This window comes from Streptomyces sp. NPDC059398 (assembly GCF_042751845.1).
GTDB lineage: Bacteria > Actinomycetota > Actinomycetes > Streptomycetales > Streptomycetaceae > Streptomyces.
Window position 1 is genome coordinate 1 of sequence record NZ_JBHYWP010000075.1, and the last position, 41,685, is coordinate 41,685.

The window sequence follows — 41,685 nt, forward strand, 5'->3', positions numbered from 1 at the left end:
TCGGGGGGGCGGCGGCGGGCTGGCTCGGCGTCCGGGGGGGGGGGGGGGGGGGCGTCGGCGGCTGAGCCGGGGTCAGCAGCTGAGCCGCGCCGCGGCCCAGTCGGCGTGGTCGGAGTCGTTCCCGTCCCCGCCGTCGGTCACCACCAGACGTACGGTCCGTGCGCCGCTCACATCGGCCGAGAGCGGTTGCGCCGGCATGTCGTTGGTGAGGACGCCGGTCGATGCGGCCTTCCTGCCGTCGGCCCAGATCTCGAAGGTGACCGTGCCCTTCGCCCCCTTCTCGTCGTCGACCCCCACCTGGGCGCTCACCCGGGAACAGGCGCCGCCCGTGTAGTACTCGACGGCGCTCGGCGCGTGCACCCCGAGCCCCTTGGCGTACACGGTCCCGCCGACCGTGATCGGGTTGCCGTCGCCGGCCCGGTCCTCACCGTTGCTGGTGTCCTTCTCCACCGGGCCCCAGCCGTTGGCGGACGACATCTCCGGCAGATCGCTGAGATAGGAGTCCCCGGCGGGCGGTGCCACGACGACATGCACCGGGACGGACTGCCGGGACTTCACGGGTTCACCGGCGGGTGAGCGGTACTCCGAGGCCAGCTGCAGCTCGTAGGCGCCCGTAGGCGTCCCCGCGGGGGCGGTGACCCGCCAGGAGGTACGCAACGACCTCCCGGCCGCCAGGACGGGCGCCGAGGCCCCGGAGAGGGCCCGTACCCGCCAGCCGGCCGGCCCGGTGAGCGAGGCGCTCACCCGGAGCGCCGGGAGACGGCCCAGGTCGGTGACGGTGGTGGTCACCGCGGTGGCCTTGCCCGCCTCGGCGGTCAGCGGTCCGCTGATGCCGGTGTCGACGGCGGGCGGGTACGCGGTCCACCTGCGGTCGGCGGCGACCCGCAGCAGCACCGTGCCGTGCGCCGGCACGGTGGCGGCGAGGGTCCCCGCGGTGCTGTACGTCCGGTGCTGCCACAGGTCCCGCTCGGTGTAGGCGGCGGCCTTCGGGAGCCCGGAGGCGGTGGCCGTGGTGGAGATGCGCTGCGGGCTGTCCGTCTCGTTGAAGAGCGCCACGGCGCGGCTGCCGTCCTTCATCTCCTTGCTGACCACCCAGCGCCCGCCGTCGGACGAGAGCACGGTGCCCTGCCGGCCGAGCGGGTCCTGGTCGACGGCGATGACCTCCTTGTTGGTCACGATGCCGTAGGTCTCGTCCGACGCCTTGCGCAGATCGGTGCCGATCAGCAGCGGCGCCGCCATGACCGACCACATCGAGAAGTGCGTGCGGTACTCGGTGTCCGTCATCCCGCCGTTGCCGACCTCCAGCATGTCCGGGTCGTTCCAGTGCCCCGGGCCCGCGGCCGCGGCGAGCGGCAGGTTCTGCTTGATGATGGAGAGCATCGAGGCCCAGCTGTCGCTGATGTCACCGGTCGTACGCCAGAGGTTCCCGAGATCACCGGCCCACTCCCAGGGCTTGTTGGAGCCCCACTCGCAGATGCTGTAGACGATGGGGCGGCCGGTGGCGGCGAGGGCGTCGCGCATGGCCGTGTAGCGCTGCACGGCGTCCACGCCCTGGTTGTTGCAGTTGTCGTACTTGAGGTAGTCGACGCCCCAGTCGGCGAACTGCCGCGCGTCGCTGACCTCGTGGCCCAGGGCTCCGGGCAGCCCGGTGCTGTCGCAGGTCCTGGTGCCCGCGCTCGTGTAGATGCCGAGCTTGAGCCCCTTGGAGTGGACGTAGTCGGCGACGGCCTTGATGCCGTGGGGGAAGCGCACCGGATCCGGCACCAGCTTCCCCTCGTCGTTCCGCTGGGGGAGCGCCCAGCAGTCGTCGAGGTTCACGTACTGGTACCCGGCGGCCTTGAGTCCCTTGCTCACGAAGAGGTCGGCGATGCCCTCGACCATCGCCTCGTTGAAGTCCGCGCGGCAGTGGGTGGAGTTCCAGTTGTTGAAACCCATCGGAGGTGTGAGCGCCAGGCCGTTGTCGGCCTTCGGTGTCACGGCTCGCGGTGCGGTTCCCGCCGCGGCGGGTGTGGCGAGTCCGCCGGCGCAGAGCACCGCGGTGACCAGTGCTCCGAGGATTCTTCGACGCTTGGGACGGGAGTGACTGAGGTGAAGGTGACGCATCGTTACGTGCCTCCGTACGGGACCGTGATCGGATGACTTCATGTACGCGTCATAGCGAGCGTTTACGGTAGGGCTTGTTTGAGTCTGTTGGAAGAGGCGCGGTAACGGTTGTTCGCTATCTCGCTAAAACCCTTGACTGGCACGTCACTTGGGAGTGAGATCCAATCCTCGCGTTCGGTTGTGTTGAGTTTCACCCTGGAGGAGGGGGACATGGCGCAGTCTTCGTACAACGGTTCTGTCGTGCCCGGAAGTGTGGCTGGACATCGGATGTCCCGGCGGAATCTTCTGCGTGGCGCGGCCGTCGGCGCAGGCGCTGTGGCGCTGCCCTCGCTCCTGACCGCCTGCAGCAGCGGGCCGGGCGGCGACTCCAAGACCATCAAACTGGGATCGAACTCCTCGGACGCGGTACCGGAGAAGGCCTTCGCGCATGCCTTCGCCGCCTATGAGAAGCAGTCCAAGGAAGGCCGGAAGATCAAGGTCAACACCGTTGACCACAACAGCTTCCAGGAGAACATCAACCGCTATCTGCAGAGCAATCCCGACGAAGTCTTCATGTGGTTCGCGGGAAACCGGATGCAGTACTTCGCCAAGAAGGGCCTGCTGTACGACATCAGCGACCTCTGGCAGGAGTACAAGGGCTTCACGCCCGCGCTGAAGGCACAGTCGACGGGGGCGGACGGAAAGCAGTACTTCACGCCCTATTACTACTATCCGTGGGCGGTCTTCCACCGGCGGAGCCTTTTCACCAAGTACGGCTACCAGGCCCCGAAGACGCTCGACGAGTACCTCGCACTCGCCAAGCAGATGAAGAAGGACAAGCTCGTCCCCATCGGTTTCTGCGACAAGGACGGGTGGCCCGCGATGGGCACCTTCGACTACATCAATATGCGCACCAACGGCTATGACTTCCACAAGTCCCTGATGGCGGGTGAGGAGGCGTGGACCGACAAGCGGGTCAAGGACGTCTTCGACACCTGGCGGCGCCTGCTCCCGTACTGCCAGCCCGGCGCCAACGGCCGTACCTGGCAGGAGACAGGGCAGAGCCTCCAGAAGCGCGAGATCGGGATGGTGGTCCTCGGGATGCCCCACCCCGGCCAGCAGTTCCCCGCCGCCGAGCGCTCCGACATCGACTTCTTCGCTTTCCCCGAGATCAACCCGGAGCACGGCCAGGACGCCGTCGAGGCGCCCATCGACGGCTTCCTGCTGGCGAAGAAGTCCAAGGAACTCAAGAACAAGAAGTCCATGGAGAGCGCCAAGGACCTGCTCAGGTGGCTGGCCACGCCGAAGGCCGAGGACATCTACCTGGCCGGCGACCCCAACAACATCGCGGTCAACAGCGGGGCCGACCTGTCGAAGTACACCGCGCTGCAGAAGAAGTCCGCCGAGCTGATATCCGGGGCGAAGCAGATCTCGCAGTTCATGGACCGTGACACCCGCCCGGACTTCGCGTCGACGGTGATGATCCCGGCCATCCAGAAGTTCATCTCCACCCCGAACGATGTCGACGGACTCTGCAACGACATCGAGCGGCAGAAGAAGACCATCTTCGCTTCCGAGTGAACAGCCCCCTGGAGTACAGACCGTGGCGCTCAACACCGCGCGGCGCTCCGCACGACGAGGCCGCCGCCGCTTCACGCGGCGCGACCTCGTCGTTCTCGGGCTGCTGCTGGGCATACCCGTCCTGCTCGACATCGCCATCGTATGGGGGCCGACGCTCGCGTCCGTCGTGCTCTCCTTCACCAGCTGGGACGGCGTCGGACCCCTCAAGTGGGTGGGGACGCAGAACTACACCAACCTCTTCACCAACTACCCGCCCTTCTGGCCCGCCGTCCGGCACAACCTGCTGTGGCTGGGCTTCCTCGGTCTCGTCGCGGTGCCGTTCGGGCTGCTGCTCGCCGTACTGATCGACCGGGGTGTGCGCTTCAGCCGCTTCTACCAGTCGACGCTCTACATGCCGGTGGTGCTCTCGCTCGCGGTCGTCGGCTTCATCGCCCAGCTGATCTTCTCCCGCGACCAGGGCGTGCTCAACGCCGTCATCGGCAACACCGGAAACCCCACCGACTGGCTGGGCGACCCGAAGCTCAACATCTGGATGATCCTGCTTGCCGCCGCCTGGCGGCACACCGGATACGTGATGATCCTCTATCTGGCCGGGCTGAAGGCCGTGGACCCCTCGCTCAAGGAGGCGGCGGCCATCGACGGCGCGAGCGAGGCACAGACCTTTTTCCGGGTCGTCCTCCCGACCCTGCGGCCGGTCAACGTCATCGTCGGTGTCATCACCGTCATCGAGTCGCTGCGCGCCTTCGACATCGTCTACGCGGTCAACCACGGCCGCAACGGCCTGGAAGTGCTCTCGGTGCTCGTCACCGACAACATCATCGGCGAGGCCAGCAGGATCGGCTTCGGCTCGGCCATCGCCGTGGTGCTGCTGGCCGTCTCCATGGGCTTCGTCGTGACGTATCTGGTGCAGGAGATCCGAGGAGAGAAGTCCCGATGACCGTCGACACCGCTCCGCCGCCCACCGCGGTCCCGGCAGCGCCGCCCGCCGCCCGCCGGCGGGGGACGCGCCCCGGCCGGATCGGGCTGCACGTCTTCCTGGCGGGCGTATCGGTCGCCTTCCTCGCGCCCCTGCTCCTCGCGGTCTACGCCTCGCTCAGGCCGTACGACGAGACCTCCAAGTACGGGTACTTCTCCCTGCCGCGCCATCTCTCCTTCGACTACTACCGACAGGCGTTCAGCGACTCGGGGATGACGAAGTACTTCGTCAACACCCTGATCATCGCCGTGCCCGGGGTCGTCGTCACGCTCTTCCTCGCCTCGTTCGTCGCCTTCGCGGTGTCCAGGATCAGGCTGCGCGGGGGCACCGTCCTGCTCATGCTCTTCACAGCGGGCAACCTGCTGCCGCAGCAGGTGATCGTCACCCCGCTGTACGTCGTCTTCAACCGGATCCCGCTGCCGTACTGGATGTCCGACTCGATGACGATGTTCGACTCGTACTGGGCGGTCGTCCTGGTCCAGATCGGGTTCCAGATCGGCTTCTGCGTCTTCGTCCTCGCGAACTTCATGCGGACCCTGCCGCAGGAGATCCTGGAGGCGGCGATCGTCGACGGCGCGGGGGTGTGGACCCAGTTCTGGCGGATCACGCTGCCGCTCTGCCGCCCCGCCATCGCGGCGCTGTGCACCCTTGAGTTCACCTGGATGTACAACGACTTCCTGTGGGCGCTGGTCTTCATGTCGGACGGGGACAAACTGCCGATCACCTCGGCGCTGAACAACCTCAGGGGACAGTTCTTCACGGACTACAACCTGCTGGCGGCCGGTTCGGTGATCGTGGCCCTGCCCACCCTCGTGGTCTTCCTGCTGCTGCAGCGGCACTTCATCGCCGGACTGACACTCGGTTCCACCAAGTGAGCCCGCGGTAGCGGACGTTACGGGGAGGGCGAGGCGCCCGGTGTGCTCCCCGACGTCGGGGCAGGGTCAAGCGGTCCCCTGCGGACCGGAATGCTCCGGCAAAGTAAAAGTATTGGCGGGTGCAACCATCCCGGGCTCTGGTGTGTCAGGGGAGGTGAACCACTTTCCAAATGATCGGAGTTCGTGTGCAATCCCGAGCCCTGGGCGCAGGTGTGGCCATCGCTGTGGCAGTGGTGTCCGCCGCTGTCGCGGTGCCCGCAGCCCAAGCCACGCCCCCGTCGTCCATAGGATCCACGCACGCCGCACCGGCTGCCGGTACCGCCAAGAAGGCCGACTTCAACGGCGACGGGTACGCCGACACCGCCTTCACCGCACCGTCGGCCACGGTCGACGGCAAGAAGGGCGCCGGATACGTCGGGGTGATGTACGGCTCCAAGTCCGGTGTGAACAAGGCCTCCAAGCAGGTCGTCAACCAGAACTCCGCGGGTGTTCCCGACTCGGCCGAGTCGGGCGACGCCTTCGGCAGCGCCATCGCCTCCGCCGACCTCGACGGCGACGGCTACACGGACCTCGTCGTGGGTGCGTCGAAGGAGGACGCGGGCGTCGGAAAGCTCGGCACCCTCACCGTGCTCTGGGGGAGCGCCACCGGCCTCTCGGGCGGTGCGGTGCTCGCCAAGGGCGACACCGACACCGGGGGCATCGGCGACAGGCTGGCGGTCGGCGACTTCAACGGCGACGGCGGCCAGGACGTGGTGACCGTCGCGGGCAACCAGCACCTGCGGGTGTTCTCCGGCCCGTTCAAGCGGGACGGATCGGCCAAGAGCACCTCCGTCGTCCGCGACACCGAGGACATCCGGTACCTCGACATCGCGGCAGGCGACATCACCGGTGACGGCGTCACCGACCTGGTCGGCACCATTCACGACGGTGACGAGTACGACGCCCGCCGGGTGCGCTTCCTGCCGGGTACGGCGAACGGCCTCGGCGCGCCGAAGACCGTCGAGGACGCCAAGGGCGAGCGGGTCCAGGGCGGTGAGTCCGTCACCACGGGCGACGTGAACCACGACGGCTACGCCGACATCGTTGTCGGTCGTCCGATCGAGGGTTACGACAGCGACCTGAACCTGCCGCTCGCCAAGGGCGGCATGATCATGTACATCCCGGGCGGCGCATCCGGACCCCAGGGCACCAAGGCCAAGGCCTTCAGCCAGGACAGCCCGGGAGTCCCCGGAGCCTCCGAGGAGTACGACAAGTTCGGCGCGGCGGTCTCCGTCGGCGACACCAACGGCGACGGTTACGGCGACATCGCCGTCGGCCTCCCCGGTGAGGCCCTCGGCACCAAGGCGAAGGCCGGACAGGTGATCGTCCTGCCCGGCAGCGCGACCGGCCCCACCGGCACCGGCTCCAAGGCGTACAACCAGGACACCCCGGACGTCGAGGGCGCCGCGGAGCCCAATGACGCCTTCGGCGCGGCGACATCGCTGGTGGACGCCAACGGCGACGGCCGCTCCGAGCTCGTGGTCGGCTCGCCCCGCGAGAACGACGACGCCGGATCCGTCTGGGTCCTGCCGGGCAGCGCCGCGGGCACGACAGGCACCGGTTCGATCACCTTCGGCGCGGGCACCCTCGGGACCGACCCGGCGAACGCCCTGCTGGGATCGTCCTTCAACCGCTGACCCGCGGGCGGCACAGGCCGCCGGCACGGAGATGCCCGGGGCCCGCCCTGGGCATCTCTGCTGTCCGCCCCCGCCCGGGACCAGGGCCCCGGCGGGGGCCGTACGGCGAATCGCCGGGCCGATGCACCATGCCGCCCAACCGGGTTTCCGTGGCAGGGTGTTGCGGAATGACCCTAGGCCGGAAGAGGGGGAACTGTGATCGTCTGGATCAACGGTGCGTTCGGTTCGGGCAAGACGAGCACTGCGCGGGAACTGATCGATCTGATCCCGAACAGCACCTTCTACGACCCCGAGGTGCTCGGCGGGGCACTGCGTCTGCTGCTGCCGCAGAAGAGGCTGGACGAGGTCAGCGACTACCAGGACCTGCCGGTCTGGCGGCGCATGGTGGTCGACACGGCGGCCGCGCTCCTCGCCGATGTCGGCGGGGTGCTCGTGGTGCCGATGACCCTGCTGAACCAGGAGTACCGGGATGAGATATTCGGGGGGCTGGCCTCCCGCCGGATCCCGGTCTGTCATGTGCTCCTGGCAACGGAGGAAACGATCCTGCGCGAACGGATCGGCCGACGCGAGGAACTGCCGGGCGACCCGGAAGGCAGCGAACGCGTCCGGCAGTGGGCCTACGACCACATCGAGCCGTACCGGACGGCGCTCGGCTGGCTCACCGCCGACGCCCACACCGTCGACACCACCGCGCTGTCACCGGCCGGGACCGCCGAGCAGGTCGCCGCCGCGCTGCGCTCCGGGACCGCCACGGCCTGCGAGATCGTCCAAACCCCGGAACCGGCATCCGAGACGCTCGCCGCGGGTGTCCTCCTCTTCGACGAGCAGGACAGGGTGCTGCTCGTCGACCCGACGTACAAGCCGGGCTGGGAGTTCCCCGGCGGGGTGGTCGAGAACGGTGAGGCCCCGGCGCAGGCGGGCATCCGCGAGGTGGCCGAGGAGATAGGGATACACCTCACCCGGGTACCGAGCCTCCTGGTGGTCGACTGGGAACCGCCGAGGCCCCCCGGCTACGGCGGTCTGCGGCTCCTCTTCGACGGCGGCCGGCTCGACAGCACGGAGGCCGGGCAGCTGCTGCTGCCCGGCTCCGAACTGCGCGGCTGGCGCTTCGTCAGCGAACAGGAGGCGGCGCATCTGCTGCCTCCCCACCGCTACCAGCGGCTGCGCTGGGCGCTGCGCGCACGGGAGCGCTCAGCCGTGCTCAATCTGGAGGCCGGGGTGCCGGTGGGCTGATGCGCGCAGAGGCACGCCTGCTGCGCGCGCTGTGCCTTCTGCTCCTGCTGTGCCTGATACGCCTACTGCGTCTGCTGTGAACGCGCGTAGTTGACGAGGAAGTGCGCCTCGGCGACGGAGAGCCGCTCCAGCTCTTCCGGGGAGACGCTCTCGTTGACGGCGTGGATCTGCGCCTCCGGCTCGCTCAGCCCGATCAGCAGGATCTCGGCCTGCGGGTAGAGCGTGGCCAGTGTGTTGCAGAGCGGGATCGAGCCGCCCATGCCCGCCGACTGCATCTCCTCGCCCGGGTACGCCACCCGCATCGCCTCGGCCATCGAGGTGTACGCGGGACTGCTGGTGTCGGCGCGGAACGGCTGGCCCTGGCCGACCTGCTCCACCGTGAGCCGCGCACCCCACGGGGTGTGCGCCTTCAGATGCGCGGTCAGCAGCTCCGTCGCCTCGGCCGCGTCGGAGCCCGGCGGCACCCGCAGGCTGACCTGGGCCCGCGCGCTCGCCTGCACCGACGGCGTCGAGCCCACCACGGCCGGGCAGTCGATGCCGATGACGGTGACGGCGGGGCGCGCCCAGACCCGGTCCGCCACCGTGCCGCCGCCGATCAGCTCCACACCGTCGAGCACCTTCGCGTCCTGGCGGAACTCGTCCTCCGGGTACTGGAGTCCGTCCCACTCGGCGTCCGCCGCGAGACCGTCGACCGTCGTCGAGCCGTCATCGGCGCGCAGCGAGTCCAGCAGCCGGATCAGCGCGGCGAGCGCGTCGGGGGCCGCGCCGCCGAACTGGCCGGAGTGCAGATTGCCTTCGAGGGTGTCCAGCTGGACCCGGAGCATCGTCATCCCGCGCAGTGTGGCGGTGACGGTCGGCAGGCCGACGCGGAAGTTGCCCGTGTCGCCGATGACGACGGCGTCGGCCGTGAGCAGTTCGGGGTGCGCCTCGGCGTACCGTTCGAGACCACCGGTGCCCTGCTCCTCGGAGCCCTCGGCGATCACCTTCACCGAGACCGGGACGCCGCCGTTCGCCTTGAGGGCGCGCAGCGCGAGCAGGTGCATGATGAACCCGCCCTTGCAGTCGGCCGCCCCGCGCCCGTACCACCGGCCATTCCGCTCGGTCAGCTCGAACGGCGGGGAGAGCCAGGCGTCCTCGCCGAGCGGCGGCTGGACGTCGTAGTGCGCGTACAGCAGCACGGTGGGCGCGCCCTCGGGGCCGGGCAGGAGACCGTAGACGGACTGGGAGCCGTCGGGGGTGTCGAGGAGCGCGACGTCCTGGAAGCCCTCGGTACGCAGCGCCCCGGCGACCCACTCCGCCGCGCCCTCGCACTCGCTCCGGGGGAAGACCGCGGGGTCCGCGACCGACTGGAAGGCCACCAGCTCGGTCAGCTCCGCCCGCGCGCGGGGCATCAGCGAGGCGACGGTCTCGGCAATCGGATTCGCGGTCATGGGCACGCTCCTCGTGGGTGCGACGTTGAAGTACGTGTGCGTGTGTGCACACATGCGTTCGTTTGCGGGCTGACCGATCCTCCCACAGCGGGAGCGGCCGGCAGCGCGCCGTAGTATGCCGTCGACAAGCACGGGCCACTGGTCGGATCAGGAGCAGCAACACATCGTGAGCAGCGAGAACGCAGACGCGAGCACGGAGCACGACCGGCCGGTATGGGATGTGGTGGTGGTCGGCGCGGGTCCGGCGGGGGCCTCGGCGGCCTATGCCGCGGCGGTGGCCGGGCGGAGGGTTCTCCTCCTGGAGAAGGCCGAGTTGCCGCGCTACAAGACCTGCGGCGGAGGCATCATCGGCCCGTCGCGCGACTCCCTGCCGCCGGGATTCGAACTGCCGCTGCGCGACCGGGTGTACGCGGTGACGTTCTCGATGAACGGCAGGATGACCCGCACCCGGAAGTCCAAGCAGATGCTCTTCGGGCTCATCAACCGCCCCGAGTTCGACCAGGGGCTGGTCGAGGAGGCGCAGAAGGCGGGCGCCGAGGTCCGCACCGGGGTCGCGGTCTTCCGCGTGGAGCAGCACGGATCCGCGGTGCCCGACCGGCGCACGGTCGCGGTCGTCCTGGCCGACGGCGAGACGGTGCTGGCACGTGCGGTCGTCGGCGCCGACGGCAGCGCCGGCCGGATAGGGGCCCATGTCGGGGTGAAGATGGACCAGGTGGACCTCGGCCTTGAGGCCGAGATCCCGGTCCCGCCGACGGTCGCCGAGGACTGGTCAGGACGCGTACTCATCGACTGGGGTCCCATCCCGGGGAGTTACGCCTGGGTGTTCCCCAAGGGCGACACCCTCACGGTCGGCGTGATCTCGGCGCGCGGTGAGGGCGCGGCCACCAAGCGGTATCTGGAGGACTTCATCGCCCGGCAGGGGCTGGCCGGTTTCGAGCCGTCGGTCTCCTCCGGCCATCTCACCCGGTGCCGCAGCGAGGACTCACCGCTGTCCCGCGGCCGGGTGCTGGTGTGCGGGGACGCGGCCGGGCTGCTGGAGCCGTGGACACGTGAGGGCATCTCGTTCGCGCTGCGCTCGGGCAGGCTCGCGGGGGAGTGGGCGGTCCGGGTCGCCGAGGCGCACGACGCGGTGGACGCCCGCCGTCAGGCGCTGAACTACGCTTTCGCCATCAAGGCCGGTCTCGGTGTGGAGATGGCGGTCGGGCGCCGGATGCTCAAGGTGTTCGAGCGCCGTCCGATGGTGCTGCACGCGGCGATCACCGGATTCCGCCCGGCCTGGAAGGCGTTCGCCGGGATCACCCGCGGTTCGACGTCGCTGGGCGAGCTGGTGCGTACGCATCCGCTGGCGCAGCGGGCACTCGGGGTGCTGGACCGCAAGGAAGCCGGCCGGTCGGCGGGGCGGGCGCCGGACGCGGACCCGCAGGACGAGGCGGCCGAGGACAGCGGCGAGGAAGCGGGCCGGAAGGCCAGCCCTGTCGACTAGGCGACTGCTGGCCGACCGGGCCGGGTACCGAGTGTGGATCTCGGGCCGTCCGGTGTGCGCGCGAGTGACTGATCCGGGTCAGGTCCGCGGGGCCGCGCGCGGGGTGGTGGCGCGGGCTGCTCGGCGGTCACGGGTTCGACGTAGCCGGTGCAGCGGCCGTACTCGGCGCGGTAGCGTCCGGCGTCACTTGCCGCTGTAGACGGGGAAGGCGCTGTGCTCGCCGTAGTCCACGTCGCGCAGGTCTCGCAGGATGTCCATGTCGGCGCCGGAGATCTCGAAGTCGACCTCGGCGTTGGAGCGCATGTGCTCGGGGTTGGCCGTCTTGGGCAGCGACACCGTGCCCAGTTGCAGGGTGTAGCGGATGCACAGCTGGGGGACGGACACGCCGTACCTCTCCGCCATCGCCTGGATCTCGGCGTTCTTCAGGATCGTGCCGTGGGCGATCGGCGAGTACGCCTCGACGAGGATCTGCTTGCTCTCGCAGTAGGCCAGCAGGTCGGAGGGGGTGTTGCCCGCGTGCACGAGCAGCTGGTTCACGTGCGGGACGACGCTCGCACCCTGCAGGATGTTCTCCAGGTCGTGCTGCTGGAAGTTGGAGACGCCGATCGACCGGATCTTGCCGACCCGGTGGGCGTCCTCCAGGGCACGCCATGCCTCGCGGTTGCCCTGGGCGTAGTCGCCGCCGCGGAAGTCGTCCCACGGCTGCGGGCTGTGAATCAGCATCAGGTCGACGCTCTCCAGTCCCAGCTTCTCCAGAGAGCCGTCGACCGCGGCGAGCGCCTGGTCGTAGTCCTTGATCTCCGCGGCGAGCTTGGTCGAGACGAACAGCTCCTCGCGAGGCACCCCCGAGGTGCGCACACCTTCGCCCACCCCGTGCTCGTTGCCGTACGCCTGCGCGGTGTCGATGTTGCGGTAGCCGATCTGAACGGCCGCGCGGACCGCGTCGGCCGCCCGGTCATCGTCGATGAACCAGGTGCCGAGTCCCAGCCTCGGAATCTCGGCGCCGCCTGCCAGCGTGTAGGTCTCTTCCAGGACGGTCATGTGCTCGCTCCGTTCTTCGGCAGCTGCCCGTACGCCTCGTCGGTGACGGGTTCGAGCCATTCGTTGCTGACGCCTTCACCCGGGGTGATGAAGGCGACGTGGGAGAACCACGAGTCGGCCTTCGCGCCGTGCCAGTGCTTCGTGCCCGCCGGGACACGGACCACCGCTCCCGGCTCCATGCTGACCGGACCCTCACCCTCCGCCTGGTACCAGCCGCTGCCTGCCGTGCACAGCAAGATCTGCTCCCCGCCGCCGCCCGTGCCGTGATGGATGTGCCAGTTGTTCCGGCAGCCGGGCTCGAAGGAGACGTTGCTGACGGGCACGCTCCCCGAGGCGAGCGGAGCCAGGTAGCTCTGGCCTATGAAGTACTGCGCGAAGGCGTCGTTCTTCTCCCCGAGGGGGAACATCTGATCAAATCCGTTGAAAGCCATCTCGTTCCTTTCCGTTGATTCGGCACGCACGCCCCGCTGACCATGCGGGGCACCGCCTGCGCTACGCACGCCCCTGGTCAGGCGGAACGCTCGTCGGCGATCTTCTTCAGCAGGGTGATCGCGGTCATGCCGTTGGGCCACCCGGCGTAGAAAGCCAGGTGTGTGATCGCCTCGGACAGCTCCTCCACGGTCAGCCCGTGGTCCAGGGCCACGCCCAGGTGGTACGGCAGCTGCTCGCTGCGGTACAGGGCGGCCAGCACGCTGACGGTGACCAGGCTGCGGTCCCGCGGCGACAAGCCGGGCCGCTCCCACACGTCTGCGAACAGCACCTCGTTGGTGATCTCGACCAGCTTCGGCGCGATACCGGCCAGTTCCTGCGGTGCGGACTGCTTCGCCATGGACGACTCCCTGTGGTGATCCGAACATAGGGATGCGGTACTTCCTACCGTCGGCCCTGCCGGGCCCGGCGGCACCCGCAGACGGGTTCCCACCACCTGCGGGCTCGGACCTCATCCGCTGCCACCAACGAGGAAACAGCAGCTCACAGCCGTGCGGAAGGCACTGCTGATACGTGTACTGACAGAACCCCCCAGCTCTGCCCCACCGCGCTTAGCCTGGCAAATATGGACACCACCCACGAGATCCGCGAGTTTCTCGCCACCCGCCGCGCCAAGATCACTCCGCAGCAGGCCGGCCTGCCGGCCATCGCGGGCGGCAACCGCCGGGTGCCCGGACTACGCCGCGAAGAGGTCGCCCTGCTGGCCGGCGTCAGCATCGACTACTACGCCCGCCTGGAACGCGGCCAGCTCGCCGGCGCCTCCGAAGAAGTCCTCGACGCCGTCTGCCGGGCCCTGCAGCTCGACGAAGCCGAACGCGCCCACCTGCACGATCTGGCCGCCGCCCAGCGCCACCGCGGACCACGCCGCGCCGCCCGCAAGCCCGGAACGTCCGTCCCGGCCAGCCTCACCCGCGTCCTGGACTCCATGACCGATGCTCCGGCCTTCATCCGCAACGGACGCCTCGACATCCTGGCTGTGAACCCGCTCGGGCGCGCCCTCTACGCCCCCCTGTTCACCGGCCGAACCCGTCCGGTCAACATCGCACGCTTCCAGTTCCTCGACCCCACCAGCCGCGACTTCTTCCCCGACTGGAACGCCTCCGTCAACACCACCGTCGCCCTCCTGCGCACCGAAGCCGGCCGGGCCCCGGGCAATACCGAGCTGACCGGACTGATCGGCGAACTCGTCACCCGCAGCGAAGAGTTCCGCACCGCCTGGGCCAAGCACAACGTGCGCCTCCACCACACCGGCCGCAAGTCCTTCCGCCACCCGGCCATTGGCAGGATCACCCTCGACTTCGACGCCATGGAACTGCCCGCACACCCCGGCCTCACCCTGACCGCCTACAGCGTCGAGCCCGGCACACCCGACCACGACGCACTGCGCCTGCTCGCCTCCTGGACCGCCACCGACCACGAACAAACCCACAACGAAGACCCCGCCCGCTCCTGACCTGCCCCGGGAAGCACCACGGCTCGGGACAGAGGGCAGACGCTCAGCCCATCCCCTCCGACGCAGCCGGCGACGGACGCCCATCGGCCCAGTCGGACAGCAGCCGTACCCGCCGCGCCGACTCGCTGCCTGGAACCGGCGTCAGGACCGACAGCAGGCCCGCGCCGGATGCCCGCCCTCCAGACGCGGATCTCACTGCGACGCGGTGATGCGGAAGACCGGGTGGTCCGGGGCGATCCGGCTGAGTTCCGCCGCGGGCGAGTCGGGGCCGACCCCGTCGAAGAAGGCGCCGACCTCCATCTTCCAGCGCTTCAGATAGGCGCGGAGGATCTCCGGCTTCTCCTCGTCCGGGACCTCGACCGCGTGGAAGGGCTGTGATCTGCGGCCGAGCAGCAGCTCGCCGCCGCCTGCCGCGCGCATGTTGCGGGTCCACTGGACGTGGCCGCGCGCGGCGACCAGATACTCCCCGCTGTCCAGCGTCAGCGGGTTGACCGGGGTGCGACGCCACTGGCCGCTCTTCCGTCCGCGCACCGCGAGAATGCGCGATCCCCAGACGCTGACCCCGCGTCTGGTCAGCCAGGCGACCGTCCTGTTGAGCACCTTGACCGTGAACCAGCCGGGCTGTCTGACGTACGTGGTCATCGGGTTCTCCCTCAGCGAAGTGTGAGCACTGCTCTCGTTCGTGAGCAGTGTGCCTCTGGTTGCCGATCCAAAGCAAGAGCACTGCTCTCATTGTTGGTCAGTGATCTGGAATCTGGCAGACTGGCCGCCATGAGTGCTGTCCGAGGAGCCAGAGAACGAGCCCGCACCGAGATCACCACGGCCATCAAGGACGAGGCGCGCAGACAGCTCGCCGACCAGGGCGCAGCGAAACTCTCCCTGCGCGCGGTCGCCCGCGAACTGGGCATGGTCTCCTCCGCTCTCTACCGGTACTTCCCGAGCCGTGATGACCTCCTCACCGCTCTGATCATCGACGCCTACGACGCGGCCGGCGACACGGCGGAGGCGGCACTCGCCGGAGCCGGCCAGGTCTCCGCCCGTGTCCGCTGGGTCACCGTCTGCGCGGCGGTACGCGGCTGGGCCCTCACCCACCCGCACGAGTGCGCCCTGATCTACGGCTCCCCGGTTCCCGGATACACCGCGCCCAGCGACACCATCGGCCCCGCGTCCAGGGTCGCCCTCGTCCTGATCTCCATCGCGGCCGAGGCATACCGCGGCGACGGCCTCGCGCTCCCGCCGGTGCCCCCCGCGCTGCGGCCCGAGGCCGAGCGCCTCGCGGCGGAGATCGCCCCGGACCTCCCACCCGCCGCGGCCCTCGCACTCACCGCGGCCTGGGCGCAGCTCTTCGGGCTGATCCTCTTCGAGGTCTTCGGCCAGTTCAACCGGGTGGTGACGGACCATGATGCCTTCTTCGATCAGGCAGCCGAGAACCTCGCCGACTCCGTCGGTCTACTCCGCAGGGAGTAGACGTGACCGCCACGCCGGGCTGACGTCCGGGGCACCTCCGCCGGTCTAGCGTTGCTTCCATGGACGAGCCGGGCACCGACGAGCGACGCGGACCCCTGAGGGGCGGACCGTCGTGGCCTCACGGCAGGTCCGGCCGCGACCGTCCGGCACGGAGGCGCGGCGGGCGTGGCGGACGGTCCCGTGCCGGACGTGACGGACGAGGCATGGGCCGCCGGGAGTGGCAGCGGGGCGGCCCGGGTGGCCGATGGCAGCCGCCGTGGGAAGGGGCGCCCGCGGACCGGCTGCCCTGGCGCTCCACGCTGCTCCTCACCGTGATCGTCCTGGTGGGGACGAGCATCGCCGCCCACGGGCAGGCCGGCTACCGTGCCCCGCTCGACGTCTGGGCCCGGCTGCTCCTCGTGGCAGGACAGGCGTTCCTGCTGCTCCGCCTCAAGTACCCGGTCGTCACCGCCTTCGCCACCGCGGCCTGCGCGATGGTCTATCTGGGCGCCGGATATCCGTACGGACCGGTCTTCCTCACCGTCGCCGTCGGCTGCTTCGGCGCCATCGTCGCGGGTCACCGTTACGCCGCCTGGTCCGCGGTCGCCATGCTGTGGGCCGGACACCTCCTGGCCGCCCACTGGCTCTACCGCCGGCTGCCGCCCGCGGGTGACCACGCCGCCCCCTGGGGGCAGGAACTGGCGGTCGCCGCCTGGGTGGTGGCGATCCTCGCCGCTTCCGAGCTGGCCCGGGTGCGCCGTGAGCGCTGGGCCCGCGAACGTGCCGAACGCCGGGCCGCCGAGAAGCGCCGCGCCGACGAGGAACGGCTGCGCATCGCCCGTGAACTCCATGACGTACTGGCCCACAGCATCTCGGTCATCAATGTGCAGTCCGGAGTCGGGCTCGCCCTCCTGGACTCCGACCCCGAGCAGGCGCGTACCGCCCTGACCACCATCAAGGCCGCGAGCAAGGAGGCGCTGGGGGAGGTGCGACAGGTGCTGGACACCCTGCGGGCACCCGGCGCGGCCCCGAGGGCGCCGGCCCCGGGACTCGACCGGCTCGGCGAGCTGGTGGAGCAGGCGTCCGCCGCCGGCCTCACGGTGGACACCGTGACCGAGGGCGTACGGAAGGAGCTCCCGCCCGGCGCCGATCTCGCCGCCTTCCGCATCGTCCAGGAGGCGTTGACCAATGTGGTGCGCCATTCCGGGTCCCGCACCGCCCGTGTCACTCTCGACTACGGCTCGGACCGGCTGGTCCTGCGGATCGAGGACGAAGGGCCCGCCACCCACGACGAGGCGGGCGGCAGCGGCAACGGCCTGGTGGGCATGCGGGAGCGGGCGGCCGCGCTGGGTGGCACCGTCGACGCGGGGCCGCGCCCCGGCGGCGGGTTCCGGGTCGAGGCCGCCATCCCGCTCAACGGCGGTGCCGCCGCGCCAGGTTCAGGACCGGCCGCCGCTACGGACGCGGCTCCCCGCGCCGCTCCGCCCTCCGTACCGAAGGAGTCACCGTGATCCGTGTCCTGCTCGCCGACGACCAGTCCCTGGTCAGAGCGGGATTCCGGGCGCTGCTCGACGCCCAGCCGGACATCGAGGTGGCCGGGGAGGCCGCCGATGGCGCCGAGGGACTGGCGCTCGTACGCGAACTACGGCCGGACGTCGTGCTGATGGACATCCGGATGCCGCTGCTCGACGGTCTGGCCGCCACCCGGAAGATCACCGCGGACCCGGAGCTGGCGGAGGTCAAGGTGGTCATGCTCACCACCTTCGAACTGGACGAGTACGTCTTCGAGGCGATCCGCTCCGGGGCCTCCGGTTTCCTGGTCAAGGACACCGAGCCGGAGGAACTGCTCCGCGCGGTAAGGGCGGTGGTCGACGGCGACGCCCTGCTCTCGCCGGGAGTGACGCGCCGCCTCATCGCCGAGTTCGCCGCCCGCTCCAAGGAGCCGGCCGCGGCCGTCGGCCTCGGCCGGCTCACCGAACGTGAGCGTGAGGTGATGGCCCTGGCCGGCATCGGCCTCTCCAACGACGAGATCGCCCGCCGTCTCGTCGTCAGCCCGCTCACCGCGAAGACCCATGTGAGCCGCGCCATGGTGAAGCTCGGCGCCCGCGACCGTGCCCAACTGGTCGTGCTTGCCTATGAGTCGGGCCTGGTACGCCCCGGCTGGCTGGGCTGAGGCCCCGCCCTCCGTATCCTCCGGTGAGGTCCTCAGCTGATACGCCGTACGCCGCCCGGTCAGCCGATCGCGGAGGTCTCCCGCCAGAGCCGGGCCAGGGACGTGTCGCCTGTCAGGGAGACCGCGGAGAGCGGACGGCGGTTCCAGAGCGTCGCGTAGAGCAGCGCGGCATCCCCGCTCAACTCGCAGTCGGCGGGGCCCTCGCCGGTGTGCTCGGTGCGGGGAGGCGCAGGGGAGAGGCGTACGGTCCAGACGTCCCCGGTGTCGGTGGCCCGTACCCGGAGTACCCGCGGTCGCTCCGTACGCACCCGGCTCCTGGAGCCCGCGTGGAACGCGCACAGCAGCTCATCGATGCCGTCTGCGGCGAACTCCGGTTCCGGCGGGTGCGGTTCGGGGCCGCCCTGCGCCGAGCTGCTCCGTGCCGGGCCGCCCGGTTCGAGGCCCAGGGCCGATTCGGCGTCCATCCGGTGCACGGCTGTCTCATGGGCCTGCCGCCTTGCCCAGAAGGCGAGCGGTGAAGGCGCGGGCAGAAAGGTCCAGCAGTCCAGGTCGTCCGGCGCGGCGGTGAGCGTCGTCACCAGCGCACGGTGTCCTTCTTGGAACCAGTCGAGGAGTTCGTCCCCGTCGAGCGCGGGCCCGCTGCCGGACCTGCGGAAGCGGGTGTGTCCCTCGGCGACGAGGGCCGTCGCCCAGCGGTGCACAGCGCCGGTGTGCCGGAGCAGGTCCCGTACCCGCCAGCCGGGGCAGGTGGGCACGGTGGCACCCGTGCCTGACCGGGCGGCCGCGGCGGCGAGCAGACGGCCTTCACGGTCGAGGGCCGGGACGAGTACGCCGGCCGGCAGGGACTCCATACGGGCGATTGTGCCAGTCTCAGGCGGGCTCGGGGGCCGAAGCGTTGCGGGTGGCGTACCCGATCAGGGCCGCGACCGCGGCGAGCAGCGCCACCGTGGTCAGCGCGATGGGCAGCGTCAGCCAGTCCGCGAGGAAGCCGATCACGGGCGGGCCGATGAGCATGCCTCCGTAACCCAGCGTTGACGCGGTGGCGACCCCGCCGGGGCCTGCCAGGGCGCCGGCCCGGGCGATCGCCACGGGAAAGCTGTTGGCGAGTCCCAGCCCCGCCATCGCGAAGCCGGTCAGCACGAGCCAGGTGGTCGGCGCGAGCGCTCCGACGAGGAGGCCGACGGCCGCCACGGTGGCGCCCCCGACGAGGGCGCGGGTCCGGCCGAAACGTTCCAGAAGCGCGGTGCCGGTCAGCCGGCCGACGGTCATGGCCAGGGCGAAGAGCGAGTAGGCGGCAGCGGCGACCCCTGGATGCGCGTGCAGATCCTGTTTCAGGTGCAGGGCGCTCCAGTCGGCCATGGCGCCCTCGCCGTACGAGGTGCACAGGGCGATCGTCCCGAAGACCAGGACCAGTCGGCGGCTGTGGCTGTCGAGGCGGCGGGGCGCCGTGTCCCGTACCTCGGTATGCGGCGCCGACGGGACGGGGTGCCGGAGCAGGTCGCGGCCGGCGAAGAGGGTCACCAGGAGGCCGACGACGGTCAGGCCGAGCAGATGGGACGAGGCCGGGAGCCGGCCGGCGACGAGCCCGCCCGCGCCCGCCCCGACCATGCCGCCGAGACTGAACGCGGCGTGGAAGCTGGACATCACCGGGCGGCGCAGCGCGGCGACGAGATCGACGGCGGCGCTGTTCATCGCGACGTTCAGACCGCCGTACGCACCGCCGAAGACCAGCAGGACCAGGCCGAGGGCCGGCGCCGAATGCATCTGCGGCGGCAGCGCGATGCTCAGGGAGAGGAGGACCGCGCAGGCGACGGTGACCGGATGGCTGCCGAAGCGCCGGCACAGCCGTCCCGTGAGCATCATCGTGATCACGCCGCCCGCCGATACACCGAGCAGCGCGAGCCCGAGCGCGCTCGCGGAAGCCCCGGTCTGCTGCTTGATGGCGGGGATACGGACCACCCAGCCGGCGAAGAGAAAGCCGTCCAGGGCGAAGAAGGTGGTGAGGGTGATCCGCAGACGGAGCAGGGAGGGTATGGCGCTGTTCTCGCCGAGGCCCCCCGAGAGAGCCGCCCCGACTTTGTTTAGATTCGGCACAAAAGAAGGATAGGGGGAGCGCAGGCGGGGAACAAGGGCGGTGCCGGTTCGTCTTCGGCCGCCCGGGACCATGGGAGACTCGCCCCCATGAACGGCAAGGTGACGACCAACCGGACGAAGCTGGAGCGTGGCCGCAGCGCGCTGGGACCGGCGCTGGAACTGGTCCACACGGGCCGCGCGCCCACCCGGGCCGTGCTCACGGCGGAGCTGGGAGTCACCCGCGCGACGGCGGGCGCGGTCGCCGCCGAGCTCGAATCCCTCGGGCTGATCCAGGTCGACTCGCGCCCCGGCGCGGCGGCGGGCTCCCAGGGCAGGCCATCGCACCGGCTCTCGGTCAACAGCGCCGGGCCCGTCGTACTCGCCGCCCAGGTGCACGCGGACGGGTTCCGCGCCGCGCTCGTCGGCCTCGGCGGCCGGACGGTCATGACCTCGCCCGGCTGTGTCGCGGTCTCCGCCGATCCCGCGCAGGTACTCGGGGAGGTCGTCGACGAGGGGGCCGCCCTGCTGCGCGACAGCGGCCTGCGCTGTGTGGGGGCGGGGCTCGCCGTGCCGTCGGCCGTCGCCGAACCGGAGGGCACCGCGCTCAACCCGCTGCACCTGGCGTGGCCCGCGGGGGCGCCGGTACGTGACATCTTCGCCGACCGGGTCCGGGCGGCGGGCATCACGGGTCCCGCCTTCACCGGCAACGACGTCAACCTCGCGGCACTCGCCGAACACCGCCACGGAGCGGGCCGCGGCGCACAGCATCTGCTCTGCGTGGCCACCGGGCACCGCGGTGTCGGCGGCGCGCTGGTCCTCGACGGCCGTCTGCACACAGGGAGTTCGGGGCTCGCCCTGGAGGTCGGACATGTCACGGTCAACCCCGAGGGCCGCGCCTGCTACTGCGGAAGCCGGGGCTGTCTCGACGTCGAGACCGACCCGCTCGCCTTCCTGACCGCCGCGGGACGCGCACCGGGCCCGGAGGGCTCGCTGCTCCAGCAGTCCCGCGACATTCTCCGTACGGAGTACGACGACCCGGGGGTACGGGTCGCCGCGCAGGAGATCGTCGACCGCCTCGGGCTCGGTCTTGCCGGGCTGGTGAACATCCTGAACCCGGACCGCATCATCCTCGGCGGCCTCCACCGCGAACTGCTCGACGCGGACCCGGAGCGGCTGCGCGCGGTCGTCGCCGACCGGAGCCTGTGGGGGCGCAGCGGCGGCGTACCGATCCTGCCGTGCACGCTGGACCACAACAACCTCGTGGGAGCCGCCGAGTTGGCCTGGCAGCCGGTGCTCGACGACCCGCTCTCGATCATCGGCTGAGAGCGGGGGCCGCCGTCCGGACCGGTGCGGTGGCCCGATGCGTCGGATCAGCCGTGCGGTCCGAGCTGTTGAGTCAGCAGTGCGGTCCGAGCCGTTGAGTCAGCCGTGCGGCCGCCGCCTCCAGCAGCAGCTCCAGGCTCTGTGCGTAGGCGGTGCGCCGCATCTCCGCCAGCAGCAGGCCCGAAGTCGCCGCGATATGGGGGTGGGTGCCGGCCGGCAGCGCGGCGTAGGTGCGGTGCCAGACCTGCCGCTCGGCTTCCCTCGCCCGCGGTGGCAGCGCGACACTGCTCGCGTCCAGAGCCGCGAAGGCGAGGGACGTGTCGACGAAGCTGTGATAGATCCGCACCGCTTCCGGGTCCGGGAAGCCGCCGTCGCGCAGTACACCCAGGATCGACTCGATCGCGTGCGTCTCGTGCGGCCGCCCGGTGACCCGGTGCGCCGCCAGCATCGCGGCCTGCGGATGCTTCTGGTAGGCCGCGTGGATCCGCAGCCCCAGCTCACGCAGGTCCTTGCGCCAGTCCCCGGTCGGCTCCCAGCCCGCGAAGGACTGTCCGATCAGCTCGTCGGCGACGGCCAGCAGCAGCCCGTCGGTGTTCGGGAAGTAGCGGTACAGCGCGCTGGGGTCCGCCCCCAGGGCCGCACCCAGCCGCCGTACGGTGAGCGCCGCCGCGCCGTGCTGCCGGATCAGCCGCAGCGCGGTCTCCACGATCAGCTCCTCCGAGAGCACCGTGCCCTGCTTGGTGCGCCGCCGCCGCGCTCCGGTCGTGGCCTGCCGTTCACTTCCGTCCGTCATGGCCGCGACCTTATGTCAACACCGTTGACCCGGTAAGGGGGCGCACGTTTCCATGTGGCTCCGGCGGACGGCGGCAGTGACCGGCGTACCCCGGGAGCACACACCGGACGCCGCTCCTTGACAGGCAGACGCTGCCTGCCGCGGCACGAGCGAAAGCAGCGGTGACCCGATGGCGGCAGACCTGGAGAAGTCCCTCGGCGTCGTGGACGGCGTGGTGATCGCCGCGTCGAGTACCGCCGCGACATCCAGTATCGGCATCGGCATGGGCCTGATCGCCGGAGCGGTCGGGCTGCATCTGCCGGTCATCATGCTGCTGGCCTTCCTGCCCGTCCTGGGCATCGCAGCGGCCTTCGCCCGGCTCAACCGGACCGAGCCCAACTGCGGCAACAGCTATGTCTGGGTGGGGCGTTCACTGAGCCCATGGCTGGGATTCCTGTCCGGCTGGGTGAACATCGTGGGCACCGTGGTCTTCCTCGCCTACACCACCACCGTCACCGGCTCGGTGCTGCTGCAACTGGCCGCCGAGGCCGGACTGCGCTCCTTCGCCGGGCTCGGCCTCGACCCCGGCAACACCCTGCAGACCACCCTGATCGGAATGGTGGTCCTGGCCGGTGTCACCGCCGCCGCGGTCACCGGTATCGACGTGGCCGCGCGTATCCAGCGCTATCTGCTGGTGTTCGAGTACCTGGTGCTGCTCGGCTTCTGCGGCTACGGACTCTTCGCGGGCTCCCACCCCTTCAGCTCCGACTGGTTCAACCCCCTCACCATCCCGTCCCTCTCCGGGCTGGCCCAGGGAATGGTCCTGGCGGTCTTCTGCTACTGGGGCTTCGACGCCGCGTTCAGCGTCTCGGAGGAGGTACGCGACCCACGCGACGCATCCCGGGGCGGGATGATCGCCCTGGTCACCATGGTGACCCTGTTCCTGCTCGGCGGGACCGCCTTCCAACGGGTGCTCTCCCCAGCGGAGTTGGCCGACCACGGCGCCGAAGGGCTGACCTACTTCGGCAACCGGCTGGCCCACCAGCCCCTGGCGGCGCTCCCTCTGATCGCGCTGATGTTCTCGGCCGTGGCCTCCCTGCAGTCGGGTGTCATCCCGACGGTGCGCGGGATGTTCGCCATGGGCCGCGACCGCACCCTGGGGCCCGTCTGGACCCGGATCCACCCCAGGCACGGCACGCCCGCCGCCGGCACCGTCCTGGTCGGCGCGATCGCCGCGCTCGTCGCCGTACTCTCCCTCGTCATCCCCAGGGTCAGCGACCTGATCAGCGCGGCCGTCAACGCCATCGGCATCGTCGTCGCCCTGTACTACGGCCTCACCGCGCTCGCGGCGGCCGTCCGCTTCCGCGGTCTGCTGCGCCACGCACCCCGGGAGGCGCTGGGCTCCGTGATCGCTCCCGTGCTGAGCGCCCTGGTGCTGTTCGCGCTGGGCGGCTATATGTGCTGGGGATACGCCACCTCCACCGACCACTTCGCACTCAGCGCCGACAACGGCTGGTTCGCCCTGATGGTGCCGGTGCTGATGGTCATCTCCGGTGTACTGGCGGCCGCCTGGGCCAAGTGGGGGCGCGGGTCCCCGTACTTCAGCACCGGCCTGGCCACCGACGCCGACGCCCCCGACCTGCTCGCCCCCGGACCCACCACCGTCTGACCCCACCGTCCGGCCCCGCAGCTGTCCCGTCCGGCCCCTCCCCGGGCCACCCGACTACGTACGGAGTACCGCATGACCACCCACGCCGACCTCGTCCTCACCGGCGGCCCCGTCTTCACCGCCGGCCCCTCCGGGCAGGGCGCCGACACGGTGGCCGTACGCGACGCCCGGATCGCCGCCGTCGGAGGGAGCGAGGTGCGCGACCTGATCGGCCCCGGCACCGAGGTGGTCGACCTGGCCGGGCGGCTGCTGGTCCCGGGCTTCACCGACGCCCATGTCCACGCCGTCTTCGCGGGTGTCGAGCTGGGCGAGTGCGACCTCACCGGCACCACCGATCTCACGGAGTACCTGAGCCGGATCGCCGTCTACGCCGCGGCCCGTCCCGAACGGGAGTGGATCACCGGCGGCGGCTGGTCCATGGAGTCCTTCAGCGGCGGAGTGCCCACCCGGCAGCTCATCGATACCGTCGTCGCCGACCGGCCGGTCCTGCTCTTCAACCGCGACCACCACGGGGCCTGGGCCAACACCCGCGCCCTGGAACTCGCCGGCCTCACCGCGGACACCCCCGACCCCGCCGACGGCCGGATCGAGCGCGAGCCCGACGGCACCCCTGCGGGCATGCTGCAGGAAGGCGCCACCGGGCTGGTCGCCCGGCTGATCCCGCCGACGACCACCGCCGAGCGCGTCGCCGGACTGCTGCGCGCCCAGTCCGTCCTGCACTCGATGGGGATCACCGGCTGGCAGGACGCCATCCTCGGCGTCTTCAACGGCGGGCCCGACGTCTCCGACGCCTACCTCACCGCAGCCCGCGACGGACGCCTCACCGCCCGCGTCAACGGGGCACTGTGGTGGGACCGTTCGCGGGGCGCCGAGCAGATCCCCGAACTGGTCGAACGGCGTACGAAGCTGCGTACCGGACGTTTCCGCGCCGACTCGGTCAAGATCATGCAGGACGGCATCACGGAGAACTTCACGGCCGCCATGACCGCCCCCTATCTGGACTCCTGCGGCTGCGTCACCGCCAACAGCGGCCTCAGCTTCGTCGACCCGGCCGCGCTGCGCGACCATGTCACCGCGCTGGACGCGCTGGACTTCCAGGTCCACTTCCACGCGCTCGGCGACCGCGCCGTCCGTGAGGCCCTGGACGCGGTCGAGGCGGCTCTGGCCGCCAACGGCCGCCGCGGGAACCGGCACCACCTCGCCCACCTCCAGGTCGTCCACCCCGACGACGTGCCGCGCTTCGCCCGGCTGGACGCGATCGCCAACCTCCAGCCGCTGTGGGCGACCCACGAGCCGCAGATGGACGAACTCACCATCCCCTTCCTCGGCGGTGAACTCGCCTCCCGGCAGTACCCGTTCGCCGACCTGCTGCGCGCGGGGGCGAGGCTGGCCGCGGGCAGCGACTGGCCGGTGAGCAGCCCCGACCCGCTCCAGGGCATCCATGTCGCCGTCAACAGGACCGCCTACGGCGAAGACCGCCCGCCGTTCCTCCCCGCACAGCGTCTCGACCTCCGTACGGCGCTGACCGCCTACACCGCGGGGTCGGCCCATGTGAACGGTCTGGACGACGGAGGCACGATCCGGGCAGGCGCCCTCGCCGACCTCGTCGTACTCGACCGCGACCCGTTCGCGGGGCCCGTGGAGTCCATCGGCAGCACGGGGGTGGCGCTGACCTACGTCGGCGGCGAGCGCGTCCACGCGAGCTGAGGCCGGCCCCCCGAGGGGGGGGGAGGGAGAGACCCGCCCCGGGCAGTAGGGCCGCCTCGGGCAGGAGGCCGCCCCGGACCCCCCCTCGTACTGCTGTCGGCGCAGCCGGACAGCCGCCGCCCGTACGACGCCCGCGGCCCCTCGCGGAGGGAGGCTCGAAAGCAGCAGGGAACCAGTAGGGGACCCTCCCACCGAGGAGCTGAACCGATATGAACACGCTGGCCTTCGCGGGACCCGGGCCGTGGATCCTGCTCGTCCCGTTCCTCTGGGCGGCGGTCATTCTCACCGTCGTCACCGTTCTGCGCCGCACCGTGTGGCGACGCGGCGGCGGGCGAGGCCCGTGGCAGGGCCCAGGCCGGCCGCTCCCGGCCCACGGCGAGAACGCACCGATCGCGGTGCTCGGCCGCCGATTCGCCGCAGGTGAGATCGACGAGGAGGAGTACTGGCGCCGGCTGTCCGTCCTGGACGAACAGTTCGGCTCCGCCTCCAGGAGCGGTCCTGCCTGAGCTGACCGCACCCGTCCGGGCCGCCGGGCGGTCGTCGGCGAACGGCCCCGAAGTCGTCGCGCCGTACACCGGAGTGTGATGGGCCAGGGGGCCGGTGGGCGGCGCGGCCGGAAGGGTGAACCACACGACCTTGCCCGTCGGCCCGTGCGGCCGTACGCCCCAGCACTCACTGACGGCGGCGATCAGCGAGAGTCCGCGCCCGCAGGTCGCGAACTGCTCGGCGTCGCGCACCAGGGGCATCCGGGGGTCGTGGTCGTGGACGGAGACCGTGAGCCGGTCGAGCAGCAGATCCATCTCGACGGTGCACAGTTTGTCCGGCTGGGCGTGGCGGTGGACGTTGGTGAGCAACTCGGTGACGCCCAGGGCCGCTTGGTCGATCAGCGGATCGAGATGCCAGTAGCGCAATTGCGCCGATACGATTCTGCGGACCTGCCCGATACGGGACGGCAGGGCTTGGAGTTCTACTGCGCAGTGCCTGGTGGGCTGGGTGATCACGGCTGCGACTCCCCGAATGAGGTCCGGAAGAAGACGAAGTGGTCCGGCGGAGAGCTGGTCTCAGCGTGACCGCCGGTAAACCGTTAGTGATGTGACACCAGAGTCACCCAGGGGGTGCTGCTTCGCAACTCGCGCCCGTGTCAGCGCCTGCTGCCCCGGTGGACCGCGTCCAGGAATCGGGCGACCGACCTGGAGCTGTCGAGCGGCAGATTCCGCTGGCCCATGGTCAGCCGGTAGCGGGTGCCGTTGACGGTCGCGACCATGCGTCCGACCTTGGCGAACCACGGCTTCCCCGCGCTGACCGTGGTCAGCGGGGCGCTGTCGATCTCGCGCCCGCTGCTGGTGAGCAGGGCCAGTCTGCCGTCCTTGATCAGTACCTGTCCGGCCCGGGTGAGCGAACGGGTCCACCGTTCGATCCGTACACCCGTCGCGGTGAATTCCGCATCCGACATCGTTCTCCCCGCCCTCTTCCGCTGGTCTCCCTCCCGGAAGTGTGCCGGGCCACGGGCCCGCGCACCAGTACACCGGGGGTAACCGGGCCGCATTTGGCTCATGCCGGTATGTCCCGCTGTTCCGCAAGTCAGCCCTATGGGTGGTCAAAGTGAATGTTTGTGCAGGTGGGGCCGGTATGGTCACGGGCGGAGACCGAAGCGGAAACCATGAGGGGCGGCAACGGTGAGTACGAGCACAGAGAGATCCGGGGGCGGAGCCGCGGCGACCGCCGATGTGGACCGCAGCGACCCGGAGTACCGGGCCTGGCTCAAGGAGGCCGTCCGCAAGGTCCAGGCCGACGCGAACCGGTCCGCCGACACCCATCTGCTGAGGTTCCCGCTCCCCGAGGAGTGGGGCATCGACCTCTACCTCAAGGACGAGTCGACCCACCCCACGGGCAGCCTGAAGCACCGCCTTGCCCGTTCGCTCTTCCTCTACGGACTCTGCAACGGGTGGATCAGGCCCGGGAAGCCGGTCATCGAGGCGTCCAGCGGTTCGACCGCGGTCTCCGAGGCATATTTCGCGGGGCTGATCGGCGTCCCCTTCATCGCCGTCATGCCGCGCACCACCAGCGCGGAGAAGTGCCGGCTGATCGAATTCCACGGGGGGCGGTGCCACTTCGTGGACGACTCCCGGCGGATGTACGAGGAGGCCGCGTCGCTGGCCGCGTCGACCGGCGGTCACTACATCGACCAGTTCACGTACGCGGAGCGGGCCACGGACTGGCGCGGCAACAACAACATCGCCGAATCCATCTACCAGCAGCTGAGACTGGAGCGGTACCCCGAGCCCGCCTGGATCGTCGCGACAGCGGGGACGGGCGGCACATCCGCGACGATCGCCCGCTATGTGCACTACATGCAGCACGACACCCGGATCTGCGTCCCCGACCCGGAGAACTCCTGTTTCTTCGACGGCTGGACCCGGAACGACCCGGCGGCGACCAGCGACTGCGGCTCGCGCATCGAGGGCATCGGCAGGCCCCGGATGGAGCCGAGCTTCGTGCCCGGCGCCATCGACCGGATGATGAAGGTGCCGGACGCGGCCAGCGTCGCCGCCGTACGCGCCCTCGACCGGGTCATCGGACGCAAGGCGGGCGGATCGACCGGTACGGGGCTGTGGAGCGCGCTGAAGATCGTCGCGGAGATGGTGGCCGAGGGGCGCACGGGCAGTGTGGTCACCCTGCTCTGCGACCCGGGCGACCGCTATCTGGACAAGTACTACTCCGACAGCTGGCTGGAGGAGCAGGGCCTGGACATCACACCGTACGCCGCGGCCATCGAACGGCTGCTCGTCACCGGCGTCTGGACCGAGTAGGCCCGGTCCGCCCGTTGCGGGAGGGGCGCGCCTCCCGCGGTTCCGGCTCAGGCGGCCGTGGCGATCCGGCTGTCCAGGCTGCGTGCGGCTCCGTGGAAGGCCCGCCCCAGTCCGGACCGGCCGAGCCGGATCCCGGCGAGCAGCGGAGCGGGGCCGTCCGCCGCGAACGTCCACTGGACACGCGTCCCGGAGTCCGTGGCGGTGAGCCGCCACTCCTCCAGGAGGGCCCGCAGACCGGGTGTGTTGGTCTCGTCCACGCGGTAGGCGTACCGGGTGGACGGCTCGGCGGCGACCACGGACTCCAGGAAGCGGGTGCCGCCCTTGAGCCGCACCTCGCGGCCGCCCTCGGTGGCACGGGCCGTCGTGACCGCCGGGAACCAGCAGGGCCAGCCCGCGACATCCTCGGCCAGGGCCCGGTAGACGGCGTCGGGGGGCGCGGAGAGCCCGGCGGCGAAGACCAGCCGCAGGGGTGCGGTCCCGACGAAGTCGAGGCCGACGGAGCGGAGTCGGCGAGCCATCGGGCCGCACCTCCAGAGGTCGGTGGGGGACGGGCCCGCACACCATAGCTGACGCTTTATCAGCTGTCAGTACCGCGTGAGCCCGCCGCACATCCCCGGAAGGCCGCCGTGCACGGGTGAGCCACCCGCTTCCCCACCGGGCTACCGGTCGGTAAGAATCACCCCGTACGCGCACCTGTGCGAGCAGCGCACCGAACTCCGGAGGTTCCATGCCGATCGCCGACCGTCCGACCACGTACCTCGCCGCGCTTCTGGCGGGCGCGGGGGCGGCCCACTTCCTCGTCCCGCGCCCGTTCGACACCACGGTGCCGCCCTGGCTCCCCGGCAGGGCCCGGACGTACACCCGGGTCAGCGGGGCGGTCGAGCTGCTGCTCGCGGCGGGTGTGGCGGTGCCCGCCACGCGCAGAGTCAGCGCACGCGCCGCCGCCGGGCTCTTCGTGGCGGTCTTCCCCGCCAATGTGCAGATGGCGTACGACTGGCGGAAGCGCCCCGCCCCGCTCAAGGCGGCGGCGCTCGCCCGGCTGCCGCTCCAACTGCCGCTGGTGGCCTGGGCGGAGAAGGTGAGCCGGACCGCGCGGCGCGCCGGCACGGGCGCCGACACGGGGCGCTGACGCGGCACGGTGGTGCCGGACTCAGAGGTGTCGGGCAGGCTGTCCCGGTCTCAGACCGTCTGCGCCGCCCCGGAGTCCAGCGCCCGGTCCACGGCCCGGGGCAGCGGGGCCAGTTTCAGCAGGCCCGCGACCGTACCGGCCGTGAGCGAGTGCCAGAGTCCGGGCCTGCGGAGCATCGCGTGGTCCCCGCCGGTGACCGTCAGAGCGCAGGCGCGGGCGCCCGACTCCCGTGCCCGGCGTACGAAGTCGGCGCTTCCCGCGGGGTCGGTCGTACGGTCCCGGTCGCCGTGCAGCAGCACGATCGTGCGCCCGTCCAGATGATCGGCCGTCTCGTCCGGCGGGCACCAGGGGGCCAGGCCGACCACCGCGCGCACCAGCGGGTGCGATGCCGCGCTCAGCGCCGCACGGCCGCCCATGGAGTGCCCGACGAGCACCACCGGGACCGAGCCCGCGGTCGCGGCGAGTTCGTCGAGGGCGCGCCGTGCGTCGTACGCGGCGTCCGCGCGGGTGCCGTTCCAGCCCCGGTACCGGTAGCGGACCCGGCCCATCAGTACGGAGTGCCCCGCGGTGGCCTCGGCGATCCGCGCGCCGATGGGCCGCATCCGGGCCTCCGGCAGGTTCCATGGCGGCGGCGGGCGCAGACCGTCGGCCCGGCCGCCGTGCAGCAGCAGTACCGCGGCCCGCGGCGCAGTGCAGGGCCTGGTGACTGTCAGGGCGGTGGGCTGCCGCACACCGTCGTTCCGCGGTTCGGACACGTGCGGGACTTCCTTTCCTGGCCGGTCGCTCACCGGGACCCGTACCGCCGTACCCGACGGGCCCCGTGTGGTCCTTCGTGGCAGGCGGCGGTCCGGATTGCCCCGTCGGACCGTGGAGCGGGCGACCGGACCACCGGCCGGGCCGGCGTCCGTCAGCCCGTGTCCTCGCGGCCGCCGGCCACGACGAGACCCGGCAGATACTCGGTGATCTCCTCGCGCACGCCCGCGGACAGCCCCGAATCGGTGACGAAGGCGTCCACGTCCTCCAGCGTCGCGAACGAACTCAGCCCCACCGTGCCCCACTTGGTGTGGTCGGCGACCACCACCACCCGCCGCGCGGACCGCACGAACCTGCGGTTCGTCTCGGCCTCCGCGAGGTTGGGGGTGGAGAGCCCCGCCTCGGCCGATATGCCGTGCACGCCGAGGAACAGCACATCGAAGTGGAGCGACCGGATCGCCTGGTCGGCCACCGGGCCCACCAGTGAGTCCGACGGTGTACGCACCCCGCCGGTCAGGACCACCGTCGCGGCGCCCGGCCGCTGCCCGCCACCGCCCGTGACGCGCTGGGCGGAGTGGAAGACATCGGCGACGCGCACCGAGTTCGTCACCACGGTCAGATCGGGCACGTCGACGAGGTGCTGGGCGAGGGCGTACGTCGTGGTCCCGCCGGACAGGGCGATGGCGCTGCCCGGCGCGGCCATCGCGGCGGCGGCCCGTGCGATGTCCTCCTTGGCGCTCAGTTCGAGACCGGACTTGGCCTCGAACCCCGGCTCGTGCGTGGACGCCTCGACCACCGGCACCGCACCGCCGTGCACCTTCTCGATGACACCCTGGCGCGCCAGGGTGTCCAGGTCCCGGCGGACCGTCATGTCCGAGACGCTGAGCTTGCGGGTGAGCTCGTTGACGCGGACCCCGCCCCGCCGCCGTACCTCGTCGAGGATCAGGGCGCGACGCTGCTCCGCGAGCAGGTTCTGATTGTCGCTCACCGCAGGGTCCGGTCCTTCCACGCGCCGATGCGGTGCCAGGGGGGTGTCCCCTGGCCACCGGGGATCCCTCATCCTCGCACGCAGAGTTCCCCGCCGCGCCACTGGTTGCCGCTCCTCTTCCGGGGGGAGATTCAGTAAGAGCCGTGCGGCGGGCGGCCGCTGTCCAGGATTCTGGGCGGACACCGCCGACCGTCCCCTCCACGAGAGCGAGCCACCGCCGTGCCCCCACCCCCGCCCCCCGGTGAGAGCGGCGCCCCCGCCCTCGAACTCCTCGTTCACGGCGTCGGCGGAGCCACCCCGCAGGAGATGCTCGGTGACGCGCGCACCGTCCGGGTCACCGGCGACGAGACGGCAGCGGTCTACCGCCGTGCCGACGACACAGAAGCCGATGCCACCGGAACCGGGGCCGGGCCGCATCCGCAGGGCACCCCGGAGGCCCCGGTCCCCGAGGCGTACGTCTGGTCCAACCTGACCTCGGGCAACAGCGCCCGCGCCCTCTGGCTGCTGCTGCTCCCCTTCATGGTCGTCAACCTCGCCCACTGGATGCTGCCGTCGGGCCGCGGCGGGGGACGGGCCGTCCGGCTGTACGGGGTGCTGGTACGGCTCGTCGCGCTGAGCCTCACCGTGCTGCTCGTCGCGTCCGCCTGCGAGGTGGCACTCGACCTGACGGCCTGGCAGTGCGCCGGGTCGGCCGGCTGCTCGGACGGGAAGTCCTGGCTCGGGTTCCTGGCCGCCGCACGCGGCGGCTGGTGGGCCCAGCCGGGCCGCAGGCTGGCCGTGGCTGCGCTCGTGCCTACCGCTCTGACAACGCTGCTCTGGTACCTCTCCAACCGCACCTGGAGCGCGTACGAGTCCCAGCAGCCGCTGAGCGACGACGCGAGGACGGCGGACGCCGCAGCGGACGGTGAGGGCGGGGACGGCGGCTTCCCCGCGCTCGGCCGGCCGGGATTCTGGTACGGGCGCCGGCTGGTCGCCCGGCTGCGCGCGGCGCACACCGCCGCCGGATTCCTCACCGTCGCCGCGGCCCTCACCGTCGCGGCCGCCACCTTCGACCGCCGCTCATCGGCGACGCTCCTGGAGGCCATCGGCTGGCTGCTCCAGGCAACGCTCCTGGTCGCGGCGGTAGTTGTGGTCTGGGTTGTCTGCCGCAGAGGCCGTACCGAGACCCGGCTCGACGAAGAGCTCGACCGGGCCGTCGTCACCCTGCTGCCGGGCGGCGCGCTGGCCCTGCTCGCCCTCTCCGTCGTCTACGCCGCCTGGTCGAGGCCCGGCTGGCGGTCGGGCGGAACCCTCCCGGGCGACCGCACCTTCGGCATCCTGACCCTCGCCCAGCTCGCCCTCGTCGTCATACTGGCCGCCGTCGCCCTGGTCATGTACCGCCGCGCTCCCCACACCCGTACCGCGCTGCGCGGCCTCGGCGGGCCCGCGGTCGCCCTGCTGGCCTGCGCGCTCGGCGGAGTGATGACCGGCGGTGTCGCCCAGCGCGTGGCCGACTGGCTCGACGGGCCGGGCACCCCGGGCATGGGCAGCAGAAGCTCCATCACGGGCCCCCCGGTGCTGCTCAGCTGGCAGGCTTCCGTCATCCCGGTCCTGCTCTTCCTGCTGCTGCTCCCGGTCGCGTACTACGCCCTGCGGACCCTTCGCCGGGAGCGCCGCATCGCCCGGACCCTCATGACGGAGTACCCGGGGGAGAAGCCGGACCGGGTGCGCACCCGGCAGATCGCCGGGGTCCGCGCCCGCGCCCAGCTCACCGACGCCGCACCGCCGTTCGTCGGCATCGTCTCGGCGGCCACGCTGCTGCTCGGCGGGGGCGCGCTCGTCGGCTCCTGGCTCAGCGACCAGGTGCCGGGCCGGGCCGCCGACACGGCGCCCGGTTTCATCGCGTCCGCCGCCGACGCCGTGCAGGCGGCCGGGTCCTGGCTGGTCGGGCTCGGCTTCATCCTCTTCGTCACCCTGGGCAGGCGCGCGTACCGCGACGCCTCGGCCCGGCGCAGCGTGGGGATCCTCTGGGACGTGGGCACCTTCTGGCCGCGCGCCGCGCACCCCTTCGCACCGCCCTGCTACGCCGAGCGCGCGGTGCCCGACCTGACCTGGCGCATGTTCACCTGGACCGACCGCACCGGCGGGCGGCTGGTGATCTCCGGCCACTCGCAGGGCAGCGTGCTGGCCGCGGCCGCGGTCTGGCAGCTGCCCGCCCGTACCCGCCGCAGGGTCGCCCTGCTCACCTACGGTTCCCCGCTGGAGCGGCTGTACGGGCGGTGGTTCCCGGCGTACTTCGGGCCCGACTGCCTCGACGGGCTGCACCGGGAAGTGCCCTGCTGGCGCAATCTGTGGCGGGCCACGGATCCCATCGGGGGCTGGGTGATGCGCGGTGGTGACATCGACCGGGGGCCGCTGCGCGATCCGGCCGCCTACGGCAGGACCCGCGAACACCCGCTGCCCGATCCGATCCTGGGCCACTCCGACTACCAGGCCGACCCCGCCTTCGCGGAGGAGCGAGCGGCGCTGCTCGACCGGCTGGCGGCGACGGTGCCCCACCAGGCGCCGTACCGGAGCCCGGTGCCGGACCCCGTAGGGGGCCCGGCACCTGACCTGCCCGGGGCCGCCCAGGCCGCTCCCGGGCAGGTCAGGGCAGTTCCGGCAGATCCTCCGGAAACAGCAGACTGAGATCGTCGGTCGACATCTCGGTGAACTGGGCCACCCGGCCCGCGTGCCGCTCCACCATGGCCTCGAACGTCTGCCGGGCGGTCCTGCCGTTGCCGAAGGCGGGGCCCTTGGGCAGCACTGTGAAGTACTTCAGGAGAGCCTCGGGCGCCCCTTCGCCGAGCCGGTACTCGTGCTCGTCGGCCTGCTGCTCGACGATCCGCAGCAGCTCTTCCGGTGCGTAGTCGCCGAAGGTGATGGTGCGGGAGAAACGCGAGGCCACACCGGGGTTGACCCCCAGGAAGCGCTCCATCTCCGCGGTGTACCCGGCGACGATCACCACCACCTCGTCCCGGTGGTCCTCCATCAGCTTCACCAGGGTGTCGATGGCTTCCTTGCCGAAGTCCCGGCCGGAGTCCTCGGGGGAGAGGGCATACGCCTCGTCGATGAAGAGCACCCCGCCCCTGGCCCGGTCGAACGCCTCCTGGGTGCGGATCGCCGTCGAGCCGATGTGCTCTCCCACCAGGTCGACCCGGGAGACCTCGACCAGATGTCCGCGCTCCAGCACCCCGAGCGAGGCGAGGATCTCGCCGTACAGCCGGGCCACCGTGGTCTTGCCGGTGCCGGGGGAGCCCGTGAACACCAGATGGCGGCGGGCGGACGCGGCCTTGAGGCCCGCTGCGGCCCGCCGCCTGCCGATCTCGATCATGTCGGTGAGGGCGCGCACCTCGCGCTTGACGCTCTCCAGGCCCACCAGGGTGTCCAGTTCGCCCAGCACGTCCACCGAGGAGCGTATGGGCTCGTCGGCGGAGGCGGCAGGGGCGGAGGCGGCCGGGGCGGCGGCCTGGGCCGTCCGGGGGCCGGGCACCGCGCCGAGCAGGCCGGACGTCTGCACCGCGGTCGCCGCGGCGGGCGCCCCCGCGGCGGAGGCCCTGTGCCCCTCGGTCAGCAGGCCGCTCTCATCGCTGCTGCACTCCTCGACCAGGGGGCCGCCCGTACCGCCCTCACCCGCGGCGCCGCCGTCGGCGAACTCGTAACCGCTGCGCGCGCACCGCTCGGTACGGCAGCGGGTCAGGGTGGTGCGGCAGCCGTCTATGACATGGAAGCCGTAACCTGCGCTGCCCGTCACCCGGCAGCTGTGGAAGGTGCCGCGCCCCTCGGCCGACACATAGAAGCCGGCCTCCGCGGGGGAGGTCACGGTGCACCGCTCGATCCTCGGGTCGGCGCCCTTGGTGACGATGACACCGGTCTGCACCGCGTCGATGGTGCAGCCGCTCAGCGTGCCGCCACTGCCGTGGTCGCGGAACCAGGCGCCGGTGGACGCCTCCCGGATACGGCAGTCGTCCAGCTGCGCCGTGGCGCCGTCGCTCACCGAGACCGCCGTGTTCCGCACCTGGGAGAGATCGCTGTCGACGACGTCGGCGCGTGAGCCGCGGTCCAATACGAAGATCGCGTCCGGTACGTCGTGCACCCGGCAGGAGTCCAGCACCACCGTCGCCCCGTCGCTGACCCAGACGGCCGGGTAGTCGCCCGTACTGTCGTGGATCTCGCACTGGTTGGCGTCCACCCGGGTGCCCGGGTCCCATACCGACAGCCCGTTGCGCCCGAAGCGCCGGACCGACGAACGCGTCAGTGTCAGCACCGAACGGGACCGCAGATCGACCGCGTTCTCCGGGATGTCGTGGATGTCGCAGTCGGAGAGCGTCAGCACCGCGTCCGTGTCCAGGGTGACGCCGTCGGCCGATGTGCGGTGCACGCTGCAGTCGGTCAGATGGGCCGACGCGCGCGCGGCGACCTGTACGCCGACGCCCTTGACCTCGTAGAACTCGCAGCCGAACGCCTCAAGGCCGCTGCCGTCGCCGGAGACACTCAGCCCGGCCCCGGACGCGTGGTGGACACGGCAGCGCTCGATCCTGGGGTGGGCCCCGCCGTGCACCGAGATGCCCGACTGGCCAGCCGCGACCACCTCGCACTCCTCGAACACCCCGCCCGCGCCGTCCAGTACGCCGATGCCGACCCCCGCCGGATTGTCGACGGTGCAGCGGCGCACGGTCGGCCGGGCCGCCCCGCGCACCTCGATGCCGACGGCGGAGCGGGTGACGATCCGCAGATCCAGCAGCTCGGGGGTGCCCTCCTCGACGAGCAGCGCGGGCGCCGAGGAGTCCTGCCCCTCGATCTGGAGGTCCTGGACGACCGCGGACGCCCGTACGGTGAGCGGGATCCCGTCCGCGGGCGCGATCCGCACCGAGCCGGACGCGCCATCGGTGCCGCGCAGCGTGATCGCGTGCTGCACGACGAGATTCTCGCGGTACGTGCCGGGAGTGACCGTGAGGACGTCACCGTCGCCTGCGGCCTCCAGGGCGGCGGAGAGGGAGACGTACTCGCCTGTGCGGCGCCGCCACCTCGATGTTCCGGTGTACGTCACCTGGACCGTGCCCTGTGCCATGGCGCTGTTGTGCCCTCACCTCGTGTGCCCGACGGATGTGGCCCCACCGTAGCGCGCGAGGGGAGCGGGAGTTGACGCGAGAGCCGGTCTCAGCTGCCGGTGCCCGTACGGCCCCACTCGGGACCGGCTTCGCTCCAGGCACGGTCGAGTCTCACGTACCGCCGCCGTACCAGTCGCCATACGACGAGACGGCGCCCCACCACGATCAGCCCCGCCGTCGCCGCGGCCGACCCGAACCCCGCGAGCACCGCGCGTGCCCGCACCGTACGCGGCTTCATGGGTCTGCTGACGAGGTGTCCGCGGTCGTCGGTCCAGACGAGCAGGCGGTCACCGGGGAGGTTGCCGCCCTTGAACGTGGAGAGCACCCCGCTCTGCCGGCTGCCGTCCACACCGGACCAGACGGCGGCGGCCCGGCCGCGGGGCACGGCGTCCGAGATCCCGTCGGGGTTGGCGGCCACCACCGAACGCTCCGGCAGCGCCCGTACGACGGTGGCTGTCGTCGGATGCCGGTGCCGGCGCTGGACGCGGGCGGTGTCCTGGAGGGCGCTGTCGGTGAGGGAGCCGCAGACCCACCCCGCCAGGGGCGCCGCGACGGCGATGAGGAACAGCGCGACGAGCGCCACCCACGCCTCGGCGAGATCCGTCCCACGGCGCAGGGGGTTGCGCCGCCAACGCCACACACCGGCTGCTGCTCGCACGCTCCCGCACCCCCTTCCGCATCCGTCCTGGCCCCACTGGCACGGCCCGTACGACTGGACACAGTGAGATCGTTCCCACTCCCTGCAACGAGCCTGCCGTATCTGTGAGTTCCCTGGGAAAGGAGGTCTCATTCGGGAGAAACGGGTCTCATCCGAGGATGTGAACCGGATCACCGACATGCAGGACACCGGTGGTCTCGGGGACGAGATTCTGGCCGAACAGCAGATCATTGTCCACGCGGCGGTGCCGGGCGAGGGTGCGCAGCGGCTCTCTGCCGCGCTCGGCCGTGAGCTGGTCGATGGTGGTGACCGCGCAGCGGCCCGAGGGCTTGGCGACCCGGAAGACCACCTCGCCGATCGCGATCCGGGTCCAGTCGTCCTCGGCCCACGGCGACGAGCCGGACACCACGACATTTGGCCGGAAACGGTCCATCGGAAGCGGCCCCTCGGCCGGCAGGTCGCCGCCCGCGATGAGGGAGTTGAGGGCGCTGAGCGAGGAGAGAGTCGTGAGCAGCAGCGGATAGCCGTCCGCCAGGCTGACGGTCTCGCCGGGCCGGGCGAACCGCGGATCGACCGGACGCCGCACCGCGGGCTCGTCGAGGTGGACCAGGCGCACGGCCGCGCCGAGATACGCACTGAGCCAGTCATCGGCCGCAGGTCCGGCCGGTGCGACGTCGACCTTGTCCCGGAAGAGCTGCACCCCGACCGTGCCCACCCGCTCCGGCACCGCGACCGTCAGCGGCTCGCGTCCCGGCGCTGCCAGCCTGACCGCGCCGCCGGGCAACGGCTCCGCTGCCGCCAACGCGAGCCGTGGCTGCTGGCGTTGGGTGACGGCCTTGCCGTCCTCGTCCACGAGCATCCACCGCCGGTCACCGGCAAGCCCCCAGGGTTCGACCGCGGCCGAACCCGGCGCACACCCCGCGAGGGACTTGACCGGATGGATGTGGATTCCGTGCAGAACTGTCTGAAGCGGTTGCGACACGGCAGTCATCCTGCCATCCGGCCCTGGCGCGCCGGAGGACCGGTCAGTATCCGCGGCCCTGGTACGGGCGGTTGTACGGATCCTCGTACGGCGAGGGCGCGGGCCGCTGCGCGGCCGGACGCATCGCCTCGTAACCGGCGCCGCCGACCGGCCGCTGGGGCTGCGCCTGCGGTCCCGGGTAGCCGCGCGGGGCCGAGGCCTGCTGCGGGATGTACGGAGCGGGCGCGTGCTGCATCGACTGCGGCTGCGCCATCGGCTGCGGGTAACCGTAGGACGGTGCCTGCTGCGAGGGGCCGGCCGGCAGTGCGGGCAGCGCCGAGGGCAGCGCGGGCAGATAGCTGTTGCCGGTGTCGTAAGCCGAGGGGACTCTGATCGGAGCGATCTGAGGGGTGCCCCGCTCTGCGACAAGAGAATCGTAGATAGGGGTGTCCGGGAAGGATGGTGCGGAGTAGTACCCGCCACCGTAGGTTGCACGGGGGGACGTCATGGCACATAAGTAAAGCCCACGATGTGCTGATTGGGGAGCCCGATAAGAGGGTTGTTTGGCGCGTTCCGGGTGACTGTGGATCGCCAATGCGAGCGAACTTGCCAAAAACGGTCGTCAGGCCTGACTCTGATCGGGTAGTGGCCTGCTCGTGGGTGGGTTACCGGCAAGTTGCCGCCGGATGGCGCAACGATCTTCCCGGGCTCATCCGGAGCGTTCGACAGCGCCCGGGATTAGGTTGGCCGTACTGAAATCTACGGCTTCACCGCGCCAGTTGGGGGCGAGCATGTCAATGCTTAAGGGAACCAATGTTCCGGTGTCGGCCCAGGCCGTGCGGGTCGAATTGGGATGGCGGCCGGGCCCCGGGGTGCCGGATGTCGACGCCTCGGCCCTGCTGCTCGCATCGGGAAAGGTGCGCACGGACGCCGACTTCGTCTTTTACAACCAGCCGCAGCACGCATCGGGTGCGGTCCGCCACGAGGGCAAGACGACCACGACGGACACCGCGACCGACGTCCTCTCGGTGGATCTCGCGCTGGTGGAGCCCACCATCGAGCGGGTAGTCCTCGCGGCATCGGCCGACGGGGGCAGCTTCGGCCGGGTCCCCGGGCTGTACGTCCGGCTGCTCGACGCGGCCGACGGCACGGAGATCGCCCGCTTCGACAGCCAGGACGCGACGGTGGAGACCGCCTTCCTCCTCGGTGAGCTCTACCGGCGGCAGGGCGCCTGGAAGTTCCGTGCGGTCGGGCAGGGGTACGGCAGCGGTCTCGAAGGGCTCGCCACGGACTTCGGGATCAGCGTGGACGACGCACAGCGGCCCGCGCCGCAGGCTCCGGCCGCACCTTCAGCGCCGTCCGCGCCTCCTTCCGCACCACCGGCCGCGCCCGTACCGCCGGCCGCTCCGCCGGCCCCTCCCGCCGCGCCGGAAAGCGCCGCTGCGGCGCCCCCACCGCCACCGCCCGCCGCGCCTCCCGCGCCGCTCACACCCGTACGGCTGAGCAAGGTCACCCTCACGAAGGAAGCGCCCAAGGTCTCCCTCGCGAAGCAGGGCGGGACATCGGGGGCCATGCGGGTCAACCTCAACTGGGAGACCCGTCAGCAGCCCAAGGGCTGGGCGGCCAAGCTCGGCAAGGCGCTGAACTCCGGTATCGACCTGGACCTGTGCGCGCTCTACGAACTGACCGACGGGCGCAAGGGCGTCGTACAGGCCCTGGGCAACGCGTTCGGATCGCTGAGCGCGCCGCCGTACATCCACCTCGACGGCGACGACCGCACCGGCTCCGTCTCGGCCGGTGAGAACCTCACCGTCAACCTCGACCGCACGAGCAGCATCAGACGGATCCTCATCTTCGTGACGATCTACGAGGGGGCGAAGAGCTTCGCCGATCTGCACGCCACGGTGACGCTCCAGCCGCAGAACGGCGCAGCCGTCGACTTCTCGCTCGACGAGTGCACCGTGCCGTCCACCGTCTGCGCGCTCGCGCTCCTCACCAACGAGGGCGGGGACCTCGTCGTCCAGCGTGAGGCCCGCTATCTGGTGCCCGACCGGGGTGTCAGCCCACAGCGCACCGTCGACCGCGCCTACGGCTGGGGCATGAACTGGACGCCCGGCAGGAAGTGACCACCCGCCGCCCCCCGTGGAGGAACGCCCGCGGGGGACGGAGCGGCGCTCAGAGCTCCCGCGCCGCCTCGGGAGGGACGTCGAGCCCGGCCCGGCAGTCCGCCGCACCGGCGCCCGGTACCGGTGCGGCGCCCGGCGCCGGCTCGGGTTCCTGGGCCGGCTCGGGTTCCGCTGTCGGCTCAGGTCCCGGCTCGGGTTCCGGCCTGGAGTAGGTCCGCCCCTTCCATGCCGCGCCGCGCCCGCGGTAGTGCTGCACCGCGGAGTCGACCGTCATCAGCAGATACAGCAGCGCGGTGAACGGCAGCGCGGGGGCGAGCAGCGGCGACTGCCGGTAGTAGCGCAGCATCGGCAGATAGGTGCCCGCCATCACCAGCCAGGCGAGCCCGCCCGCCCCCGCGGCGGGGGCGTCGCGCCACAGCAGCCCGGCGGCCAGCGTGAGCGGCGGCGCGAGATAGATCAGGGCGAGACCGAGCACCGTGCCGGCCAGCAGCAGGACGCTGTGCCTGAGCTGGGCGTACGCGCTGCGCGACACCATCCGCCACAGGTCGCCGAGGGCCGGGTACGGGCGCACACTGTCCACCCGCTCGGCCAGCCCCAGCCAGATACGGCCGCCGCTGCGCCGCACCGCACGGGCCAGCGACACATCGTCGATGACCGCCTGCCTGATGGAGTCCGGGACCCCGGCCCGCTCGGCCGCCTCGGTCCGCAGCAGCACACAGCCCCCGGCAGCGGCCGCTGTCCGGGACTCCGGCCGGTTGATCCACCGGAACGGATACAGCTGGGCGAAGAAGTACACGAAGGCCGGGACGACCTGCCGCTCCCAGAAGCTCGTCACGCGCAGCCGCGCCATCTGGGACACCAGGTCGAGCCGTGCCGAACCGGCGGCGGCCACCAGCTCCCGCAGACTGTCCGGCGCATGGGCGATGTCGGCGTCCGTCAGCAGCAGATACTCCGGTTCCCTGGCACGCGCACGGCCGATCCCGTACCGCAGCGCCCACAGCTTCCCGGTCCAGCCCGGCTCCGGCTCACCGGGGGAGAGGACCGTCAGCGGGAGCCCGCCGTGGTGTGCCGCGAGCCGCGCGGCCAGTTCGCCGGTCCCGTCCGAGCTGCCGTCGTCGACCAGGAAGACCTCGGCCTCGCCCGGATAGTCCTGGGCCAGCAGCGAGGGGAGGCTCAGCGGCAGGACACCGGCCTCGTCCCTGGCCGGTACGACCACGGCCACGGACGGCCAGTCGGCGGGGGCGGCACGCGGCGGAAGTCGCTGGTCGGTACGCCAGAAGAGGCCCTGCCCCAGCAGGAGCCACATCCACACGGCCAGCGAACACACGGCGATCCAGGCAAGGGCGCTCATCCGGCGAAGTCTGCCCCACCGGGGCGGGCCGCGACGAGCCGTCGACTAGGGTGACCGGGTGAAGATCGCGCTCATGGACTCCGGAATCGGCCTGCTCGCGGCCGCCGCCGCCGTACGCCGCCAGCAGCCCGACGCCGATCTGGTGCTCTCCAGCGACCCCGGCAGCATGCCCTGGGGGCCGCGCGCCCCCCACGACGTCACCGCCCGCGCCCTTGCCGTGGCCCGCGCGGCGGCCGCCCACCGGCCGGACGCCCTGATCGTCGCCTGCAACACCGCATCCGTGCACGCCCTCCCGGCC

Annotated in this window: 36 protein-coding genes and 2 pseudogenes; 19 read left to right on the top strand and 19 right to left on the bottom strand. The window is 71.5% G+C overall.

The annotated features are described in order from the left end of the window. Positions 1-72: 72 nt before the first annotated feature. Entirely contained in the window at positions 73-2,103 is a 2,031-nt protein-coding gene (locus ACFXBC_RS24170) for an NPCBM/NEW2 domain-containing protein (RefSeq protein ID WP_385028101.1), read from the bottom strand. 267 nt (positions 2,104-2,370) lie between these two features. Between ACFXBC_RS24170 and ACFXBC_RS24175 the strand changes: the two genes are divergently transcribed. The 5 genes from ACFXBC_RS24175 (at position 2,371) to ACFXBC_RS24195 (ending at position 8,423) form a co-directional block, all read left to right on the top strand. Beyond that, positions 2,371-3,663, top strand: a complete 1,293-nt coding sequence (locus tag ACFXBC_RS24175; protein WP_385028206.1) for an ABC transporter substrate-binding protein — start codon at positions 2,371-2,373, stop codon at positions 3,661-3,663. A gap of 22 nt (positions 3,664-3,685) precedes the next feature. Beyond that, positions 3,686-4,600, top strand: a complete 915-nt coding sequence (locus ACFXBC_RS24180) for a carbohydrate ABC transporter permease (RefSeq protein WP_385028104.1) — start codon at positions 3,686-3,688, stop codon at positions 4,598-4,600. Further along, complete coding sequence (locus ACFXBC_RS24185; RefSeq protein ID WP_385028107.1) at positions 4,597-5,514, top strand: carbohydrate ABC transporter permease; 918 nt, start codon at positions 4,597-4,599, stop codon at positions 5,512-5,514. Before ACFXBC_RS24180 ends, ACFXBC_RS24185 begins: the two co-directional genes overlap by 4 nt. Before the next feature lie 185 nt (positions 5,515-5,699). After that, complete coding sequence (locus tag ACFXBC_RS24190) at positions 5,700-7,190, top strand: FG-GAP and VCBS repeat-containing protein (protein WP_385028110.1); 1,491 nt, start codon at positions 5,700-5,702, stop codon at positions 7,188-7,190. Positions 7,191-7,385: 195 nt separating this feature from the next. After that, on the top strand, positions 7,386-8,423 hold the full coding sequence (locus ACFXBC_RS24195) for an NUDIX domain-containing protein (protein WP_385028113.1): 1,038 nt from the start codon (positions 7,386-7,388) through the stop codon (positions 8,421-8,423). Between the two features lie 62 nt (positions 8,424-8,485). Here the strand turns inward: ACFXBC_RS24195 and ACFXBC_RS24200 are convergent, their stop codons facing one another. Further along, positions 8,486-9,853, bottom strand: a complete 1,368-nt coding sequence (locus ACFXBC_RS24200; RefSeq protein WP_385028116.1) for a dipeptidase — start codon at positions 9,851-9,853, stop codon at positions 8,486-8,488. Between the two features lie 166 nt (positions 9,854-10,019). On the opposite strand from ACFXBC_RS24200, the gene ACFXBC_RS24205 reads away from it, so the two are divergent. Further along, positions 10,020-11,336 (top strand): geranylgeranyl reductase family protein, encoded by a 1,317-nt coding sequence (locus ACFXBC_RS24205; RefSeq protein WP_385028119.1) that lies wholly within the window; start codon positions 10,020-10,022, stop codon positions 11,334-11,336. A gap of 183 nt (positions 11,337-11,519) precedes the next feature. Here ACFXBC_RS24205 and ACFXBC_RS24210 read toward each other — a convergent pair whose 3' ends face one another. The 3 genes from ACFXBC_RS24210 to ACFXBC_RS24220 all read right to left on the bottom strand — a co-directional run bounded on the left by ACFXBC_RS24210 (position 11,520) and on the right by ACFXBC_RS24220 (position 13,206). Further along, a complete protein-coding gene (locus ACFXBC_RS24210) occupies positions 11,520-12,377 on the bottom strand; it encodes an aldo/keto reductase (RefSeq protein ID WP_385028122.1) in 858 nt (285 codons plus the stop codon). Next, entirely contained in the window at positions 12,374-12,808 is a 435-nt protein-coding gene (locus ACFXBC_RS24215; protein WP_385028125.1) for a cupin domain-containing protein, read from the bottom strand. Before ACFXBC_RS24215 ends, ACFXBC_RS24210 begins: the two co-directional genes overlap by 4 nt. A 77-nt stretch (positions 12,809-12,885) precedes the next feature. Further along, complete coding sequence (locus ACFXBC_RS24220; RefSeq protein WP_385028128.1) at positions 12,886-13,206, bottom strand: carboxymuconolactone decarboxylase family protein; 321 nt, start codon at positions 13,204-13,206, stop codon at positions 12,886-12,888. 225 nt (positions 13,207-13,431) lie between these two features. Between ACFXBC_RS24220 and ACFXBC_RS24225 the strand changes: the two genes are divergently transcribed. Beyond that, positions 13,432-14,319 carry a helix-turn-helix transcriptional regulator gene (locus ACFXBC_RS24225; protein WP_385028131.1) on the top strand — a complete coding sequence of 296 codons (888 nt, stop codon included), beginning with the start codon at positions 13,432-13,434 and terminating at the stop codon, positions 14,317-14,319. A 192-nt stretch (positions 14,320-14,511) separates the two neighbouring features. Here the strand turns inward: ACFXBC_RS24225 and ACFXBC_RS24230 are convergent, their stop codons facing one another. Then, positions 14,512-14,961, bottom strand: a complete 450-nt coding sequence (locus tag ACFXBC_RS24230) for a nitroreductase family deazaflavin-dependent oxidoreductase (RefSeq protein WP_385028134.1) — start codon at positions 14,959-14,961, stop codon at positions 14,512-14,514. Positions 14,962-15,090: 129 nt separating this feature from the next. On the opposite strand from ACFXBC_RS24230, the gene ACFXBC_RS24235 reads away from it, so the two are divergent. From ACFXBC_RS24235 to ACFXBC_RS24245, 3 genes are all read left to right on the top strand, one after another. Then, positions 15,091-15,786, top strand: coding sequence for a TetR/AcrR family transcriptional regulator (locus tag ACFXBC_RS24235; RefSeq protein ID WP_385028137.1), 696 nt, complete (start codon positions 15,091-15,093; stop codon positions 15,784-15,786). Between the two features lie 203 nt (positions 15,787-15,989). Beyond that, complete coding sequence (locus tag ACFXBC_RS24240; RefSeq protein ID WP_385028140.1) at positions 15,990-17,276, top strand: sensor histidine kinase; 1,287 nt, start codon at positions 15,990-15,992, stop codon at positions 17,274-17,276. After that, entirely contained in the window at positions 17,273-17,938 is a 666-nt protein-coding gene (locus ACFXBC_RS24245) for a response regulator (protein WP_385028143.1), read from the top strand. Before ACFXBC_RS24240 ends, ACFXBC_RS24245 begins: the two co-directional genes overlap by 4 nt. Positions 17,939-17,997: 59 nt before the next feature. Here the strand turns inward: ACFXBC_RS24245 and ACFXBC_RS24250 are convergent, their stop codons facing one another. Together ACFXBC_RS24250 and ACFXBC_RS24255 are read right to left on the bottom strand one after the other, a co-directional pair. After that, positions 17,998-18,789, bottom strand: a complete 792-nt coding sequence (locus ACFXBC_RS24250) for a maleylpyruvate isomerase family mycothiol-dependent enzyme (protein WP_385028146.1) — start codon at positions 18,787-18,789, stop codon at positions 17,998-18,000. A gap of 19 nt (positions 18,790-18,808) precedes the next feature. Further along, on the bottom strand, positions 18,809-20,032 hold the full coding sequence (locus tag ACFXBC_RS24255; protein WP_385028149.1) for an MFS transporter: 1,224 nt from the start codon (positions 20,030-20,032) through the stop codon (positions 18,809-18,811). Between the two features lie 87 nt (positions 20,033-20,119). Between ACFXBC_RS24255 and ACFXBC_RS24260 the strand changes: the two genes are divergently transcribed. Beyond that, positions 20,120-21,334 carry an ROK family protein gene (locus ACFXBC_RS24260; RefSeq protein WP_385028152.1) on the top strand — a complete coding sequence of 405 codons (1,215 nt, stop codon included), beginning with the start codon at positions 20,120-20,122 and terminating at the stop codon, positions 21,332-21,334. Between the two features lie 73 nt (positions 21,335-21,407). On the opposite strand, the gene ACFXBC_RS24265 is transcribed toward ACFXBC_RS24260, so the two are convergent. Next, the gene (locus ACFXBC_RS24265) at positions 21,408-22,127 is read right to left on the bottom strand and encodes a TetR/AcrR family transcriptional regulator (protein ID WP_385028155.1); all 720 of its coding nucleotides are present in this window, start codon (positions 22,125-22,127) and stop codon (positions 21,408-21,410) included. A gap of 169 nt (positions 22,128-22,296) precedes the next feature. On the opposite strand from ACFXBC_RS24265, the gene ACFXBC_RS24270 reads away from it, so the two are divergent. From ACFXBC_RS24270 to ACFXBC_RS24280, 3 genes are all read left to right on the top strand, one after another. Next, positions 22,297-23,775: an APC family permease gene (locus ACFXBC_RS24270; protein ID WP_385028158.1), complete on the top strand. Its 1,479-nt coding sequence runs from the start codon at positions 22,297-22,299 to the stop codon at positions 23,773-23,775. Between the two features lie 72 nt (positions 23,776-23,847). Continuing rightward, the gene (locus ACFXBC_RS24275; protein ID WP_385028161.1) at positions 23,848-25,482 is read left to right on the top strand and encodes an amidohydrolase; all 1,635 of its coding nucleotides are present in this window, start codon (positions 23,848-23,850) and stop codon (positions 25,480-25,482) included. Between the two features lie 209 nt (positions 25,483-25,691). Next, a complete protein-coding gene (locus tag ACFXBC_RS24280) occupies positions 25,692-25,988 on the top strand; it encodes an SHOCT domain-containing protein (protein ID WP_385028164.1) in 297 nt (98 codons plus the stop codon). A 39-nt stretch (positions 25,989-26,027) separates the two neighbouring features. Here the strand turns inward: ACFXBC_RS24280 and ACFXBC_RS24285 are convergent. Next, a pseudogene (locus tag ACFXBC_RS24285) lies at positions 26,028-26,483 on the bottom strand (ATP-binding protein); the annotation flags it as partial. 140 nt (positions 26,484-26,623) lie between these two features. After that, the gene (locus tag ACFXBC_RS24290; protein ID WP_385028167.1) at positions 26,624-26,935 is read right to left on the bottom strand and encodes a hypothetical protein; all 312 of its coding nucleotides are present in this window, start codon (positions 26,933-26,935) and stop codon (positions 26,624-26,626) included. Between the two features lie 223 nt (positions 26,936-27,158). On the opposite strand from ACFXBC_RS24290, the gene ACFXBC_RS24295 reads away from it, so the two are divergent. Then, positions 27,159-28,292, top strand: coding sequence for a PLP-dependent cysteine synthase family protein (locus ACFXBC_RS24295; protein WP_385028170.1), 1,134 nt, complete (start codon positions 27,159-27,161; stop codon positions 28,290-28,292). 47 nt (positions 28,293-28,339) lie between these two features. On the opposite strand, the gene ACFXBC_RS24300 is transcribed toward ACFXBC_RS24295, so the two are convergent. Further along, on the bottom strand, positions 28,340-28,810 hold the full coding sequence (locus ACFXBC_RS24300) for an SRPBCC family protein (protein ID WP_385028173.1): 471 nt from the start codon (positions 28,808-28,810) through the stop codon (positions 28,340-28,342). A 209-nt stretch (positions 28,811-29,019) separates the two neighbouring features. Between ACFXBC_RS24300 and ACFXBC_RS24305 the strand changes: the two genes are divergently transcribed. Continuing rightward, complete coding sequence (locus tag ACFXBC_RS24305) at positions 29,020-29,421, top strand: hypothetical protein (RefSeq protein WP_385028176.1); 402 nt, start codon at positions 29,020-29,022, stop codon at positions 29,419-29,421. 50 nt (positions 29,422-29,471) lie between these two features. On the opposite strand, the gene ACFXBC_RS24310 is transcribed toward ACFXBC_RS24305, so the two are convergent. Both ACFXBC_RS24310 and ACFXBC_RS24315 read right to left on the bottom strand, forming a co-directional pair. After that, entirely contained in the window at positions 29,472-30,176 is a 705-nt protein-coding gene (locus tag ACFXBC_RS24310; protein WP_385028179.1) for an alpha/beta hydrolase, read from the bottom strand. A gap of 152 nt (positions 30,177-30,328) precedes the next feature. Beyond that, positions 30,329-31,162, bottom strand: a complete 834-nt coding sequence (locus ACFXBC_RS24315; RefSeq protein WP_385028182.1) for a DeoR/GlpR family DNA-binding transcription regulator — start codon at positions 31,160-31,162, stop codon at positions 30,329-30,331. A gap of 219 nt (positions 31,163-31,381) precedes the next feature. On the opposite strand from ACFXBC_RS24315, the gene ACFXBC_RS24320 reads away from it, so the two are divergent. Continuing rightward, on the top strand, positions 31,382-33,829 hold the full coding sequence (locus ACFXBC_RS24320; RefSeq protein WP_385028185.1) for a hypothetical protein: 2,448 nt from the start codon (positions 31,382-31,384) through the stop codon (positions 33,827-33,829). Here ACFXBC_RS24320 and ACFXBC_RS24325 read toward each other — a convergent pair. The 4 genes from ACFXBC_RS24325 to ACFXBC_RS24340 all read right to left on the bottom strand — a co-directional run bounded on the left by ACFXBC_RS24325 (position 33,789) and on the right by ACFXBC_RS24340 (position 38,418). Continuing rightward, positions 33,789-36,251 (bottom strand): right-handed parallel beta-helix repeat-containing protein, encoded by a 2,463-nt coding sequence (locus ACFXBC_RS24325; protein ID WP_385028188.1) that lies wholly within the window; start codon positions 36,249-36,251, stop codon positions 33,789-33,791. The two genes, ACFXBC_RS24320 and ACFXBC_RS24325, sit on opposite strands and share 41 nt — an antisense overlap. A gap of 89 nt (positions 36,252-36,340) precedes the next feature. After that, entirely contained in the window at positions 36,341-36,949 is a 609-nt protein-coding gene (locus tag ACFXBC_RS24330; protein WP_385028191.1) for a hypothetical protein, read from the bottom strand. 148 nt (positions 36,950-37,097) lie between these two features. Then, a complete protein-coding gene (locus tag ACFXBC_RS24335; RefSeq protein WP_385028194.1) occupies positions 37,098-37,931 on the bottom strand; it encodes an MOSC domain-containing protein in 834 nt (277 codons plus the stop codon). 43 nt (positions 37,932-37,974) lie between these two features. After that, positions 37,975-38,418, bottom strand: a complete 444-nt coding sequence (locus ACFXBC_RS24340) for a DUF6643 family protein (protein ID WP_385028197.1) — start codon at positions 38,416-38,418, stop codon at positions 37,975-37,977. A gap of 283 nt (positions 38,419-38,701) precedes the next feature. Here ACFXBC_RS24340 and ACFXBC_RS24345 point away from each other — a divergent pair, with 283 nt between their 5' ends. Continuing rightward, positions 38,702-40,036: a TerD family protein gene (locus ACFXBC_RS24345; RefSeq protein WP_385028200.1), complete on the top strand. Its 1,335-nt coding sequence runs from the start codon at positions 38,702-38,704 to the stop codon at positions 40,034-40,036. A gap of 49 nt (positions 40,037-40,085) precedes the next feature. On the opposite strand, the gene ACFXBC_RS24350 is transcribed toward ACFXBC_RS24345, so the two are convergent. Next, on the bottom strand, positions 40,086-41,387 hold the full coding sequence (locus ACFXBC_RS24350) for a glycosyltransferase (RefSeq protein ID WP_385028203.1): 1,302 nt from the start codon (positions 41,385-41,387) through the stop codon (positions 40,086-40,088). A 58-nt stretch (positions 41,388-41,445) separates the two neighbouring features. Here ACFXBC_RS24350 and ACFXBC_RS24355 point away from each other — a divergent pair. Continuing rightward, positions 41,446-41,685 (top strand): annotated as a pseudogene (locus ACFXBC_RS24355) (glutamate racemase); the annotation flags it as partial.

What these genes read in the sequence shown, in the direction of transcription:
- ACFXBC_RS24290 (WP_385028167.1), bottom strand. Translation starts at nt 26,935, where the DNA reads ATGTCGGATGCGGAATTCACCGCGACGGGTGTACGGATCGAACGGTGG.
- ACFXBC_RS24260 (WP_385028152.1), top strand. Translation starts at nt 20,120, where the DNA reads ATGAACGGCAAGGTGACGACCAACCGGACGAAGCTGGAGCGTGGCCGC.
- ACFXBC_RS24170 (WP_385028101.1), bottom strand. Translation starts at nt 2,103, where the DNA reads ATGCGTCACCTTCACCTCAGTCACTCCCGTCCCAAGCGTCGAAGAATC.
- ACFXBC_RS24225 (WP_385028131.1), top strand. Translation starts at nt 13,432, where the DNA reads ATGGACACCACCCACGAGATCCGCGAGTTTCTCGCCACCCGCCGCGCC.
- ACFXBC_RS24220 (WP_385028128.1), bottom strand. Translation starts at nt 13,206, where the DNA reads ATGGCGAAGCAGTCCGCACCGCAGGAACTGGCCGGTATCGCGCCGAAG.
- ACFXBC_RS24300 (WP_385028173.1), bottom strand. Translation starts at nt 28,810, where the DNA reads ATGGCTCGCCGACTCCGCTCCGTCGGCCTCGACTTCGTCGGGACCGCA.
- ACFXBC_RS24350 (WP_385028203.1), bottom strand. Translation starts at nt 41,387, where the DNA reads ATGAGCGCCCTTGCCTGGATCGCCGTGTGTTCGCTGGCCGTGTGGATG.
- ACFXBC_RS24185 (WP_385028107.1), top strand. Translation starts at nt 4,597, where the DNA reads ATGACCGTCGACACCGCTCCGCCGCCCACCGCGGTCCCGGCAGCGCCG.
- ACFXBC_RS24235 (WP_385028137.1), top strand. Translation starts at nt 15,091, where the DNA reads ATGAGTGCTGTCCGAGGAGCCAGAGAACGAGCCCGCACCGAGATCACC.
- ACFXBC_RS24175 (WP_385028206.1), top strand. Translation starts at nt 2,371, where the DNA reads ATGTCCCGGCGGAATCTTCTGCGTGGCGCGGCCGTCGGCGCAGGCGCT.
- ACFXBC_RS24345 (WP_385028200.1), top strand. Translation starts at nt 38,702, where the DNA reads ATGTCAATGCTTAAGGGAACCAATGTTCCGGTGTCGGCCCAGGCCGTG.
- ACFXBC_RS24230 (WP_385028134.1), bottom strand. Translation starts at nt 14,961, where the DNA reads ATGACCACGTACGTCAGACAGCCCGGCTGGTTCACGGTCAAGGTGCTC.
- ACFXBC_RS24340 (WP_385028197.1), bottom strand. Translation starts at nt 38,418, where the DNA reads ATGACGTCCCCCCGTGCAACCTACGGTGGCGGGTACTACTCCGCACCA.
- ACFXBC_RS24215 (WP_385028125.1), bottom strand. Translation starts at nt 12,808, where the DNA reads ATGGCTTTCAACGGATTTGATCAGATGTTCCCCCTCGGGGAGAAGAAC.
- ACFXBC_RS24250 (WP_385028146.1), bottom strand. Translation starts at nt 18,789, where the DNA reads ATGGAGTCCCTGCCGGCCGGCGTACTCGTCCCGGCCCTCGACCGTGAA.
- ACFXBC_RS24270 (WP_385028158.1), top strand. Translation starts at nt 22,297, where the DNA reads ATGGCGGCAGACCTGGAGAAGTCCCTCGGCGTCGTGGACGGCGTGGTG.
- ACFXBC_RS24280 (WP_385028164.1), top strand. Translation starts at nt 25,692, where the DNA reads ATGAACACGCTGGCCTTCGCGGGACCCGGGCCGTGGATCCTGCTCGTC.
- ACFXBC_RS24210 (WP_385028122.1), bottom strand. Translation starts at nt 12,377, where the DNA reads ATGACCGTCCTGGAAGAGACCTACACGCTGGCAGGCGGCGCCGAGATT.
- ACFXBC_RS24275 (WP_385028161.1), top strand. Translation starts at nt 23,848, where the DNA reads ATGACCACCCACGCCGACCTCGTCCTCACCGGCGGCCCCGTCTTCACC.
- ACFXBC_RS24325 (WP_385028188.1), bottom strand. Translation starts at nt 36,251, where the DNA reads ATGGCACAGGGCACGGTCCAGGTGACGTACACCGGAACATCGAGGTGG.
- ACFXBC_RS24305 (WP_385028176.1), top strand. Translation starts at nt 29,020, where the DNA reads ATGCCGATCGCCGACCGTCCGACCACGTACCTCGCCGCGCTTCTGGCG.
- ACFXBC_RS24200 (WP_385028116.1), bottom strand. Translation starts at nt 9,853, where the DNA reads ATGACCGCGAATCCGATTGCCGAGACCGTCGCCTCGCTGATGCCCCGC.
- ACFXBC_RS24265 (WP_385028155.1), bottom strand. Translation starts at nt 22,127, where the DNA reads ATGACGGACGGAAGTGAACGGCAGGCCACGACCGGAGCGCGGCGGCGG.
- ACFXBC_RS24240 (WP_385028140.1), top strand. Translation starts at nt 15,990, where the DNA reads ATGGGCCGCCGGGAGTGGCAGCGGGGCGGCCCGGGTGGCCGATGGCAG.